This window comes from Streptomyces sp. NPDC087263, from assembly GCF_044744645.1.
Taxonomy (GTDB): domain Bacteria; phylum Actinomycetota; class Actinomycetes; order Streptomycetales; family Streptomycetaceae; genus Streptomyces.
In genome coordinates, this window is record NZ_JBIUYT010000004.1 from 397,872 (window position 1) to 454,882 (window position 57,011).

49 protein-coding genes, 1 tRNA gene and 1 pseudogene (2 of these 51 cut by a window edge) are annotated in these 57,011 nt (G+C 69.5%); 36 read left to right on the top strand and 15 right to left on the bottom strand.

The annotated features are described in order from the left end of the window. On the top strand, positions 1-2,916 hold the 3' portion of the coding sequence (locus tag ACIPC1_RS15140; RefSeq protein ID WP_402516946.1) for an SGNH/GDSL hydrolase family protein. It extends 288 nt beyond the left edge of the window; only the last 2,916 of its 3,204 coding nucleotides appear in the window; its start codon lies off the left edge, out of view; its stop codon occupies positions 2,914-2,916. Between the two features lie 211 nt (positions 2,917-3,127). After that, positions 3,128-3,496, top strand: a pseudogene (locus ACIPC1_RS15145) (hypothetical protein); the annotation flags it as partial. Here the strand turns inward: ACIPC1_RS15145 and ACIPC1_RS15150 are convergent. After that, a tRNA-Gly gene (locus ACIPC1_RS15150) sits at positions 3,448-3,521 on the bottom strand. The pseudogene ACIPC1_RS15145 and the gene ACIPC1_RS15150 sit on opposite strands and share 49 nt — an antisense overlap. Before the next feature lie 502 nt (positions 3,522-4,023). Here ACIPC1_RS15150 and dcd point away from each other — a divergent pair. From dcd to ACIPC1_RS15165, 3 genes are all read left to right on the top strand, one after another. Beyond that, positions 4,024-4,599: a dCTP deaminase gene (dcd, locus tag ACIPC1_RS15155; RefSeq protein ID WP_402516949.1), complete on the top strand. Its 576-nt coding sequence runs from the start codon at positions 4,024-4,026 to the stop codon at positions 4,597-4,599. Continuing rightward, the gene (locus ACIPC1_RS15160; RefSeq protein WP_402516950.1) at positions 4,596-5,120 is read left to right on the top strand and encodes a phosphoribosyltransferase; all 525 of its coding nucleotides are present in this window, start codon (positions 4,596-4,598) and stop codon (positions 5,118-5,120) included. The genes dcd and ACIPC1_RS15160 overlap by 4 nt, the downstream gene beginning before the upstream one ends. Before the next feature lie 107 nt (positions 5,121-5,227). Continuing rightward, entirely contained in the window at positions 5,228-6,013 is a 786-nt protein-coding gene (locus tag ACIPC1_RS15165; protein WP_402516953.1) for a calcium-binding protein, read from the top strand. Positions 6,014-6,207: 194 nt separating this feature from the next. Here ACIPC1_RS15165 and ACIPC1_RS15170 read toward each other — a convergent pair whose 3' ends face one another. The 4 genes from ACIPC1_RS15170 to ACIPC1_RS15185 all read right to left on the bottom strand — a co-directional run bounded on the left by ACIPC1_RS15170 (position 6,208) and on the right by ACIPC1_RS15185 (position 10,565). Beyond that, positions 6,208-6,906, bottom strand: a complete 699-nt coding sequence (locus tag ACIPC1_RS15170; RefSeq protein WP_402516954.1) for a hypothetical protein — start codon at positions 6,904-6,906, stop codon at positions 6,208-6,210. A 325-nt stretch (positions 6,907-7,231) separates the two neighbouring features. Next, entirely contained in the window at positions 7,232-8,251 is a 1,020-nt protein-coding gene (locus tag ACIPC1_RS15175; protein ID WP_402516956.1) for a Yip1 family protein, read from the bottom strand. Between the two features lie 138 nt (positions 8,252-8,389). Further along, positions 8,390-9,718 (bottom strand): FG-GAP repeat domain-containing protein, encoded by a 1,329-nt coding sequence (locus ACIPC1_RS15180; RefSeq protein WP_402516959.1) that lies wholly within the window; start codon positions 9,716-9,718, stop codon positions 8,390-8,392. 127 nt (positions 9,719-9,845) lie between these two features. Beyond that, a complete protein-coding gene (locus tag ACIPC1_RS15185; RefSeq protein ID WP_402516960.1) occupies positions 9,846-10,565 on the bottom strand; it encodes an SDR family NAD(P)-dependent oxidoreductase in 720 nt (239 codons plus the stop codon). Positions 10,566-10,666: 101 nt separating this feature from the next. Here ACIPC1_RS15185 and ACIPC1_RS15190 point away from each other — a divergent pair, with 101 nt between their 5' ends. Then, positions 10,667-11,500, top strand: coding sequence for a helix-turn-helix transcriptional regulator (locus ACIPC1_RS15190; protein ID WP_402516962.1), 834 nt, complete (start codon positions 10,667-10,669; stop codon positions 11,498-11,500). Between the two features lie 274 nt (positions 11,501-11,774). Here the strand turns inward: ACIPC1_RS15190 and ACIPC1_RS15195 are convergent, their stop codons facing one another. Then, the gene (locus ACIPC1_RS15195) at positions 11,775-14,042 is read right to left on the bottom strand and encodes a (Fe-S)-binding protein (protein ID WP_402516964.1); all 2,268 of its coding nucleotides are present in this window, start codon (positions 14,040-14,042) and stop codon (positions 11,775-11,777) included. Between the two features lie 346 nt (positions 14,043-14,388). Between ACIPC1_RS15195 and ACIPC1_RS15200 the strand changes: the two genes are divergently transcribed. From ACIPC1_RS15200 to ACIPC1_RS15235, 8 genes are all read left to right on the top strand, one after another. Beyond that, positions 14,389-15,504, top strand: a complete 1,116-nt coding sequence (locus ACIPC1_RS15200; RefSeq protein WP_402516966.1) for an undecaprenyl/decaprenyl-phosphate alpha-N-acetylglucosaminyl 1-phosphate transferase — start codon at positions 14,389-14,391, stop codon at positions 15,502-15,504. Between the two features lie 106 nt (positions 15,505-15,610). Next, positions 15,611-17,458, top strand: coding sequence for a molecular chaperone DnaK (gene dnaK, locus ACIPC1_RS15205; RefSeq protein ID WP_402516968.1), 1,848 nt, complete (start codon positions 15,611-15,613; stop codon positions 17,456-17,458). Beyond that, positions 17,455-18,123, top strand: coding sequence for a nucleotide exchange factor GrpE (grpE, locus tag ACIPC1_RS15210; protein WP_402516970.1), 669 nt, complete (start codon positions 17,455-17,457; stop codon positions 18,121-18,123). Before dnaK ends, grpE begins: the two co-directional genes overlap by 4 nt. Before the next feature lie 33 nt (positions 18,124-18,156). Continuing rightward, positions 18,157-19,344, top strand: a complete 1,188-nt coding sequence (gene dnaJ / locus ACIPC1_RS15215; protein WP_402516972.1) for a molecular chaperone DnaJ — start codon at positions 18,157-18,159, stop codon at positions 19,342-19,344. Between the two features lie 7 nt (positions 19,345-19,351). Then, complete coding sequence (locus tag ACIPC1_RS15220) at positions 19,352-19,804, top strand: heat shock protein transcriptional repressor HspR (RefSeq protein WP_402516975.1); 453 nt, start codon at positions 19,352-19,354, stop codon at positions 19,802-19,804. Positions 19,805-20,258: 454 nt separating this feature from the next. Then, on the top strand, positions 20,259-21,386 hold the full coding sequence (locus tag ACIPC1_RS15225) for a sugar ABC transporter substrate-binding protein (RefSeq protein ID WP_402516977.1): 1,128 nt from the start codon (positions 20,259-20,261) through the stop codon (positions 21,384-21,386). A 98-nt stretch (positions 21,387-21,484) separates the two neighbouring features. After that, positions 21,485-21,913, top strand: coding sequence for a Uma2 family endonuclease (locus ACIPC1_RS15230; protein ID WP_402516978.1), 429 nt, complete (start codon positions 21,485-21,487; stop codon positions 21,911-21,913). 40 nt (positions 21,914-21,953) lie between these two features. After that, positions 21,954-22,628 (top strand): M15 family metallopeptidase, encoded by a 675-nt coding sequence (locus ACIPC1_RS15235; RefSeq protein ID WP_402516980.1) that lies wholly within the window; start codon positions 21,954-21,956, stop codon positions 22,626-22,628. A 2-nt stretch (positions 22,629-22,630) separates the two neighbouring features. Here ACIPC1_RS15235 and ACIPC1_RS15240 read toward each other — a convergent pair whose 3' ends face one another. The 3 genes from ACIPC1_RS15240 to ACIPC1_RS15250 are packed head-to-tail and all read right to left on the bottom strand — an operon-like array spanning position 22,631 to position 26,011. After that, positions 22,631-23,494: a transglutaminase N-terminal domain-containing protein gene (locus ACIPC1_RS15240; protein ID WP_402516981.1), complete on the bottom strand. Its 864-nt coding sequence runs from the start codon at positions 23,492-23,494 to the stop codon at positions 22,631-22,633. Between the two features lie 2 nt (positions 23,495-23,496). After that, complete coding sequence (locus ACIPC1_RS15245) at positions 23,497-24,429, bottom strand: alpha-E domain-containing protein (protein WP_365429996.1); 933 nt, start codon at positions 24,427-24,429, stop codon at positions 23,497-23,499. A gap of 37 nt (positions 24,430-24,466) precedes the next feature. Further along, the gene (locus ACIPC1_RS15250) at positions 24,467-26,011 is read right to left on the bottom strand and encodes a circularly permuted type 2 ATP-grasp protein (RefSeq protein WP_402516983.1); all 1,545 of its coding nucleotides are present in this window, start codon (positions 26,009-26,011) and stop codon (positions 24,467-24,469) included. Between the two features lie 502 nt (positions 26,012-26,513). Between ACIPC1_RS15250 and ACIPC1_RS15255 the strand changes: the two genes are divergently transcribed. Continuing rightward, positions 26,514-27,599 (top strand): LuxR C-terminal-related transcriptional regulator, encoded by a 1,086-nt coding sequence (locus tag ACIPC1_RS15255; protein WP_402516984.1) that lies wholly within the window; start codon positions 26,514-26,516, stop codon positions 27,597-27,599. On the opposite strand, the gene ACIPC1_RS15260 is transcribed toward ACIPC1_RS15255, so the two are convergent. From ACIPC1_RS15260 to ACIPC1_RS15270, 3 genes are read right to left on the bottom strand one after another with little or no spacing between them, the layout of a single operon-like run. Continuing rightward, on the bottom strand, positions 27,565-28,557 hold the full coding sequence (locus ACIPC1_RS15260; RefSeq protein WP_402516986.1) for a LuxR C-terminal-related transcriptional regulator: 993 nt from the start codon (positions 28,555-28,557) through the stop codon (positions 27,565-27,567). The two genes, ACIPC1_RS15255 and ACIPC1_RS15260, sit on opposite strands and share 35 nt — an antisense overlap. Then, entirely contained in the window at positions 28,554-29,543 is a 990-nt protein-coding gene (locus ACIPC1_RS15265; RefSeq protein WP_402516988.1) for a LuxR C-terminal-related transcriptional regulator, read from the bottom strand. The genes ACIPC1_RS15260 and ACIPC1_RS15265 overlap by 4 nt, the downstream gene beginning before the upstream one ends. Positions 29,544-29,566: 23 nt before the next feature. Continuing rightward, positions 29,567-30,577: a helix-turn-helix transcriptional regulator gene (locus tag ACIPC1_RS15270; RefSeq protein WP_402516990.1), complete on the bottom strand. Its 1,011-nt coding sequence runs from the start codon at positions 30,575-30,577 to the stop codon at positions 29,567-29,569. 320 nt (positions 30,578-30,897) lie between these two features. Here ACIPC1_RS15270 and ACIPC1_RS15275 point away from each other — a divergent pair, with 320 nt between their 5' ends. Then, on the top strand, positions 30,898-31,236 hold the full coding sequence (locus tag ACIPC1_RS15275; RefSeq protein ID WP_384381448.1) for a hypothetical protein: 339 nt from the start codon (positions 30,898-30,900) through the stop codon (positions 31,234-31,236). A 133-nt stretch (positions 31,237-31,369) separates the two neighbouring features. Here the strand turns inward: ACIPC1_RS15275 and ACIPC1_RS15280 are convergent, their stop codons facing one another. Then, a complete protein-coding gene (locus ACIPC1_RS15280; protein WP_384381446.1) occupies positions 31,370-31,786 on the bottom strand; it encodes a pyridoxamine 5'-phosphate oxidase family protein in 417 nt (138 codons plus the stop codon). A 170-nt stretch (positions 31,787-31,956) separates the two neighbouring features. Between ACIPC1_RS15280 and clpB the strand changes: the two genes are divergently transcribed. Both clpB and ACIPC1_RS15290 read left to right on the top strand, forming a co-directional pair. Next, positions 31,957-34,554, top strand: a complete 2,598-nt coding sequence (gene clpB, locus ACIPC1_RS15285; RefSeq protein ID WP_384381444.1) for an ATP-dependent chaperone ClpB — start codon at positions 31,957-31,959, stop codon at positions 34,552-34,554. 209 nt (positions 34,555-34,763) lie between these two features. Then, positions 34,764-35,294 carry a YbjN domain-containing protein gene (locus tag ACIPC1_RS15290; RefSeq protein ID WP_365429980.1) on the top strand — a complete coding sequence of 177 codons (531 nt, stop codon included), beginning with the start codon at positions 34,764-34,766 and terminating at the stop codon, positions 35,292-35,294. Positions 35,295-35,432: 138 nt separating this feature from the next. On the opposite strand, the gene ACIPC1_RS15295 is transcribed toward ACIPC1_RS15290, so the two are convergent. Then, the gene (locus ACIPC1_RS15295; RefSeq protein WP_402516991.1) at positions 35,433-36,623 is read right to left on the bottom strand and encodes a pyridoxal phosphate-dependent aminotransferase; all 1,191 of its coding nucleotides are present in this window, start codon (positions 36,621-36,623) and stop codon (positions 35,433-35,435) included. Between the two features lie 128 nt (positions 36,624-36,751). Here ACIPC1_RS15295 and ACIPC1_RS15300 point away from each other — a divergent pair, with 128 nt between their 5' ends. From ACIPC1_RS15300 to kynU, 11 genes are all read left to right on the top strand, one after another. Further along, positions 36,752-37,063, top strand: coding sequence for a hypothetical protein (locus ACIPC1_RS15300; protein ID WP_402516994.1), 312 nt, complete (start codon positions 36,752-36,754; stop codon positions 37,061-37,063). A 406-nt stretch (positions 37,064-37,469) separates the two neighbouring features. Continuing rightward, entirely contained in the window at positions 37,470-38,003 is a 534-nt protein-coding gene (locus ACIPC1_RS15305) for a DUF2617 family protein (RefSeq protein ID WP_402516996.1), read from the top strand. Between the two features lie 135 nt (positions 38,004-38,138). Then, on the top strand, positions 38,139-39,809 hold the full coding sequence (locus tag ACIPC1_RS15310) for a polyamine aminopropyltransferase (RefSeq protein ID WP_402516997.1): 1,671 nt from the start codon (positions 38,139-38,141) through the stop codon (positions 39,807-39,809). Positions 39,810-39,887: 78 nt separating this feature from the next. Further along, complete coding sequence (locus ACIPC1_RS15315) at positions 39,888-40,754, top strand: SRPBCC family protein (protein ID WP_402516999.1); 867 nt, start codon at positions 39,888-39,890, stop codon at positions 40,752-40,754. A gap of 208 nt (positions 40,755-40,962) precedes the next feature. Then, the gene (locus ACIPC1_RS15320) at positions 40,963-41,751 is read left to right on the top strand and encodes an aldose 1-epimerase (protein ID WP_402517000.1); all 789 of its coding nucleotides are present in this window, start codon (positions 40,963-40,965) and stop codon (positions 41,749-41,751) included. 10 nt (positions 41,752-41,761) lie between these two features. Continuing rightward, positions 41,762-42,310 (top strand): orotate phosphoribosyltransferase, encoded by a 549-nt coding sequence (pyrE, locus tag ACIPC1_RS15325; protein WP_384381428.1) that lies wholly within the window; start codon positions 41,762-41,764, stop codon positions 42,308-42,310. 167 nt (positions 42,311-42,477) lie between these two features. Further along, complete coding sequence (fbaA, locus tag ACIPC1_RS15330) at positions 42,478-43,500, top strand: class II fructose-bisphosphate aldolase (protein ID WP_402517002.1); 1,023 nt, start codon at positions 42,478-42,480, stop codon at positions 43,498-43,500. 257 nt (positions 43,501-43,757) lie between these two features. Then, a complete protein-coding gene (locus tag ACIPC1_RS15335; protein WP_402517004.1) occupies positions 43,758-45,146 on the top strand; it encodes an MFS transporter in 1,389 nt (462 codons plus the stop codon). Between the two features lie 182 nt (positions 45,147-45,328). Continuing rightward, positions 45,329-45,742, top strand: coding sequence for a DUF3151 domain-containing protein (locus tag ACIPC1_RS15340; protein WP_402517007.1), 414 nt, complete (start codon positions 45,329-45,331; stop codon positions 45,740-45,742). A gap of 152 nt (positions 45,743-45,894) precedes the next feature. Further along, positions 45,895-46,803: a tryptophan 2,3-dioxygenase family protein gene (locus ACIPC1_RS15345; RefSeq protein WP_402517009.1), complete on the top strand. Its 909-nt coding sequence runs from the start codon at positions 45,895-45,897 to the stop codon at positions 46,801-46,803. Beyond that, on the top strand, positions 46,796-48,076 hold the full coding sequence (gene kynU / locus ACIPC1_RS15350) for a kynureninase (RefSeq protein ID WP_402517011.1): 1,281 nt from the start codon (positions 46,796-46,798) through the stop codon (positions 48,074-48,076). The genes ACIPC1_RS15345 and kynU overlap by 8 nt, the downstream gene beginning before the upstream one ends. Positions 48,077-48,396: 320 nt before the next feature. Here the strand turns inward: kynU and ACIPC1_RS15355 are convergent, their stop codons facing one another. Next, entirely contained in the window at positions 48,397-49,104 is a 708-nt protein-coding gene (locus ACIPC1_RS15355; RefSeq protein ID WP_402517014.1) for a TetR/AcrR family transcriptional regulator, read from the bottom strand. A gap of 181 nt (positions 49,105-49,285) precedes the next feature. On the opposite strand from ACIPC1_RS15355, the gene ACIPC1_RS15360 reads away from it, so the two are divergent. From ACIPC1_RS15360 to ACIPC1_RS15390, 7 genes are all read left to right on the top strand, one after another. Beyond that, the gene (locus ACIPC1_RS15360; RefSeq protein WP_402517016.1) at positions 49,286-50,311 is read left to right on the top strand and encodes an alpha/beta hydrolase; all 1,026 of its coding nucleotides are present in this window, start codon (positions 49,286-49,288) and stop codon (positions 50,309-50,311) included. Between the two features lie 404 nt (positions 50,312-50,715). Continuing rightward, positions 50,716-51,720, top strand: coding sequence for an alpha/beta hydrolase (locus ACIPC1_RS15365; protein WP_402517017.1), 1,005 nt, complete (start codon positions 50,716-50,718; stop codon positions 51,718-51,720). A 124-nt stretch (positions 51,721-51,844) separates the two neighbouring features. Further along, positions 51,845-53,083 carry an acyltransferase gene (locus ACIPC1_RS15370; RefSeq protein WP_402517019.1) on the top strand — a complete coding sequence of 413 codons (1,239 nt, stop codon included), beginning with the start codon at positions 51,845-51,847 and terminating at the stop codon, positions 53,081-53,083. Between the two features lie 106 nt (positions 53,084-53,189). Next, positions 53,190-54,692 (top strand): sensor histidine kinase, encoded by a 1,503-nt coding sequence (locus ACIPC1_RS15375; RefSeq protein WP_402517638.1) that lies wholly within the window; start codon positions 53,190-53,192, stop codon positions 54,690-54,692. After that, complete coding sequence (locus ACIPC1_RS15380; RefSeq protein WP_384381408.1) at positions 54,689-55,366, top strand: response regulator; 678 nt, start codon at positions 54,689-54,691, stop codon at positions 55,364-55,366. The genes ACIPC1_RS15375 and ACIPC1_RS15380 overlap by 4 nt, the downstream gene beginning before the upstream one ends. 237 nt (positions 55,367-55,603) lie before the next feature. Further along, positions 55,604-56,953 (top strand): sensor histidine kinase, encoded by a 1,350-nt coding sequence (locus ACIPC1_RS15385; protein ID WP_402517022.1) that lies wholly within the window; start codon positions 55,604-55,606, stop codon positions 56,951-56,953. Next, positions 56,950-57,011: the 5' end (the start) of a response regulator gene (locus tag ACIPC1_RS15390; protein WP_402517024.1), read on the top strand. The gene runs 631 nt beyond the window's last position; only the first 62 of its 693 coding nucleotides appear in the window; the start codon lies at positions 56,950-56,952; its stop codon lies beyond the right edge, outside the window. The genes ACIPC1_RS15385 and ACIPC1_RS15390 overlap by 4 nt, the downstream gene beginning before the upstream one ends.

Below are 57,011 nucleotides of genomic sequence, written 5' to 3' on the forward strand. Positions count from 1 at the left end.
CTGAACCGGGGGCACATCCTCATGCCGGCCTGGGGTTCCGGTGATGAGGGCCGGGCGGTCTGGGTCCTGGCCTCGAATATTTTCGCCGACAGAGCCATCGGGTCGGTCCGGGTGGCCAGGGGGCAGACCTTCCGGGATGACAATATCTGGGACACTCAGGAGTCCCTACGCATCCGGGGAAACACAAATGTGAATATCCTCGTGGAGATCCGTGTCCTGGCCGATGGCACCCGACCACGGATGCCCGTCCACACTCGGATGAACGTAGGGATAACCGTGTGGGGGCCCACTCCCACTCTCGGGGTTACGAGCCCCTCCACGACCTGCGTTCGATCCGTCGAGGCCCTGCTGACCTATTTCCCCGTCATCGCCACTGCTGCACCCGTCTCGGGCGACGACCAGAACACCATTTCACCGGACGACCTCCAATACGCGGCAACGGGCAATCTTTATGATCGCATCCGGTGGTACACCGGCAGCGGCCAGCAAGCGGCCGCTGCGAATGCCACCGTGACCCAAGCTGCTCAGATGTTCCGCATCACCGGTGATGCCCGCACTGCTGCCGGCCTCTCCGGCGTCATCGAGCAAGCGGGCCTGGAGGCGATGCTCGATCCGGCCAACTGTCATCCGACGGATGGTTCGGGTGGAGCGTGGAGCACCGGTTCGTTCAGGAAGCGTTCGCTGCGGGTACTGGCGATCGGTGAATCCATCACCGCCGGAGTCGGAAGCGCGGACGGCGCCGGTTACCGAAAGGCATTGCAGGACAGGCTGAGGGCCGAAGACAACACGGTCGATTTCGTCGGCACGCAGCAGAACGGTGACTTTGGCGATCCGGACAACGAAGGCCACGCCGATGCCTCCATCGGAACGATCGACGAACTCGAGGACAGTGTCTCGAACCGGTATCGGCCCAACGTGGTTCTGATCAATGTCGGCGAGAACGACCTCACCACCGTGGACGCCGTACCGGACACGATCGGCCGGCTCAGACACCTCGTCCATGACACGCTCGAACACACCGAGAACACGACCGTCGTGGTCAGCACCCTCCCCGCCGACGGCGACGGCCCGACGGACGAGTTCAACGCATCGGTGCACAAGCTGGTTATCGATGAACAGAACGCCGGTTCAAAGGTGTTGGTTGCCGACGTGGGCCGCATCGCCGAGGACGGGATGTCGGACGCCACGCATCCCAACGATGCTGGGTACGCCGAAATGGCCGACACCTTCTATTGGGCGATGGCGACGGCCGAGGACATGATCACGGATGCCCCTGACCTCCCCGGCGACACTCCCGGCTCGACGGCGCTCAAGGTCATGGTCGTCGGCGATTCGATGACCCAGGGCAGCGAAGGCGACTGGACCTGGCGCTACCGCCTGTGGCAGTGGTTCGACGACCAGGACATCGACGTCGACTTCGTCGGCCCCTACACCGGCACCAAGGCTCCGGCCGAGCCGAAGGCCCCCGAGCCACCGGCTTTGCAGGGAGAACCGGCCCCCACCTCAGCGGGCGTCAACGCCTCGGGCGGGTACGCCGCCGGTCAACAGTCCTTCGACAGCGCTCACTTCGCCGTTTGGGGTCGCCAGGCGGCCCAGGACAAGAACCTGATCCGCGAGCAGGTCGCGGAGTATCAGCCCGACCTGCTCCTCGTCGGGCTCGGGTTCAACGATCTGGGCTGGTTCGTCAGCGGCCCCGAAGGAACCCTCGACAGCATGAAAACGCTCGTCGACGTGGCCCGGGCCGCCAAACCGGACATCGACTTCGCTCTCGCCAATGTTCCCCAACGCACCCGCATCGGCGGTCGCGAAGACCTGCCCCTCAACACCGAGACATACAATCAGTTGCTCGCCGACTCGATCCCGCACTGGAGCACCAGTACCTCCCCCGTCAGACTGGTCGACTGGCGCGGCAGCTACCAATGCGAACTCGACGTCTGCCCCGACACCTACGACGGACTGCACCCCAACGCCCAAGGCGAGTACCACATCGCCCAAGCCTTCGAGCGCACCCTGCACAACGGCTACGGCCTCGGATCGGGTGTACCGGCCACCCCCAGTGTGACCCCCGCCCGCCCCACCCCCATACCCGGCAACGTCACCGCCAAGTCCAGCCCGCAAGGCGTCACCGTGACCTGGAACGCCGTCTACGGCGCACACGGCTACGACGTCCGCTACCGAATCCCGGGAGCAACGGACTGGACCGAAGTCGGGGTCGGGGTGAACCGCTACGACACCACCTGGACCGTTGACGGCATCACCTGGGAATACCAGGTCCGCACCGACAACGGCACCCAGATGACGTCCGACTGGTCCTCGGTGGTCGGTGCGGTCGCGCACCCACAGACCGTGGGGGCGCCGCCCGGAATGGTCACCAAGGCCACCGCGACGGGCGTCGACGTCAGTTGGGGCCGGCCGACCGGTGACTACACCGACACGATCGACCGTTACCAGATCATCACCTGGGACAAGGACACCCCCGGAGCCTGGATCGATACCACCGCTGTCAGGGGCCTGTCGGTGCACATCGACGGGCTGATACCCGGTCACCACTACCTCGTCGCGGTGGCGACCTGGAACGCCGCCGGCGGCGGGCTGCCCGGCGTCGCCCGCTCCGTTACCGTCGGGGCGGGAACACCCCCCGCCCCGACCGGCCTCCGGGTTACCTCCACCGACGCCACCACCGTCCAGCTGACCTGGACGGGTTCGAGCGAGGCCGCCGGATACCGGATCTGGTACCGCAACATCACCGACGGCAGCGACTTCGCCCCGTACGAAGGCACCGCAGACAGCCCTCACGAGATCGCCTTCCTGTTCCCCGGGGTCTGGAACTACGAGTTCTGCGTGACCGCGATCAACGGAGCCGCCGAGTCCGGCAAGTCCAACTGCGTCGTCGCCCCCCGGCCGGCAGGCAGTTGATCAGGACCCCTGGTCCGCCCGAAGAGCATCAGGGCCCCGGAGCCGGTCGTCGGTTCCGGGGCCCTGACGTGAAGTGAGTCCGCTCCGGGCCGGGTGATCGGGCCCGGACCGGGCTCACATCGTCGGTCTGAGGATCAGACGTCGTGTGACCGAAGTCCTTGATGGTCAGCTGCTGAGGGAGGGGGCCGAGCGGTTCCGGCGGCTGATCGAAGGTGACGCGGGGGTCGCTGCCAGACGTCCGGCTGATCGGCGGCTTCCCGTGCAGCGCGGCATACCCAGCGGTTTCCGGTTCTACGATCTTCGTCACACCGGACACACCCTGCCGACGCGCTCCGGCGCCACGCCGAAGGACACTACGGTCCGCGCCGGCCAGTCATCCGAGACGGCCGCGCTGATTTATCAGCACTCCGACGACGACCGACAGCAGGAAGTCGCATGCAGACGATCAACCTTGTGGTACGAATCCGGCACGCGACGAGTGATCACCACGCGCAGCGAAAAGGCCCAAATCGTTGACCTGGACCTCTGTGATGGAGCGGGTGACGAGAATCGAACTCGCACTCTCAGCTTGGGAAGCTGATGTTCTACCACTAAACTACACCCGCGTAAGACGCCGGTTCGGCCGGTGTCGAATGCCCGCTCACTCTACCTCATGCCTGGCCCCCGACGCTGAAACCGTGGGGCCAGGGTGCGTTTCGGGGGAGGGGGATGCGGCTGCGCGGGGCCGGAGTTGGGGCGTACGGTGGGGGCGCGGAAGAGGGTCTGTGTGCGACCGGAGTGCCGCCTGGAGGGTCATCCCTTACGTCCCGTAATGTGGGCTTTCGTCGTCAGTCAGACGCGGCTCTTGGGGAAGGGACTCTGAGGACTTGATGGAGCGCACCGTCGTCCGTTGTGCCGAGGGGCACGTGTTCAGCACCGCTTCGTTCCCGATGCAGCAGGCCGAGCGGCTCGGTCCTGGTCGGCTCATCCGGTGTCCGCGGTGTGCGCGGCTCCGGAACGTCGTACCGGTACCGGTCACGCTCGAGAAGCGGTAGGGAAACGGCAGGCCTTGTGTGAGGCGCGGGGGACTGTGCGCAATTGCAGACAGTCCCCGCGTATCCTCGGGGCGTGCTTCTCTCAGACAAGGACATCCGGGCCGAGCTCGATGCCGGACGGGTACGGATCGATCCGTACGACGAATCCATGGTGCAGCCGTCGAGCGTCGACGTGCGGCTCGACCGCTACTTCCGGGTGTTCGAGAATCACCGCTATCCACACATTGATCCCTCCGTCGAACAGGCGGATCTGACTCGGCTCGTCGAGCCCGAGGGGGATGAGCCGTTCATCCTGCATCCCGGGGAGTTCGTCCTCGCCAGTACGTACGAGGTCATCTCGCTGCCCGATGATCTCGCTTCGCGGCTGGAGGGAAAGAGCTCGCTCGGGCGGCTCGGGCTCGTCACGCACTCCACCGCAGGGTTCATCGACCCTGGGTTCTCCGGGCACGTCACCCTGGAACTGTCGAACCTCGCGACCCTCCCCATCAAGCTCTGGCCGGGGATGAAGATCGGGCAGCTGTGCCTGTTCCAGCTCAGCTCGGCGGCCGAGTTCCCGTACGGCAGTGACCGGTACGGGTCGCGCTACCAGGGGCAGCGTGGGCCGACCGCGTCCCGGTCCTTCCTCAACTTCCATCGGACCCACGTGTGACCGACAACAGCACCGGCGACGTGCGCGAGAACCTCACCTACGAGCGCTTCGGCACCGCCGTCCGCGAGCTCGCCCAGGCCATCGCCAACGACGGGTTCGAGCCGGACATCGTGCTCTCCATCGCCCGCGGGGGCGTCTTCGTCGCGGGCGGGCTCGCCTACGCCCTCGACTGCAAGAACATCCACCTCGTGAACGTCGAGTTCTACACGGGCGTCGGGACCACCCTGGAAATGCCCGTCATGCTCGCCCCCGTCCCCAACACCATCGACTTCTCCGACAAGAAGGTCCTGATCACCGACGACGTCGCCGACACCGGCAGGACGCTCAAGCTGGTCCACGACTTCTGCGTCGACGCCGTCGCCGAGGTCCGCAGCGCCGTCATCTACGAAAAGCCCCACTCACTCGTGAAGTGCGAGTACGTGTGGAAGCGGACCGACGAGTGGATCAACTTTCCGTGGAGTGTGTTGCCTCCGGTGCACAGGTCCGGGGAAGCGGCCAAGTTGAATAGGGAAGCGCTCTGACCTGCACGGACTGGGTGCACTGAAGGCGTCGCAAGAACGACGTGGTGAACCGTTGGCCAAAGCCGTACGCTCCCTCTGGTCAATCAAGGACTCCATGGGGGACGTTCATGCGGACAGCCACGCGCCTTTTCCTGCTCGGCACCAGTGTCGCGCTGGTCGCCACCGCAACCGGTGCCACCGCCGCCCAGGCGGATGACGGCGGTTCGGGCGACATCACGATCGACAAGGTCGTGGTCAACGGCGGCAAACCGGTCGTGGTCGGAACCACCAACGTGGTGTCCGCCAAGGTCTCCGTGACCGCGTCGGACGATTCGGGCATCGCCAGGGCCACGTACATCAGCGCCTCCGGTCCGAATCCGAACTTCGCGCAGATCTGGTACGACGACGGCGAGATCAAGTGCGTCAAGGCGAGCGCCACCACGTCGACCTGCACAGGCACGCTGACGTTCGACCCGCAGGCGTCGACCGGCTTCGTCGACAACGGCGCGGCGGCCACCTGGAACCTCGCCACGCTGGTCTCCGCCAACGACTACAACTACATCCACCGGGACGCGGCCACCACGTTCAAGGTGCAGCGCCACTCGAAGCTGACGGTCAACGCCTCGCCGGAGCCGGTGAAGAAGGGCAAGACCATCACGGTCACCGGCAAGCTCTCCCGGGCCAACTGGGAGGACAACAAGTACCACGGCTACACGAACCAGTCGGTGAAGCTGCAGTTCCGCAAGAAGGGCAGCAACACCTACACCACGGTGAAGACAATCAAGTCCAACTCGACGGGCAGCCTCAGGACGACCGTCACCGCCTCCACCGACGGCTACTTCCGCTACAGCTTCGCGGGCACGACGACGACTCCGGCGGTCAGCGCGACCGGCGACTTCGTAGACGTTCGATAGCCCCGTACGGAGAGTCTCTCGGAGACCTGATGCGGGAGAACGCCGATTCGACCACAGGCGACCGTCACACCACGCCTGGTCGATTCGATCGCACTACGCCGCTCTCGTCGAACCGGTTCGCATCAGTACGGGCCGTTACGCGCAGGCACGCGCCCGTATAGACCGTGACGGTCAGGTTCCGAGAACCTTCCCGTCTACTGGTTCCGTCCCGTAGGAATGGCCGGCACACCTGCGGCTCCGGTCATCGAGAGGGGGGTGATGAGGCCCGCTACTACAGCCTGGACGATGACGTCGTTGGCCGCTCGCTCGCTTCCAGTGCCGGCAACGTACAGCCGGGTGGAAACGATCAGGAGGAAGGCCCACCAAGGTGTCTGCATCCAACTGAGTGCGGCCGTCAGACCCAGGAGGGCGTAGGCGACGTTCTTGCGGAACTCCGCCTCACCCACCGCTCGGTCGTACTCGTTGAACAAGTCGTAGTTGGCGATCAGCAGTTTGGTGCGGAGCTGGCGGGTCTCCCCAAGGATGTCTCGTACCGCCAGGTTCACCACGAGGCGTCGGCCGCCCTCGCGCTCCGTTCTCCCGGCCGCGGGGACCTCCGGTTCCGGTGCGGGTACCCGTTCGTGGTCCTGAAGGAAGCTGACCAGGTCGTCGTAGGCAAGCTGTGAGACGCGAGGCGTGAGGTCCGTCTTGGCGCCCCAGAACCTCGCGGCCTTCGGCGCTTCCCTCGCGTTCACGGTGACCACTCGTACGGCGAGCATGGCGCCGATGAGATAGGCAAGGAAGGCGACGGAAGCGAGGACTCCACCGGGGCCTATCAGACCGCCGAGGCGGTACAGGGAAGCCCAGACACCATGTGCCTGCTGTGGCGTCGGAACACGGTCCTCCAGGATCATCCAGAGTGTCAGGAGCCAGATGCATCCCGTCGAGAGTGGCGCCCGGACATCACGAAAGCCCGGCAGCAGATTCGCCAGCAAGTTCTCCCCCTGGTCCAAGGTGCCGCCCGCGGGGCAGCCTGCCTTTGGAGCTTCCCGTTTCTTCTGCGTGAACCCGATCTTCTGCGTGAACCCGACCGATTATCACGATCGCTTGCCGGCTTCACGAACCTCCCCCTCCCTCAAACGCCCTCCCCCTCATGGCGCCAACGGCCTCGGTGGTCGTACGTGAAGGGCCCCGGTCGAGCGTTCGACCGGGGCCCTTCACGTGTGCCGCTGAGGTTGTCTAGAACGTACCCAGCTTGATGATCGACAGGATCGCGATCAGCTGGATCGCGGAGGCGGCGAGGGCCTTCGGCCACGGGAGGTCGTGGGACTTGCTGACCATGAGGGTCAGGAGGGCGCCCGCGGCGACCCAGGTCGCCCAGCCCAGGAGCTGGACGAAGGAGGCGTCGCCGCCGAAGAACATGGCGACGACCAGGCGCGGGGCGTCCGTGAGGGACATGATCAGCATGGAGAGGCCGACCGTGGGCTGCCAGGCGCCGTCGCCGCCGAGCTGGCGGGCCAGGGTGTGGGTGACCACGCCCAGGATGAACGTGCTGAGCACGATCGCGACGGCCGTCGTCAGGACGATCGGGATCGCGTTCGACAGGGTGGCGTTTATCGCGTCTTCGCGGGCTCCGTCGAAGCCGAAGACGGCGAGCAGGCCGTAGAGGAACGTCACGATGAGGGCCGGGGCCCACATCGTGTAGTCGCGCATCTGGAGGAAGGTCTGGTTGGGGCGGGCGATGATGCCCTTCAGCAGGTCCTTCCAGTGCAGGCGCGGGCCCACCGGCGGGGCCGGGGCCTGGCCGGCACGGTAGGTGTCGCCCTGGACGTACGGGTCCTCGCCGACCGAGAAGGCCTGGGTGTGCCCGGGCTGGTTCGCCGCGTACGGGTCCGGGCCCTGCTGCGGGTGCCCGTCACCGAAGTACTCCGGCTCGCCGAAACCCATGCCACCGCCACCGCCACCGCCATTGGCCTGGGGCCAGCCGCCCTGCTGCTGCCCGCCGTACGGTTGCTGCCCGCCGCCGTACGGCTGCGGCGGCGCGGGTGGGTAGCCGTACGGCGGCCGGCCTCCCTGAGGAGGCTGCGGGGCCTGCTGCCCGTACGACGGTTGCTGCTGTTGCGGTCGCCCTTGCGGGGCGCGGTTGTCACGGCCGCGTCCGATCCTGAATCCAGCCACGTTATCGAACGTACCTGGTCCCGGAGAGTGATGTGCCGGGCCCAGCCTTCCTGGCCCGGCTTTGCGGCTGAGCTGTGACATCCCCTAAGGGACGTCCAAGGGACGCCGAAGGGATCGCCAAGGGGAGTCAGGGGGGTGGGGAAAAGCAACGGCCTCCGCCGCCAAGTGGGGGAAGGGGCGGAAGTCCACCCCGAGGAATGAGGAATGAGGGATGAGGAGTCAGGAGTCCATCTCCAGGAACTCCGACGTGGAGAAAGTCACCGTCGGCTTCTTCGCCACCAGGCCGTCCCTCGCCCCCGGATACACCGCGACCGTGTCCTTTGTCTCTCCCGGGTACGTCCGTACCACCAGGTCCGCCCGTCCGTCCCCGGTGAAGTCGGCGACGGTGAGGACGCGGGTGGTGCCCTGGGCGGGCGGCTGGACGGTGACCATGCCCGCCGGGGACGGTCCGGTCGTACGGCCTCGGAGCAGGCGTAGTTCCGAGCCGCTGGAGACGAGTTCGCTCAGGCCGTCACCGTCGAAGTCGCCGGCGTCGAGCACCGAGCCCGCGGTGGCGAGGCTGGAGCGGGCGGTGCCGGGCAGGTCGTAGCGCAGCGAGGTGCCGCCCATCGTGCCGACCGCCGCGTCCAGGGCCTTGCCCTTGCCGAAGCTGCCGAGGGCGACGTCGATGCCGGTGGGCAGGGTGGCGCCGGTGCGGGTGGGGCCCGCCGGGCCGCCGAGGACGATCGCGGATGCGGCGGTGCCTTCCGCCGTACGGACAAGGAGGTCGTCGTAGCCGTCGTCGTTCACGTCGGCCGCGGGACCCATGGGCACGTTGCCCGGGGAGGCGAGCGGCGCGCCCGCCGCGCGCGGGGCGCCCTTGCGGGTGAACGGGCCGCGCAGATAGCTGAGTTGACCGTTCGAGGCATGCACGACGAGGTCCGTCGCGCCGTCTCCGTCGAAGTCGCCGGGGACCGGCTGGTCCGGCCAGTCGTTGCCGAAGCGTGCCTTCGCGGGGATGGCCAGCTTGACGGCCTTGCCCGTCAGGCCCGAGGGGGAGCCGAAGAGGATCTGGAGGGGTACGGGGGGCATGCCCTGTCCGTTGTACGGCGGGTCCGTGGAGACCACGAGGTCGGTGAAGCCGTCCCCGTCCAGGTCGCCGCTCGCCTCCGCGTCGAAGACGGCGGGGAGTTGGCCGTCGGTGGGGGCGGCCTGGCGGCTGGGGCTGAGGAGTTGACGCGCGCCGGGTGTGAGGCCGCGGGCCGATCCGTACACGACGCCGATGCCCGCGTCGTCGCCGTGGGTGTCGTCGGGGCCCTTGACGAGGTCGTTCAGTACGAGGTCGGGGTGGCCGTCGCCGTTGAAGTCGTCCGCGGTGTCGCTGCCCTCGCCACGTGGGACGGGGAGCTGGGCGGGGGCGTTGGCGACGGCGATGGGGTCGTGGGCGGAGGGTGCCGAGGAGTTCCCGGTGCCTCCTCCCGCGCATCCCGTCAGGAGCAGGGCACATCCGAGCCCGGTGACGGCGGCCGCCGTACGTATCCCGCTCCCGTTTTCTCGCACGCGCACCATCCACCTCGAACACCGTCGGCAACAACCTGCACATGATGGCCTTGTTGCGGCGGGGAGTTAAGGGGAGCGACGTGCGGGGTGGGTCACGTGAGGTTCACCGGCTTGATGGCGGTGTTGCTTCAGGCCATCACCAGGGGATCGGTCCGTCGATGTCGAAGTACCCGCCGGTGGGTCCGTCCGGGCCGGTCAGGGCCGTGCGGACGATGATCTCGGCGCCCTGCTCGACGGTCTGCGTGCCGGTGCGGCCGTTCAGGTCGGTCGCGGTGTAGCCGGGCTCGACGCAGTTGATCCGCATGGCGGGGAACGCCTTCGCGTACTGCACGGTGATCATGTTGACCGCGGTCTTCGACGCCGGGTAGGCGACGCCCGGGTAGGCGTATGCCGGGGTGCCCGGGGTGCTGACCTCTGTCAGCGAGGCCAGGCCGCTGCTGACGTTGACCACGACCGGGGCGGCGGAACGATGCAGCAGCGGGAGGAACGCGTGGGTGACGCGCACGAGGCCGAAGACGTTCGTCTCGAACGTCGACCGCATCAGGTCGGCGGTCACGGCCGCGGCGCCGATCACGGCGTTGTTCTCCCCTCGCTCCTCGATGCCGGCGTTGTTGACCAGGACGTCCAGTCCCCCGTCGGCCTCGACGGCCTTCACCGCGGCCGCCACGGAGGCGTCGTCGGTGACGTCGAGCTGGACCGCCCGCGCACCCAGCTGCTCGGCGGCCCGGCGGCCACGCTCGGCGTCGCGGCTGCCGACGTAGACGGTGTGGCCCGCGGCGACGAGGCGGCGGGCGGTCTCGAAGCCGAGACCCTTGTTCGCTCCGGTGATCAGTGTCGTTGTCGTTGTCGTTGGCATGCCTCCACAGTGCGACGGAGCCGCGCGGTCAGCCAGGAGTCCCGTTTTCCTGGGACTGGCAGTACCAGGACGATCCGAGCGGGGCGGTGCACAGTGGATCCATGGCGACCACGGAGTTCGGGCACACGGTGCGGCGCTGGCGCGAGCGGCTCTCCCCGGAGGCGGCCGGACTGCCCGTCGGCGGCCGACGGCGCGCGGCCGGGCTGCGCCGCGAAGAGCTCGCCCTGCTGGCCGGGATCTCGGTCGACTATGTCACCCGCCTCGAACAGGGCCGGGCGGCCAACCCGTCGGAGCAGGTCGTCGAGGCCCTCGGCCGGGCGCTGCGCCTGTCCGGAGCCGAGCGCGAGCATCTGTTCCACGTCGCCGGGCTCGTACCGCCGGGGCAGGGCACGGTGCCCGCGTACATCACGCCGAGCGTTCAGCGGCTGCTGGACAGGCTGTCCGGGACGCCGGTCGCGGTCTCCGACGCGGCGTGGACGCTGTTGCTGGCCAACCCGCTGTACGTGGCGCTGATGGGCGAGTACCACGGCAACGACCGCAACGCGGTGTGGCGCAACTTCCTCGGCTCGGGCAGCCGCGTCCGCCACACGCCCGAGGCCCGGCGCGCGCTGGAGGCCGTACAGGTCGCCGAGTTGCGTGCGACGGCGAACCGGTATCCGGCGGACCAGCGGCTGCGGCGGCTGATCGCGGAACTGCGCGCGAACAGTGCCCGGTTCGCCGAGTTCTGGGACTCAGCCGCGGTGGGCCGGCCCGAGGCGTCGCGCAAGACCGTCGATCACCCTCAGGTGGGCCCCCTGACGCTGGACTGCGATGTGCTGAGCGTCGCGGGCAGCGATCTGCGGATCATGATCTACACGGCGGAGCCCGGCACGGAGGACGCCGAACGGATGGCGCTGGTGGGGGTGTTGGGGACGCAGGCGCTGACCACGCCCTGACGGGGGCCGCCGTACGTCTTGGGGAACCCGGTAGGGAAACGCAGGAGAGGCCGAGGAATCCCGGCCTCTGCGGCGTCAGCCCATGTGGGGGTTCGCCGTACGTCCTGGGGAGCCCGGTAGGGAAACGCAGGAGGAGCCGAGGAATCCCGGCCCCTGCAACGTCAGTCCATGTGGGGAGTCGCCGTACGCCCTGGGAGCCCGGTAGGGAAACGCAGCAGGGGCCGAGGAACCCCGGCCCCTGCAACGTCGACCCACGTACCTACTACCTACTGCGTCACTTCACCGGCTCCGGCTCCGGCACGCTCTCCGTCTCCGCCGGGCCCGTCGGGTCGGCCGGCGTCCTGACGGAGTCGAGGAGCAGCTGGGCCACGTCGACGACCTGGACGGATTCCTTCGCCTGGCCGTCGTTCTTCTTGCCGTTGACGGAGTCGGTCAGCATGACGAGGCAGAACGGGCAGGCGGTCGACACGATGTCGGGGTTCAGCGACAGGGCCTCGTCCACCCGCTCGTTGTTGATGCGCTTGCCGATGCGCTCCTCCATCCACATGCGCGCACCGCCGGCGCCGCAGCAGAAGCCGCGTTCCTTGTGGCGGTGCATCTCCTGCTGGCGCAGGCCCGGGACGGCGGACATGATCTCGCGCGGCGGGGTGTAGATCTTGTTGTGGCGGCCCAGGTAGCACGGGTCGTGGTAGGTGATCAGGCCTTCCACCGGGGTGACCGGGACCAGCTTGCCCTCGTCGATGAGGTGCTGGAGCAGCTGGGTGTGGTGGATGACCTCGTAGTCGCCGCCGAGCTGCGGGTACTCGTTGCCGAGGGTGTTGAGGCAGTGCGGGCAGGTCGCGACGATCTTCTTCGCGGACTTCGGCTTCTTCGTCGCCGGGTCCTCGTCATCCTCGCCGTACGCCATGTTCAGCGCGGCCACGTTCTCCATGCCGAGCTCCTGGAAGAGGGGCTCGTTGCCGAGTCGGCGGGCCGAGTCGCCGGTGCACTTCTCGTCGCCGCCCATGATGGCGAAGGAGACGCCCGCCATGTGCAGGAGTTCCGCGAAGGCCTTCGTGGTCTTCTTGGCCCGGTCCTCCAGCGCGCCGGCGCAGCCCACCCAGTACAGGTAGTCGACCTCGGACAGGTCCTCGATGTCGCGGCCGACGACCGGGATCTCGAAGTCGACCTCCTTGGTCCACTCCAGGCGCTGCTTCTTGGCCAGCCCCCAGGGATTCCCCTTCTTCTCCAGGTTCTTGAGCATCGTGCCCGCCTCGGACGGGAACGCGGACTCGATCATCACCTGGTAGCGGCGCATGTCGACGATGTGGTCGATGTGCTCGATGTCGACCGGGCACTGCTCGACGCAGGCGCCGCAGGTGGTGCAGGACCACAGGACGTCCGGGTCGATGACGCCGTTCTCTTCGAGGGTGCCGATGAGAGGGCGCTCGGCCTCCGCGAGGGCGGCGGCGGGCACGTCCGCCAGCTGCTCCTTGGTGGCCTTCTCCTCGCCCTCGGCGTCCTTGCCGCCGCCGGCCAGCAGGTAGGGGGCCTTGGCGTGCGCGTGGTCCCGCAGCGACATGATCAGCAGCTTCGGGGAGAGCGGCTTGCCGGTGTTCCAGGCCGGGCACTGCGACTGGCAGCGCCCGCACTCGGTGCAGGTGGAGAAGTCCAGCAGGCCCTTCCAGGAGAACTGCTCGACCTGGGACACACCGAACACGTCGTCCTCACCGGGATCGGTGAAGTCGATGTCCTTGCCGCCCGACGTCATCGGCAGCAGCCCGCCGAGCGCCACCGAGCCCTTGGCGTTGCGCTTGAACCAGATGTTGGGGAAGGCCAGGAAACGGTGCCAGGCCACGCCCATGTCCGTCTTCAGCGCGACCACGATCATCCAGATGAACGAGGTCCCGAGCTTGATCATCGCGGTGAGATAGATCAGGTTCTGGAGCGTGCCGACGTCCGTCCCCCGGAAGGCGGCGACGATCGGGTACGAGGCGAAGTACGCGGCCTCATAGCCGTGCACGTCGGCGAGGGCGCCCTCCAGGCCGCGCAGGGTCATGATCGCGAGCCCGATGATCAGGATGACGGACTCGACGAAGTAGGCCTGGCCGGTGTTGGACCCGGCGAAGCGGGACTTGCGGCCGGGCCTGTCCGACTTGGAGAGCTGACGGATGACGATCAGCGTGAGGATGCCGAGGGTCGTCATCAGGCCGATGAACTCGACGAAGATCTCGTACGGCAGCCAGTGGCCGATGATCGGCAGTGCCCAGTCGGCCTGGAAGAGCTGCCCGAAGGCGTTCACCAGGGTCGCGATCAGCGAGAAGAAGCCGACGGCGACGAACCAGTGCGCGACGCCGACCACGCCCCAGCGGTTCATCCGGGTGTGGCCGAGGAACTCCCTGACCACCGTGACGGTGCGCGCGGCCCAGTCGTCGGTGCGGGTGCCCGCGGGGACGTCCTGGCCGAGCCGTACGAACCGGTAGATCTGCGCGATGGCTCTGCTGAACAGCGCCACGCCGACCACGGCGAGTACCAGCGACACAATGATCGCGGCGAGTTGCATTGGGGGCTCCTCGGGCCTGCGAGGTGTTGCTCCGAGAGCTGCCTCGGAGGAGATTGCGGTGATTACTAAGCGGTAACTTATGCAGTCGGTCTGAGACTACCCATATCTTCTGCCGCACTGTAGCCAGCGGTGCGGTGATCTGTGTCGCTGAGGGTTGCCTGAGCGGTGGCGCCCCACAGCATGGCCGTACGGCCGGGCGCACCATGGCTGTACGGCCGGGCACGCAATGGCCGCACGGCCCCGCACGCAACGGCCGTACGCCGGGCAGGCAACGGCCGTGCGGCGACACGTAAACCCGATCGTGTTATTCGCACAATATTGTGACATTTGCGCCTAAATTGGCGAGGTGTTGTACGGAATCGTCGCCGCCCTCGCCGCCCTGCTCCTCACCGCCGCGCTCGCCGCCCTGCTGCGGATGTTCGCCCTGCGCTTCGGGGTGGTCGAGCGACGGCCGCGGCGCCCGCGCGCGGTTCCCCTGCTGGGCGGGGTGGCGGTGCTCGGCGGGACGGCGCTGGTGGCCGGCGTGGGGGAGTGGACGCAGGTCGCTCCGCTGGGGGCGGAGGCCGGGCGGCTCCTTGTGGCCGGGATCGGGGTCGCACTGCTCGGGTTGGTCGCCGACCTGCGGGCCGTGCCGCTCGTGGTCCAGGTGGCAGGCGTGGGACTCGCCGCCGCGCTGACCATGCCGTACGACGAACTCGGCGTGCTCGGCGGGCTGTTGGGCATCGCCTGGACGGTCCTGGTCACCCTCGCCTTCGTCTCGCTCGATCACGCCGACGGGGTGATGGGGACGGTGGGGGTCGTCACCGCCTTCGCGTTGAGCGGGTGTGCGGCGGCCGAGGTCATGGACGGTACGACGGTGCTGCTGAGCGTGCTGGCCGCGGCGCTCGCCGGGTTCCTGATGCAGGGGCGGCCCCCGGCGCGGATCGTTCCTGGGCGGTGCGGGGCGCTGTTCGCGGGGTTCGTGCTCGCCTCGGCTGCGGTGCTGGTGCACGGGGGGCGGGAGACGGGGTCCGGGGTCGCGGCGCTGTTCTCGCTGACGGCGGTCGGGCTGGCCGATCTCGCGCTCGCGGCCCGGCGGCCGGGCGGGCATCTCGCGCAGCGGCTTCGGCGGGTCGGGCTGACGTCGCGGGGGGTCGTGGTGGTGATCGGTACGGCGGCGTTCGGCGGGGCGCTCGTCGGTTTGCTCATCGACCTGGGGTGGGTGGGTGCGGGGGCCGCGTGGTGGGTTGCCGGGGGTGTCGCGTTGGTGGTGCTCGTGGGGGGTGCAAGGCCCGTGAGGGGTGCGGGGATGGTTTCTCGCCCCCGCCGCCCTTACCCGTTGCCGTCCCCTGGGGGCTCCGCCTCCGGACCTCCGTATCGGCCTGGACGGCCTCGCTCCCAAAGTCCTCAAGGGCCGGACAGGCTGAGGACTCAAGCAGCCGGACGACTGAAAAGCTCCAGGTCAGACGCAAGGTGCGCGTGAGAAACAGATAAGAGTTGAGCCTCCTCGACTCAGCTCTGTTGACGATGTGGCGAGCGTCGTGCACACTTGAGTCCGTTCCACTCAAGTCGTTGTTGGAGGAATTGAAATGGCACGTGCGGTCGGCATCGACCTGGGCACGACTAACTCCGTCGTCAGCGTTCTGGAGGGCGGCGAGCCCACCGTCATCACCAACGCCGAGGGTGCCAGGACCACGCCGTCCGTCGTCGCCTTCGCGAAGAACGGTGAGGTGCTCGTCGGCGAGGTCGCCAAGCGCCAGGCGGTCACGAACGTGGACCGGACCATTCGGTCCGTGAAGCGTCACATGGGTACGGACTGGAAGATCGAGCTCGACGGCAAGAGCTTCAACCCGCAGCAGATGAGCGCCTTCATCCTGCAGAAGCTGAAGCGCGACGCCGAGGCGTACCTGGGCGAGAAGGTGGCCGACGCGGTCATCACCGTCCCGGCGTACTTCAACGACTCCGAGCGTCAGGCGACGAAGGAGGCCGGCGAGATCGCGGGCCTGAACGTCCTGCGTATCGTCAACGAGCCGACGGCCGCCGCCCTGGCGTACGGCCTCGACAAGGACGACCAGACGATCCTCGTCTTCGACCTCGGCGGTGGCACCTTCGACGTCTCGCTGCTCGAGATCGGCGACGGCGTCGTCGAGGTGAAGGCCACGAACGGCGACAACCACCTCGGTGGTGACGACTGGGACCAGCGGGTCGTCGACTACCTGGTGCAGCAGTTCCGCTCCGGCCACGGCGTGGACCTGGGCAAGGACAAGATGGCCCTCCAGCGCCTCCGTGAGGCCGCCGAGAAGGCCAAGATCGAGCTGTCCTCCTCCACCGAGACCTCGATCAACCTGCCCTACATCACGGCCTCCGCCGAGGGCCCGCTGCACCTGGACGAGAAGCTCACGCGCGCCCAGTTCCAGCAGCTCACCGCTGACCTTCTGGAGCGCTGCAAGACGCCGTTCCACAACGTCATCAAGGACGCCGGGATCAACCTCTCCGAGATCGACCACGTCGTTCTCGTCGGTGGCTCCACCCGTATGCCCGCCGTCGCCGAGCTCGTCAAGGAGCTGACCGGTGGCAACGAGGCCAACAAGGGTGTCAACCCGGACGAGGTCGTCGCCATCGGCGCCGCCCTCCAGGCCGGTGTCCTCAAGGGTGAGGTCAAGGACGTCCTGCTCCTCGACGTCACGCCGCTGTCGCTTGGTATCGAAACCAAGGGCGGCATCATGACCAAGCTCATCGAGCGGAACACGACGATCCCGACCAAGCGGTCCGAGATCTTCACCACCGCCGAGGACAACCAGCCCTCCGTGCAGATCCAGGTCTACCAGGGCGAGCGCGAGATCGCGGCGTACAACAAGAAGCTCGGGATGTTCGAACTGACCGGTCTGCCGCCGGCCCCGCGTGGTGTCCCGCAGATCGAGGTCGCCTTCGACATCGACGCCAACGGCATCATGCACGTCACGGCCAAGGACCTCGGCACGGGCAAGGAGCAGAAGATGACCGTCACCGGTGGCTCCTCGCTGCCGAAGGACGAGGTCAACCGGATGCGCGAAGAGGCCGAGAAGTACGCGGAGGAGGACCACGCCCGCCGCGAGGCCGCCGAGTCCCGTAACCAGGGCGAGCAGCTCGTCTACCAGACGGAGAAGTTCCTCAAGGACAACGAGGACAAGGTCCCCGGTGACGTCAAGATCGAGGTCGAGGCGTCCGTCGAGGAGCTGAAGGCCGCGCTCAAGGGCGAGGACGCCACCGAGATCCGCACCGCCACCGAGAAGGTCGCCGCGGTCTCGCAGAAGCTTGGCCAGGCGATGTACGCCGACGCCAACGCCGCCCAGGCCGCGGGTGACGCCCCCGGTGCCGAGGCTCCGAGGGCCGACGACGACGTGGTCGACGCGGAGATCGTCGACGAGGACCGTGACCGCAAGGACGGTGCCGCGTGACGGAGGAGACCCCGGGCTTCGAAGAGAAGCCTGACGTCCCTTCCGGCGCCACCCCTGATGACGCCGAGCCGACAGCCGCCCCCGAGGGGGCGGCTGCGGCCGGGGACGAATCAGCAGCAGCACAGGCACAGGCCCAACTGGCCGGTCTGACAGCTCAGCTGGACCAGGTGCGTACGGCGCTCGGTGAGCGCACGGCGGACCTTCAGCGGCTTCAGGCCGAGTACCAGAACTACCGCCGCCGGGTGGAGCGCGACCGGATCGCGGTCAAGGAGGTCGCCATCGCGAACCTCCTGACCGAACTCCTGCCGGTGCTCGACAACATCAACCGAGCGCGGGATCACGGCGAGCTGGTCGGCGGCTTCAAGTCGGTGGGCGAGTCGCTGGAGTCCGTCGTCGCGAAGCTGGGGCTACAGACCTTCGGCAAGGAGGGCGAGCCCTTCGACCCGACGATCCACGAGGCCCTGATGCACTCGTACGCGCCGGATGTCACCGAGACGACGTGCGTGGCGATTCTGCAGCCGGGGTATCGCTTCGGCGAGCGCACCATCCGCCCCGCGCGGGTGGCCGTCGCCGAGCCCCAGCCCGGCGCGCAGGCCGTCAAGTCCGAGGACGCGACGGCCGAGGCGGCGGACGACAAGGAGAGCGGTGGCCCGGACGAGGGCTGACGTTGAACGCCTGAGAGAGGAGGGACGTCGAGGATGAGCACCAAGGACTTCATCGAGAAGGACTACTACAAGGTCCTCGGCGTCCCCAAGGACGCCACCGAGGCCGAGATCAAGAAGGCGTACCGGAAGCTCGCCCGCGAGTTCCACCCGGACGCCAACAAGGGAAACGCCAAGGCGGAGGACCGCTTCAAGGAGATCTCCGAGGCGAACGACATCCTCGGGGACCCCAAGAAGCGCAAGGAGTACGACGAGGCACGCGCCCTCTTCGGCAACGGCGGCTTCCGTCCGGGCCCCGGCGCGGGTGGCGGCGGCAACTTCAACTTCGACCTGGGCGACCTCTTCGGAGGCGGCCCCCAGGGCGGTGGAGCACAGGGCGGCGGCTTCGGCGGCGGGATCGGTGACGTGTTCGGCGGGCTGTTCAACCGCGGCGGCGCGACCACCGGCACCCGTACGCAGCCCCGGCGCGGCCAGGACATCGACACCGAGGTGACGCTCAGCTTCACCGAGGCGGTGGACGGCGCGACGGTTCCGCTGCGGATGACCTCGCAGGCGCCCTGCAAGGCCTGTTCGGGCACCGGCGACGCGAACGGCACACCCCGCGTGTGCCCGACGTGTGTCGGCACCGGCCAGGTCGCCCGGGGCTCCGGCGGCGGGTTCTCCCTCACCGACCCCTGCCCCGACTGCAAGGGCCGCGGTCTGATCGCGGAGACCCCGTGCGAGGTCTGTAGCGGCAGCGGCCGCGCCAAGTCCTCGCGCACGATGCAGGTCCGTATCCCGGCCGGCGTCAGCGACAACCAGCGCATCCGGCTGCGCGGCAAGGGCGCCCCCGGCGAGCGCGGCGGCCCGGCCGGCGACCTGTATGTCACGGTGCACGTCGACGCCCACCCGGTCTTCGGCCGCAAGGGCGACAACCTCACCGTCACCGTCCCCGTCACCTTCGCGGAGGCGGCCCTCGGCGGCGAGGTCAAGGTGCCCACCCTGAGCGGACCCGCGGTGACCCTGAAGCTGCCGCCGGGCACGCCGGGCGGCCGCACGATGCGCGCCCGCGGCAAGGGCGCGGTCCGCAAGGACGGCACCCGCGGCGACCTGCTGGTCACCGTCGAGGTGGCGGTCCCCACGGAGGTTTCGGGCAAGGCTCGGGACGCTCTGGAGGCGTACCGCGAGGCGACCGCGGGTGAGGACCCGCGGGCGGAGCTGTTCCAGGCCGCGAAGGGAGCATGAGGACGCCATGGACGTACCCGGCCGTCGACGCAACCCGTACGAACTGACCGAGGAGACGCCGGTCTACGTCATCTCGGTGGCGGCCCAGCTCTCCGGCCTGCATCCGCAGACCCTGCGTCAGTACGACCGCCTCGGCCTCGTCTCCCCCGACCGCACCGCCGGCCGGGGCCGGCGCTACTCGGCCCGCGACATCGAACTGCTGCGCACCGTCCAGCAGTTGTCCCAGGACGAGGGCATCAACCTCGCCGGCATCAAACGCATCATCGAGCTGGAGAACCAGGTCGCCGCCCTCCAGCAGCGCGCCGCCGAACTCCAGGCGGCGGTGGACGGCGCGGCCGCCGCGATGCAGCAGCGCGAGGCAGCCGTCCACGCCTCGTACCGCCGCGACCTGGTCCCGTACCAGGAGGTTCAGCAGACGAGTGCGTTGGTGGTGTGGCGGCCGAAGCGGACGTCCGAGTAGCCGTTCCAACACGCGGAAGGGGCCGGGAGGGTGCACACCTCCCGGCCCCTTCCGCGTCGCTCAGGTCACTGCGCGGACGCCGGGGTGGAGGCCATGGTGAGCAGGCTGCCGGCGGCTGTCGCCGGCGTCACGGCGAGTGCCGCTCCGCTGCGTCTGGCTGGTGGCATGCTTCGCCTGTTGCGTGAGGTGTGTGCGTGGGTCGACATCAAGACACCTGGTCGGGTGCATGGGTTGTACGCGCGCACTGGGCACCCTGTGAAATGAGTGAAGCGTGTGAATCAGTGGGGATTCCTGGAAGTGGAGACGCGGCCTCTTCCCATCGTGTTCACTTGGGGAACACAGCATGCTGTTGCCATCTCGTTAAGTGGTTAGTCCTTGACGCTGAGGTCATCGCCGCGTTGGCTTTCAGCCACCTGGGTCGCAATGCTGCAACCTCGCCCGGAAGGCACCTGTTGTGAACACTCGTAACACCCGTCGGCGTCGGGCCGTCATAGCCCTGAGTACGTCCGCGATGGCCGTCTCCCTCGTCGGCTGTGGGGTCGTGGACGGGATCGGTGGCAGTGAGACCAAGGCGAGCCCCACGAAGGGCGACGACCTCACGGTGGGTCTGCTCCTCCCGGAGACGGAGAACACGCGTTACGAGAAGTTCGACTACCCCATCATCCGCGACGAGGTGAAGAAGCTCACCAACAACAAGGGCACGGTGGTCTACGCCAACGCCGCTGCGAGCGCGGCGAAGCAGGCCACCCAGCTCCAGAAGATGGTGGACGACAAGGTCGACGTGCTCCTCGTGGACGCCGTGGACTCCAAGGCCATCGCGCCCGGCGTGCAGAAGGCCAAGGACGCGGGCATCCCCGTCATCGCCTACGACAGGCTGGCCGAGGGGCCGATCGACGCGTATGTCTCCTTCGACAACGAACTCGTCGGCGAGGTGCAGGGCAAGGCCCTCATCAGTGAGCTGGGCAGCAACTCCGCCAGCAAGAAGATCATCATGATGAACGGCTCGGTGACCGACCCGAACGCGGCGCAGTTCAAGGCGGGCGCCATGGTCGAGCTCCAGAACAAGGTCACCATCGCCAAGACGTACGACACCAAGGACTGGGACCCGGTCGAGGCCACGAAGAACATGGAGAAGGCCGTCGCCGCCGTCGGCATCGACAACATCGCCGGCGTGTACGCCGCCAACGACGGCATCGCGGGCGCGGTCATCGACGTCATGAAGACCCTGGGCGTCAGCAAGGTTCCGCCGGTCACCGGGCAGGACGCGGAGCTCGCCGCGGTGCAGCGCATCGTCAAGGGCGACCAGTTCATGAGCGTCTACAAGTCCTACCCCCAGGAGGCCAGCGTCGCCGCCGAGATGGCCGTGGCGAGGGTCCAGGGCCGCACGATCGAGTTCGACGCCCTGGCCAGCGACAAGGTCGACAGTCCCACGGACAAGGACATCCTGGCCGCGCTCGTCCCGGTGGTCGCCCTCACCAAGGACAACATCGACGACACGGTCATCTCCGACGGCATCTACAAGGTCAAGGACATCTGCACCGCCGACTACAAGTCCGCGTGCAACGCGATCGACCTCAAGTAGTCCGCGGCCCCCTCGGTCCCCTGACGTGACCCAGCAGAGCGGCGAGCCCCTCCGGGCCGGTGACGATCACCGTGCGGGGCTCGTCCGGATTCCGGTACATGGACGAATACGGGGCGTATCAGGCAAGGGCCGTAACACTCGGGCGACGTCGCGTGTGGATGCCGGATGTACTGGTGGCCGCTGACTCACGGGAACCGGAGCCGCACGCGGACGCCGACGCGGAGGACATCGGTGTCGTGGCCCCGGCCGTGCGGCTGGTTGCCGAGGTGGTCTCCGGTGGAAGGTGCCACCAAGACCGGGTCTGTAAGCGCCGCGAATACGCCCGAGCCGGTATTCCTGTCTACGTGATCGTTGATGACTACGACAACCAGGGCACCGTCACCGTCCTCACCGAGCCCCAACCGGAGAAGGCCGACTGGGTAGGAGTCCACCGTGTCCCCTACGGCACCGAAGTCACCATCCCCGAAGGACCCGCAAAGGGCTTCGTGATCGGGGAGACGATCACCGGGCCCAAGCGGAAGGCATAAGCCCCCGCGCCCCCAAGGTGTCGTGCGGCATGATCCGTTCATGACCGAGATCGTGTTGATGTCAGACCCGAAGATCGCCGCGATACCCGTTGTGGACTGCGGGGAACTCCTTCTCGACGTGCGGGAGAGAGAGCTGTTTCCTGTCGATGCCCGCCGTCGGGACGACTCGGGAGCCTTCGCGCATCTGCGGGTAGGCGTGCTGGACAGGCTTGTGAGGGCCAGGGCCCTGCTCCCCCGTGGAGTAAGGCTGTTGTTCGTCGAGGGGTATCGGCCGCCGGCCTTGCAGCGGGAGTACTTCGAGCAGTACGCCGACGAGTTGAGGGCGGGCAACCCCGGCTGGGATGCCGAGCGCGTCCGGAACGCGGCCAGCCGGTACGTGTCCCCTCCGGAGATCGCCCCGCACAGCGCGGGCGCCGCCGTCGACCTCACCCTCGTCGACGCCGACGGACATGAGCTCGACATGGGGACGCCGGTGAACGCGAACCCGGAGGAGAGCGACGGCGCCTGCTACACGGGCGCGAGCAACATCGGCCCGCGGGCGCGCGCCAACCGGCGGCTGCTCGGCGACGCGCTGACCGCGGCCGGTCTGGTCAACTACCCCACGGAGTGGTGGCACTGGTCCTACGGCGACCGCTACTGGGCGCTCGCCACCGGAGCCGACCACGCGATCTACGGACCCCGGGAACACGGTGTCGACCTCCCCGTCCACCAGTGAGTTCAGGCCACCCGTGTGAACTCCACCGTCACCTCGGGCGGACCCCCGGCGACTCCTCGGTACACCCCCTTGTGCGGCGTCACGTCGTCGTAGTCGCGTCCCCGTCCCACCACCACGTGGGTCTCGGCGGCGCGGGTGCTGTTGGTGGGGTCGTAGCCGTTCCAGTCGCCCGCCCAGTACTCGATCCAGGCGTGGCTCTGGCCCGCGACGGGGCGGTGGAGTTCGGCGTCGCGCTCGGGGTGGAGGTAGCCGGAGACATAGCGGGTGGGCAGCCCGAGGCCGCGGAGGAGGGCGGCGGTGAGGTGGGTGATGTCCTGGCAGACGCCCGCGCCCTGTTCCCAGGCCTCCATGGCGCTGGTGTTCACGCCGGTGGCGCCGGGGATGTACGAGACCTGCCCGGTGACCAGGGACGAGACGGCGACGGCGGTCTCGTGCGGGTCGAGGCCCGCGGCGATCGCGCGTGCCCGTTCCACCAGCTCGGGCGAGACGATCGTACGGCCGGTCGGTGCCGCGTACTCCAACAGGCGGGAGTTGGCGATGAGTTCGGCGATCTCCGCCCAGGTGGGCGCGGCGGCCTGCGGGTCCGGCGGTGCCGTCTCGACCAGGCTCGACGCCGTGATGGTCAGGTCCGCGTGCGGTTCCATCAGGTCGAAGCCGGTGACCTGGGTGCCCCAGTAGTCCCAGTACGACCAGGTGGCGGTGGTGGGGTTCACCGTCACCCGGGCGTCCAGGGTGGTCTGTCCGGGGAGCGTCAGCGGGGTCATCCGGACCTCGTTGTGCGAGGAGACGGCGGCCTGCGCGTACGAGACGCGGGTGGTGTGCCGGATCCGGAGCCGACGGGTCGCCGTGTGCGTGTTCCCGGTCATGGTCACGCTCCTTCCTGAGCCCACTCGACGGGCCCCTGGTTCGGGAAGAACTTCTCCGCCACCGCTTCGGCGGACGCCATGCACGCCTGCTGCAAGTCCCTCAGGAGGAGAGGGAGTTGCTCTTCCAGTGCGGACAGGTCCAGGTACTCGAGCCGGGTCCGCATCCGGCCTATCGGGCGGCGTGCCGGGTCCTGTCTGGGCCGGCCGAGCGCCGCCAGGCACTCCTCCGCCGTGGTCAGCGCGTGCAGCGCGGAGCGCGGGAAGTCCCGGTCCATGAGGAGGAATTCAGCCACCCGCGGGGTGTCGCCGAAACCGCCGTAGACACGGGCATACGCCTCGTCGGCCCCGCTCGCACTGAGCAGCGTCGGCCAGTCGGGAGCATGGGCGGCGTCCAACACCCGTACGGACAACAGCCGTACGGTCATGTCGACCCGCTCCAGGCTCCGTCCCAGGACCACGAACCGCCAGCTGTCGTCCCGGCTCATCGTCGAGTCGGCGAGCCCGAAGAAGAGGGCGGCCCGGCGGCGTACGAGTTCCAGATAGGCGTACGGGCCGGTGCGCCGCGAGGCGAGGCGCTGGTCGGCGAGCGCGTGCCAGGTGGAGTTGAGGCACTCCCACATCTCGGAGGAGACCGCCTCGCGGGCACTGCGCGCGTTCAGCCGGGCGGCGCCGATCGCGCCCTCGATGGCGCAGGTGGAACGGGCGTCGAAGGCCAGCTGGTCCAACACCTGCTGCATGTCGACGCGTTCGTCGCCCGCGTCGACGCCGAGGATGGCGTACAGCGACCGGCAGGCCACGTCCTCGTCGCGCCAGGGGTCTTCCAGGAGCCGGTGCAGATAGGCGTCGAGGATGCGGCCGGTGGCGTCCGCCCGCTCCACATACCGTCCGGTCCAGATCAGGGCTTCGGCTATCCGGGAGAGGATCACGTCGTTCACGGTCGTACCTCCTGGGCCTTGGGAACCAGCGAAGCAATCACTGTTGCTGTGCCCCTTCCTGTACGGCGGTGCGGTCGCCGTCGGGGCCGAGCTGGCGGGGGACGACATCCGGCACGGAGCTGTTGATCTCGGGAGCGGGCTGATCGAGGGGCCCCTCTGCCAGTACCCAGGTGTCCTTGGAGCCGCCTCCCTGGCTGGAGTTGACGATGAGGTTGCCCTCCTGGAGCGCGACCCGGGTGAGCCCGCCGGGCAGTACCCACACATCGCTGCCGTCGTTGACGGCGAACGGCCGCAGGTCGATGTGGCGCGGCGCCATCCGGTCACCCGCGAGGGTGGGAGAGGTGGACAGCGCGACCGGCCGCTGCGCGATCCAGCCGCGCGGATCGGCGGCGACGGCCTCGCGCGTACGCTCCAGGGTCTCCCGGTCGGCCTTCGGCCCGATGACGATGCCCATGCCGCCGGCGCCGTCCACCGGCTTGATGACCAGCTGGTCGATCTGGTCGAGGACGGCTTCCAACTGGCCGGGCTCGTCGGGCCGGAAGGACTCGACGTTGGGGAGAATCGGTTCTTCGGAGAGGTAGTAGCGGATCAGGTCGGGGACGTACGTGTAGAGCAGCTTGTCGTCGGCGATGCCGTTGCCGACGGCGTTCGCGAGGGTCACGGTGCCCGCCTGCGCGGCGTTCATGATCCCCGGGCAGCCGATCACCGAGTCGGGCCGGAACTGCAGCGGATCGAGGAAATCGTCGTCGAGCCGCCGGTATACGACATGGACGGGCACCTCGCCGCGAGTGGTCCGCATCCACACGCGGTTGTTGCGGCAGACCAGGTCGTGGCCCTCGACCAGCTGCACGCCCATCAGCCGTGCCAGCAGGGCGTGTTCGAAGTAGGCGGCGTTGCTGGGACCGGGGGTGAGGACGACGACCCGGGGGTCGGTCACCCCGTCGGGAGCAGCCACCCGCAGCGCGGCCAGCAGCTTCTGCGCGTACCCGTCCACCGGCACCACGTGCTGCTCGGCGAAGAGGGACGGGAAGATCCTGGTCATCGCACGCCGGTTCTCGATGACGTACGAGACGCCGGACGGTACGCGAACGTTGTCTTCGAGTACCCGGAACTCCCCCGCCTCGTCCCGTACGAGATCGATCCCGGCGACGTGGATCCGTACCCCGCCCGGTGGCTCGATCCCGTGCGCGGCTCTGTGGAAATGAGGTGAATTGAGCAGTAGTCGCCAGGGCGCGACCCCGTCCTCGAAGGCGCGGCAGGGCCCGTAGGCGTCGCTGAGATAGGCCTCGAGGGCCTTGACCCGCTGGGTGACTCCGCGCTGGATGAGGTCCCATTCGAGTGCGTCGAGGATGCGCGGTACGAGATCCAGCGGCCAGGGCCGCTCCTCGCCCGCGAAGGCGTAGGTGACACCCCGGTCGGTGAACGCCCGCGCCATCTGGTCCGCTCTGAACCGCAGTTCAACCGGCTCGATCGGCTGCAACGCGGCCAGCACCGGCTCATAGGCGGTCCTGACCACACCAGGCCGCTCAAACATCTCGTCCCACGCATCGGCCAACGCGTACGCGTCAAATATGTCCGCCATGGACTGACGTTAAGTGCGGTAGGTAACACGCTGATCACTCGGTTATTTCCGGCAGTTCACGTGCTGTGCCGCCCGCTTCCGGGTGAGTGCCGGGGCCCTGGCCGAATGGGGGATATCCGGCCAAGGCTGTCAGGGGCGCCGGGGCGCCCTCGGGAAGCGGTTCCACGATGCACCGGGGGGATGGGGGCCGGCAGCGTCAGCTTGTTGCAATGGTCAGCACTGAGGCGGGGATTTTTACGGACTTACAGGGTCAATTGGGGGCAGCGGGGCGGCGCCGCCGTGTTGCGATGGCGGACGGGGCCGCGCATAGTTGCGCTGCGGAAGCGCGGAGTACGGAAGCGTGGAATCGCGGAAGCGCCGAGTACGGAATCGCGGAAGCGGAAGCGCGGAAGCCGAATACGGAAGTGCGGAAGACGAAAGCGCGGAAGTCGAGTACGGAAGCGCTGACGATGGACGAACGCTGGAGCCGACGGCGGGGAGATGGCCGGGCGGGAGTGGGGAGATGGCCGGGCAAGGCGCGGACACGCATCCGCACGGCGCTGACCAGCTGTGCGCGGCAGGGGACCGGGTGTACTCCCGGGCCGTACGGCGCGGACGTGTGCCCCGCGAGGACGCGGACGCGGTGCCCTGCCTGGTCGAGCTCGCGCTGTTGCACCCCGACCCCGACGACATGGGCTGGCTGGTACCGACCTCCCCTCAGGAGGTCATGACGCGGCTCCTGCGGGAGGTGTACGCGGAAGTCAGCGCGAGCCAGGCGCGGGTGGGCGACGCGGTGTCCGCGTTCGAGTGGTACGCCGGGCTCGGCGGGCGCGTCCAGGCGCCGGCCGAAGGCGCGGCGATCCGCGTCCTCGACGGACTGCCCCGCATCCGGGCCGCCATGGACGCGGCGACGGAGGCGTGCACGTCCGAGGTCCTCACCGTCCAGCCGGGCGGCATCCGCCGCGAGGACGAACTCTCCGAGGGCCTGCACCGCGCCCTGGGCCTGCGCCGCCGCGGCGTCCGCATGCGCGACCTGTACACCCACGTGGCCAGGCACGGCCAGGGCCTGCTGAACTACATGGAGCTGATGGGCGAGGCGGCCGAGGCCCGCACCCTCGACGAGGTCGTGGAACGCCTCATCCTCTTCGACCGCACGGTCGCCTTCATCCCCGCGAACTCGGACCGCACGATAGCGCTGGAGCTGCGCCACCCGGCCCTGGTCGACTACCTGGTGACGGTCTTCGAGCGCCTGTGGCGCCTGGCGATCCCGATCGCCTCCACGCTCCCCTCGACAGGCATCGAGGGCATCACCCACCGCGAACGGTCCATCGCCGCGCTCCTCGCGGAGGGCCACCAGGACGCGGTGGTCGCCGAGCGCCTGGGAATCAGCGTCCGTACCTGCCGGGCGCACATCGCCCGCCTGTCGGAGACCCTCGGCGCGGCGAGCCGCACCCAGCTCGGCGTCCGCATCGCCCAGGCCGGCCTGGACGACCCTCCACGCTCCCCGGAGCTCGAGCCGGTCACGGTCCCCGGCGTGCCTACGGTTTCCGGCGTGCCTACGGTTCCGGGCGTGCCTACGGTTCCCGGCCCTGCTGTTCCTCCTGCTTGAGGATTCCTGACTGCCCGATGAGGTAGCCGAGCTGGGCCCGGCTTTCGCTGCCGAGGGTGGCGGCGAGTTTGGCTATGTGGACGCGGGCGGTGCGGATGTTGAGGCCGAGGCGTTCGGCGATCGTCGCGTCGGTGTGGCCTTCGATGAGCAGGGCGGCGATGGCTTGTTGGCGGGGGGTGATGCCGTTCAGAGAGGGCTGCTGGGCTGCCTGGGGGTACATGGGGGTGGCCAGGCGCCACAGGCGGTCGAAGGTGGTGGCGAGGTAGGCGACCATGGCGGGGTTGCGGACCTCGACGGCCATCGTGCGGTCGGTGTTCGCGGGGATGAAGGCGACGGAGCGGTCGACGATGAGCAGTCGCTCGGTGACTTCGTTGAGGGAGCGGGCTTCCAGGTCGCCCTTCAGCAGTTCATGGCGTGCGGCCACCGCGGGCGAGTGGCGGAGCGTGTGCTGATAGAGCGTGCGGATCCGTCCGCCCCGGTCCAGTAGTGCCTGGTCGCGTTCCATGGACTCGGCCAGGGCCTTCGTGGGGCGACCGTTGTAGGGCTGGATGGCGAGGAGTTCCGTGCCGGCCTGGGCCATGGCCTTTGTGATGGCCAGGTTGATCTGCTGGAGACTACTGAGGACCTCGATGGTGGGGGTGTCCGCCCCAGTCGTGCGCCGGCCGTCGATCCGCATGAGCGGTTCGAACACGGCGGCAAGCCGCTCCTCACGCCGCCGCTCGTCCGCGATGCGGTCGGCGGCGCTTCGCAGGAAGCGGTGCAGGGCCACGGCGGGAGCCACAGGTTCCAGCCAGTGCGCGTCCTCCACGTGCGGCTGGAGCAGTCCGAGGTCGACGAGGCAGGGCGCGCTGTTGGCGGCCCCTTGGGGTACGCGGCCTTCGCGCAGGGCGCTGGTGTACAGCTCCGTCCCCGCCGCGCAGAGGTCCTCCAGCCCGTGTTCCTGGTGTGCCGTGGTCATTCCGCTGCGCCCTCATCCTGTTTGAGGATTCCTGACTCGGCGATGAGGTAGCCGAGTTGGGCTCGGCTTTCGCTGCCGAGGGTGGCGGCGAGTTTGGCTATGTGGACGCGGGCGGTGCGGATGTTGAGGCCGAGGCGTTCGGCGATCGTCGCGTCGGTGTGGCCTTCGATGAGCAGGGCGGCGATGGCTTGTTGGCGGGGGGTGATGCCGTTCAGAGAGGGCTGCTGGGCTGCCTGGGGGTACATGGGGGTGGCCAGGCGCCAGAGGCGGTCGAAGGTGGTGGCGAGGTAGGCGACCATGGCGGGGTTGCGGACCTCGACGGCCATCGTGCGGTCGGTGTTCGCGGGGATGAAGGCGACGGAGCGGTCGACGACGATGAGGCGCTCGGTGACCTCGTCGAGGGTGCGGACCTCGACATCGCCGTTCAGGTTCTCGTAGTGCGAGAGAGCCACCGGGTCGTGGCGAGAGGTGTGCTGGTAGAGGGTGCGCATCCGGCAGCCCCGCGAGAGCATCTCCTGCTCCAGCAGGAACGCAGCTGCCAATATTTCAGCAGGACGTTTGCCGCCGGGCTGGATCGTGAGTACCTCGCGTGATGAGGCGGCCATGGCTCTGGCGATCGCGGCGTTGATCCGCTCGATGTCGACCAGCACGGTGTTCGCGGGTGCGTCCGAGGGTGATGCCTGCCCGGCGTCCAGGGCCATGAGCGGCTCGAATGCCTCCGCCAGGCGCGCTTCTCGCCGACGCTGCTGGGCGATGTCCTCGGCGGTGGCGTGCAGCAGCCGGGGAAGGGCTATGGCGGGGGCTACGGGACGCAGTCGGCGGATGTCTGCCAGGTCCGGCTGGAGCAGGCCGGAGTCGATGAGGCAGGGGGCGGCGGCGTCCGCGTCCTCCTGGAGAACATGCCCTTCGCGCAGCGCACGGGTGTACAGGTCCAGGCCCGTCTCACAGAGCTCGTCGGCTCTGTGCCCGTGTACACCGGTGGTCACCTGTGGCTCCCTTCCCGCGACATTCAGTGCTCCTGGTCCAGGATTCCCGACTGGGCTATGAGAAAGCCGAGCTGCGCCCGGCTGCCGCTGCCGAGAGCTGTGGCCAGCTTGGCTATGTGGGCACGGCAGGTGCGGACGTTCATGCCGAGTCGGCGAGCTATGGCCTCGTCGACGTGGCCCTCTATCAGGAGCTTCGCGATGGAGTGCTGGATGTCGGTGATGCCGTCGGGGGCGGTTTCGTAGGGGGCTCCGGCGCTCAGTGGCACCGCGCGGTCCCACATGAACTCGTAGACCTTGATCAGGTAGCGGACGAGGCCGGGGTGACGAAGTTCCAGGGCGACCTGCCGGTCGTCGCGGACAGGGATGAAGGCCACGGTCTCGTCGCAGATGATGAGGCGCTCGACGAGTTCGTCGATGGTCCGGTACTCCGCTTTTCCGGCGGTGAACTGGTCCACATAGGCGAGCCTTTCAGGGCTGTACCGAGCGGTGTGCTGGTAGAGGGTCCGGATCCGTACCCCTCGTTCGATCAGTGGCTTGTCGCGTTCCAGTCCCTCAATGAGTCTGGCCTCCGGGTGGCGGGCGCTCGGCTGGACCGTGAGCACCTCGACCTGGCACTGGGCCGTCGCCAGATCGAGTGCCGCGTTGATCCGGTCGAGCCCCTCCAGAACAGTGATGGAATGCGCGGATCCCATCACCTGGGCGCTGAGGGCCATGAACGGCTCGAATGCATCAGCCAGGCCGGTTGACAAGCGCCTGCGCTCCGTGATCTCGCGCTCGATGGGATTGAGGCGCTGGGCCAGAGCGACCGACGGAGGAACGGGCCGTAGCCAGTTCGCGTCGTCGGGATCAGGGTGAAGGAGAGCGAACTCCATCAAGCACGGAGCGACCTCCACATCTGCGCGTGCGATACGCCCCGTGCGCAGGGCGTTCGCGTAAAGGCGGCCCCCGTCCTCGCACAGTTGCGTCAAGGCATGGGGATGTGTCTCTTTAGTCCTGTTTGTAGCCAAATTTCCACCCCCCAGGGTCCTGAACATGCAGGAACATGATGCACCGATTGTGTGGCCATGATGTGCCCGAATGAGCCATCGTCTTTCTCGACGGGGGAAGAGGGACCTTCAAGTGAGGACGAAGCCAACTATGCGTAAGAGAATGCTTCGCTCGGTGCTTGTCGCCGCCTTCTCCGCCGTCGTGGCCTTCGGAACGCTGAGTGGCCTCTCCGGAGCGGAGAGTAGCGCTCAAGCAGACACGGTCTGGTCGCTGCCGGCGGACACGGTCTGGTCGTCGCCGCCGGTCGAAGTCCTGGCTGGTGATGATGACACTCCCGCCGTCCCAGATGACACTGTGTGGAGCTGACGTGACCACCCCTCCTGACGACCGCTCCTTCCGTAGAGAAATGGCCACCGCATACCGCTCCGGCTGGCACTTCATCGATCTGGTCACCGCCATCCCCCACAGTGGTGACTCGTTGATGGTGACGGTATTCGGAGAGCCTGTCGTCGTCACCCGGGACGATGACGAGGATCTGCGGGCGTACCGGTGTCTGCGGCGGCCTCGGGGGGCGCCGCAGCCAGTACGGTGCGCCATTCGGTACGGAATGATCTTTGTGAACCTGGACCAGCGTGACCACCAGCTGGTCGAGCCGGAGGATGCTCCGGACGTGCAGACCATCTCAGCCACCCCCCGCAGTGCCTGACGCGATTCCCCCGTCGTAACAAATCGCGCAGGTACTTCCCCCCGCAGCGGCGTCACCGTGACCTGAACACGGTGACGCCGCTGCAGTTTTACGTGAAACCTCCAGGTGTGGGCGCATTCCAGAGCGGCTGAAATCAGCCCCGCCCCAGTGCCGAGGTCAGCTCGATCTCGATCACCACCCGGGACGGGTTGGGAGAGGGTGCCCGCCCGTACCGCTCCGTGTAGCGCCGTTCCGCCTCCGTGATGTGCCCGGGGTCGGCGGACACCGTCGCAAGTCCCTCCAGGGTCGCCCAGCGCCGCCTGTCGACCTGGCAGGCGGCCACCCGCACCCCGTCGGGGCCCGCTGCCAGCACGTACCCCACCTTCGCGCTGGACTTGTTCGCGATCACCCGAGCCAGACCGGCCTCGGGATCGTATGTAACCCCGACCGGCACCACATGGGGGCTGCCGTCGGGTCGAAGGGTCGTCAGCGTGCACAGGTGCCTCTCCCGCCAGAAGCTGAGGTAGGCGGCGTCCGGCCGTCGCGGGTCCACTGGGTACGAGGAAGCCATGAGACACGAATCTACTTCCCGGTCCGGACCTTTGCCCCGGATTTCTGCTCGGTCCGGGTCCGCTTCCCGAGCAGCCTTGAGTGGAATAGACTCAACTTTGTGCTCGTTGGCACACTCAGCATGGAGATAAAGGCTGACCAGCCCAGCAACCCCAGGAGGAGAGCGCGACCGTGGACGCAGAGCTGACCAACAGGAGCCGGGACGCGATCAACGCGGCCAGCACCCGGGCCGTCTCCGGGGGCCATCCGGACCTCACCCCCGCCCACCTGCTGCTCGCGCTGCTGGAGGGCGAGGACAACGAGAACATCCTCGACCTGCTGGCCGCCGTCGAGGCCGACCAGGCCTCCGTGCGGGCCGGCGCCGAGCGCGTGCTCGCCGGTCTGCCCAGCGTGACCGGATCCACCGTTGCGCCCCCGCAGCCCAACCGTGAGCTGCTCGCCGTCATCGCCGACGCCGCCGAGCGGGCGAAGGAGCTCGGGGACGAGTTCATCTCCACCGAGCACCTGCTCATCGGAATCGCCGCGAAGGGCGGCCGGAGCGGCGACGTACTCTCCCAGCAGGGGGCGAACGCCAAGAAGCTCCTCGACGCGTTCCAGAAGAGCAGGGGAGGGCGCCGGGTGACCACCCCGGATCCCGAGGGCCAGTACAAGGCGCTCGAAAAGTTCGGCACCGACTTCACCGCCGCCGCCCGTGAGGGCAAGCTCGACCCCGTCATCGGCAGGGACCAGGAAATTCGGCGGGTGGTGCAGGTACTGTCCCGGCGCACCAAGAACAACCCCGTCCTCATCGGCGAGCCAGGCGTCGGCAAGACCGCCGTGGTCGAGGGGCTTGCCCAGCGGATCATCAAGGGTGACGTCCCGGAGTCGCTCAAGAACAAGCGGCTCGTCTCGCTCGACCTCGGTGCCATGGTCGCGGGCGCCAAGTACCGCGGCGAGTTCGAGGAGCGGCTCAAGACCGTCCTCGCCGAGATCAAGAACTCCGACGGGCAGATCATCACCTTCATCGACGAGCTGCACACGGTGGTGGGTGCCGGCGCCGGTGGGGATTCCTCGATGGACGCGGGCAACATGCTGAAGCCCATGCTGGCGCGCGGCGAGCTGCGCATGGTGGGTGCGACGACGCTCGACGAGTACCGCGAGCGGATCGAGAAGGACCCCGCCCTGGAGCGCCGCTTCCAGCAGGTGCTCGTCGCCGAGCCGTCCGTCGAGGACACCATCGCGATCCTGCGCGGGCTCAAGGGGCGGTACGAGGCCCACCACAAGGTCGTGATCGCGGACAGCGCGCTGGTCGCCGCCGCCACGCTCTCCGACCGGTACATCACTTCCCGCTTCCTCCCCGACAAGGCCATCGACCTCGTGGACGAGGCCGCGTCCCGGCTGCGCATGGAGATCGACTCCTCGCCCCTGGAGATCGACGAACTCCAGCGCCAGGTGGACCGGCTGCGGATGGAGGAGCTGGCGCTGGAGAAGGAGACCGACCCCGCGTCCAAGGAGCGCCTCGAACGGCTGCGCCGCGACCTCGCCGACCGGGAGGAGGAGCTGCGCGGCCTGACCGCCCGCTGGGAGAAGGAGAAGCAGTCCCTCAACCGCGTCGGTGAGCTGAAGGAGAAGCTCGACGAACTCCGCGGCCAGGCCGAACGTGCCCAGCGCGACGGCGACTTCGACACCGCCTCCAAGCTGCTGTACGGCGAGATCCCCACTCTGGAAAGGGACTTGGAGGAGGCCTCCGAGGCCGAGGTGGAGGTCTCCAAGGACACCATGGTGAAGGAGGAGGTCGGGCCCGACGAGATCGCGGACGTGGTCGGCGCCTGGACCGGGATTCCGGCCGGACGGCTCCTCGAAGGCGAGACGCAGAAACTCCTGCGCATGGAGGAGGAGTTGGGGCGCCGGCTCATCGGACAGTCGGAGGCCGTGCAGGCGGTGTCCGACGCCGTACGACGCACCCGCGCCGGAATCGCCGACCCCGACCGGCCCACCGGATCCTTCCTCTTCCTGGGCCCCACCGGCGTCGGCAAGACCGAACTCGCCAAGGCGCTCGCGGACTTCCTCTTCGACGACGAGCGGGCCATGGTCCGCATCGACATGAGCGAGTACGGCGAGAAGCACAGCGTCGCCCGCCTGGTCGGCGCGCCGCCCGGCTACGTCGGGTACGAGGAGGGCGGCCAGCTCACCGAGGCGGTGCGCAGGCGGCCGTACAGCGTCGTGCTCCTCGACGAGGTCGAGAAGGCGCACCCCGAGGTCTTCGACATCCTTCTCCAGGTCCTGGACGACGGGCGCCTGACGGACGGTCAGGGCCGGACGGTCGACTTCCGCAACACCATCCTGATCCTCACCTCGAACCTGGGCAGCCAGTTCCTGGTCGATCCGCTGACGTCCGGCGAGGAGAAGAAGCAGCAGGTCCTTGAGGTCGTACGGGCCTCTTTCAAGCCGGAGTTCCTGAACCGTCTTGATGACCTGGTGGTCTTCTCGGCCCTGAACAAGGAAGAGCTGGAGCGCATCGCCAGGCTCCAGATCGACCGGCTCGCGGGGCGCCTCGCCCAGCGGCGGCTCACCCTGGAGGTCAGCGACGAGGCCCTGGCCTGGCTCGCCGAGGAGGGCAACGACCCCGCCTACGGTGCCCGCCCGCTGCGCCGCCTCATCCAGACCGCCATCGGCGACCGCCTCGCCAAGGAGATCCTCGCGGGCGAGGTCAAGGACGGCGACACGGTCCGGGTGGACGCCTTCGGGACCGGGCTGATCGTGGGGCCGGCGACGGGCAAGACGCTGTAGCCCCTGGCCCTGCCATGGAGCTGCGGGCTCCAGGGGTTCCGATGGGTTTCGACCCGGAGCGCCGCAGCTCACAGCGCTGAATCCAGCCCCTCGGCGGCAGCCGGGGGGCGAGGCTGTTGCAGGTTGGGTGCGAGGCGAGAGAGGGTGGGGTGCGAACGTCTGGTCTCAGCGATGGCCGGACGAGCCAGACGACTGCAGGAGTGTCACAGATGTCCATCGACCCGTCTTCGATTCCGAACTTCGGGGGCCAGCCCGAGCCGCAGCCCGGCGGACCGGCGGGCCCCGTCGTCCCGGATCAGGACCTTGTGAAGCAGCTCCTGGAACAGATGGAGCTGAAGTACGTCCTGGACGACGAGGGTGACCTCGCGGCGCCGTGGGAGCAGTTCCGTACCTACTTCATGTTCCGTGGCGAGGGCGACCAGCAGGTCTTCTCGGTACGGACGTTCTACGACCGGCCGCACCAGATCGACGAGAAGCCCGCGCTCCTTGAGTCCATCGACGACTGGAACCGCCGCACCCTGTGGCCGAAGGTCTACAGCCACACGCACGACGACGGCACCGTCCGCCTGATCGGCGAGGCCCAGATGCTGATCGGCACCGGCGTCAGCCTGGAGCACTTCGTGTCGTCGACGGTCAGCTGGGTGCGGGCCGCCATCGAGTTCGACAAGTGGCTCGTCGAGCAGCTCGGCCTGGAGCAGGAAGTCAACGAGGCGGAGAAGCCCGGCGACGACGAGGAGTAGCCTCCCCGATACGTGACGTGACGTGTGCGCGGCCGTGCCCAGGCGCGCGCCCTACGCGAACGAGAGCCCGGCCAGGGCGCCGACCACCACGGTCGTGCGCCCGGGGCCGGGCTCTCGCGTCCCGCCTCCGTACCGCTGCTACCAGGCCGCCTTGAGCCGCTTGACGGCCTCTTCCAGGACCTCGGTCCGCTTGCAGAAGGCGAACCGTACGAAGGGGGCGCCGGCCTCCCGGTGGTCGTAGAAGACGGCGTTCGGGATGGCGACGACACCGGCGCGTTCCGGCAGGGCGCGGCAGAAGGCGAAGCCGTCGGACTCGCCGAGCGGCCGGATGTCGGTGGTGATGAAGTACGTGCCCGCCGGGCGGAAAACCTCGAATCCCACCTCCGTGAGACCCGCCGCCAGCAGGTCGCGCTTGGCGAGCATGTCCGCCCGGAAGTCCTCGAAGTAGGAGTCCGGCAGCGCGAGCGCCTCGGCGACGGCGTACTGGAAGGGCCCGGACGACACATACGTCAGGAACTGCTTCGCCGACCGTACGGCGGTGACGAGATCCGGGGTCGAGGTGACCCAGCCGACCTTCCAGCCCGTGAAGGAGAAGGTCTTCCCGGCCGAGCCGATCGTGACCGTCCGCTCGCGCATCCCCGGGAACGAGGCCAGCGGCAGGTGCTCGGCGGCGTCGAAGACGAGGTGCTCGTACACCTCGTCGGTCACCACGAGGAGGTCCCGCTCCACGGCGAGCCGCGCGATCTCGGTGAGCTCCTCGCGGGTCAGCACGGTGCCGGTGGGGTTGTGCGGGGTGTTGATCAGCAGCAGCCGGGTGTTGTCGGTCACGGCGTCGCGCAGCTCGTCCAGATCCAGGCGGAAGCTGCCGTCCTGCGGGCGCAGGGTGACCGGGACCCGGGTCCCGCCGGCCATCGCGATAGAGGCCGCGTACGAGTCGTAGTAGGGCTCGAAGGCGATCACCTCGTCGCCCGGTTCGAGCAGCGCGAGCAGGGCCGCGGCGATGGCCTCCGTGGCGCCCGCCGTGACGAGGACCTCGCGGTCGGGGTCGTACGACAGCCCGTACCGGTGCTTCTGGTGCGCGGCGATCGCCGTACGCAACTCCGGTACGCCAGGACCCGGCGGGTACTGGTTGCCGCGCCCGTCGCGCAGCGCGCGCACCGCCGCCTCGCGGATCTCCTCGGGCCCGTCGGTGTCGGGGAAGCCCTGGCCGAGGTTGATCGAGCCGGTACTGAGGGCCAGGGCCGACATCTCCGCGAAGATCGTCGTGCCGAACTCGGCGAGCCGGCGGTTGAGCAGGGGGCGGCGGGCGTGGATGGTCATGCCCGTCATCCTGCGCCCAAGCTCTGGAGTTCCTCAACTCTGCTTTGGCGCGTGCGGCGCGGGGGCATCCCCCTCTCACGCAAGAAGCGAGGCGCCCACGGGGGGTCGCTTCGGGGGAATGAAAGGAGGGTGGCGCCATGATCTTCGGCATCATCCTGGCGGTCTTCGGCAGCACGCTCGTCGCGGTCTTCGGCTTCCGCGGCCGGAAGAACAAGGCGGACAAGAAGGTCGCGCTGACGAAGGCGTCCAAGGCGATCAAGGAGATCAGGGCGTCGCAGCCGGCCAGGCGGAGGCGCTCCCGCTCAGGCGGCGACTCCTCGGGCGGCTGGTGGGCCGGCGCGGGAGGCAGCGCGTCGACCTGCGGGGGTTCGTCGTCCGACGGAGGTGGATCGTCCTGCGGGGGCGGGTCCTCCTGTGGCGGCGGGGGCGGATGCGGCGGAGGCAGCTGACACGGGGCAGCTGAGCTCCTCCGGGGGAAACGCGTCCGGAGTACGAAGAAGTGCCCGTCGGCGACGGCTGCCGACGGGCACTTCCGTGCGCCGGGGCGTACGCCGTTGTTGAACAGTTGAGCTGTGGAGCCCTCGGGGGGATGGAAACCCCACGAAGTTGGGTAAAAACGCTGTGGTGGCGCCACAGTTCATGATTCCCTCTAAATCACCAAAGCAGCCCCAAGGTCCTGTCGTCTCCATGACGTCTGCCGGGCGACGCCTGGCACCGCCCTTCCGGCGGACGACGCCAAGGTGAGGTCAGGGCCTCGGATCGTCCTTCCCGACCGGGCTGACCAGGCCGATCCCCCGGTACCCACCGGGTGCGCCGGACCCCCCACCTCCCTTTGCGTGCTAGCGGAGCCGACCCATGCTCACGAACCTCAACACCTCGTACACCGACACGCGCGCGGCCGACCTCGCCTGGACCCTGGGGCGCGAGCCGCTGCCCGCGCTCGCCACCCTCGACCTCGAACTCAGCGGGGCGAAACTGCAGTTGAGACTGCTCGGCGCGTCCCACCAGGTACTCCTGGAGGAGGCACGGGGCAGCTGTTCGGAGACCGTCGCGTGCATCCCCGGCAGCAGTACGCCCCTTCCGCTCGGCGTGGCCAAGCGGGTCGGCGACTGGGAGTACGAGTTCGCGGCGCGCGTCGAGACCCTCTCCCATGGTTCCTTCGCGGGCCGTGCCCAGGAGTTGCTGGCCCTGGTCGCCGACCACCCCAACGGCCTCGCCGGCGTCTTCCCGGGGAGCCCCCACGCCTTCACCGCGATGCTGGCCCAGCGATACGAGGGGCAGGTGCACTGGCGTACGTGGCACGCGTACCCACAGGACGGGCAGTTGGTGGCGACGCGGACGAGGGTGGGGGTGCGGGTACCGGCCACGGCGGATCTGCTCAGCGCGTAGCCGCGCCGCCGCTGGGATGGTCCTCGATACCTGCGCGCTGCGGTGGTCCACATCAACTCCGGTCACACCTGAGCGCACCAGTTCCACACGTGTGGGTGACGAGGCGTAGTACCGGTGTGACGTACCGTTCGCAACGTGATCGATCCGCACGCGCCCGCACCCCCAGGCGCGCCCCCTCCCTGGGGTGGCGTCCAGGGCCAGGCGCGGCTGCCCGTCCGCCAGGGCACCGGGCGGTTCCTCGTCCTCGCCGGCGTGTTCGTCTGTGCGGCGTGCGGACTCGTGTACGAACTCGAACTCGTCGCCCTCGCCTCGTACTTGATCGGCGACTCGGTCACCCAGGCCTCCGTGGTCCTCTCCGTCATGGTCTTCGCCATGGGTATCGGCTCCCTGGCCGCGAAGCGGCTGCGCCCCCGCGCCGCGGCCGGCTTCGGCGCGGTCGAGGCGGCGCTCGCCCTGGTCGGCGGCTACAGCGCGATAGCGCTGTACGCGGTGTTCGCGTGGACCGGCGACTGGGGCGGTGCATGGGCGGACGGCTCCCGCTACCTCCTCGTCGCCTTCTCCCTCACCATCGGCCTGCTGATCGGCGCCGAAGTCCCCCTCCTCATGGAGCTGATACAGCGCGTTCGCCGCCAGGACCCCGGCGGCGCGGTGGCGGACCTCTTCGCGGCGGACTACGTGGGCGCACTGGTCGGCGGCCTGGCCTTCCCCTTCCTCCTGCTGCCCTGGCTCGGCCAGTTGACCGGCGCGCTGCTCACCGGCGGGGTGAACGCGGTGGTCGGCGGCGCACTCGTACTCGGCCTGTTCCGCAGGGACCTGACCCGGCGCGCACGCTGGACCCTGGTCGTCGCCAACCTCCTGGTCCTCGGCCTCCTCGCCTCGGCGGCGGTGCTGGTCGACGACTTCGAACGGGCGGCGCGGCACGCGGTGTTCGGGGCGGAGGTGCGGGTCGCGCTGCAGACCGGGGTCCAGGAGGTCGTCCTCACCGGCGGCACCCACGGCCACCCGCTCGACCTCTTCCTCGACGGCCGCCTCCGCGTCAGCGGCCGCGACGAGCGCCGCTACCACGAAGCCCTCGTCCACCCCGCGATGAACGGTCCCCACGCGCGCGTGCTCATCCTCGGCGGCGGCGACGGCCTCGCCGCCCGCGAGGTGCTGCGCTACCCCGGCGTACGCCATGTGGACGAGGTCGAACTCGACGCCGGAGTGGTCCGGCTGGCCCGCCAGGACCCGGCGCTCTCCCGCCTCAACGGGCACGCGTACGACGACCCGCGCGTCCACGTGACGACCGCGGACGCCTTCCACTGGCTGCGCGGCGCCCCCTCGACGTACGACGTGGTGATCTCCGACCTGCCCGACCCCGGTATCACGGCGAGCACGAAGCTGTACTCCCAGGAGTTCTACGGCCTGGTACGCCGTGTTCTGGCCCCCGGCGGCCGTCTCGCCGTCCACGCGGGCCCCGTGACGACCCGCCGCCGGGTCTTCTGGACGATCGACACGACGATCAGGACCGCCGGACTGCGCACCGCGCCCTACCGCGTGGGCGGTCGCGACTCCGGCTTCGCGGCCGGCCCCGACCGCACGGCGGGCGCGTCCCTCGCTCCGCACGACTGGGGGTTCGTCCTGGCCTCCCGTGCGGAGACCTCCGGTACGTCGGTTACGGGTCCGTCCCTGGGCCTGGAGCCGGGCGGGCCGCGCCCGCGCACCCTCACCCCCGCCGCGCTGGCCGCGGACGCGCGTGCGGCCTCCCGCACCCGGATTCCCGGGCTCCCGCCCTCCACGCTGGTGCATCCGCGGTACACCGACTGAGCCGGAGGCGGGGGAATCCCACCTGAATCCCGTCATACGCGGGTGCGGTCCGGGTCGTGCTGGGTAGGCTCGGCCGACATGGAGCATGAGGTGTACGTTCCGGTTCCGGCCGAGCGGCTGCGGGAGGCGCTGGGCGATTCCGCGCTGGTCGCCCGGGCGGTTCCCGGCCTCCAGCAGGACGCGGGGACGCCGCCCGTCTCCGGGCGCCTGAAAGTCCGCTTCGGCGGCCACACGATCACCTATCGCGGCACGCTGTCCGTCGTCGCCCAGGAGGACGGTTCCTACGCCGTCGGGGGCGACGCGACCGAGGCCCGCGGCAGCGGTTCGGTGAAACTCGCGCTCGCCGTGCGGCTGGCTCCCGCCGAAGGCGGTACGACGGTCACCGTCGGCGGTACGGCGTCCGCCGACGGGCGGGTGGCGGAGCTGGCGCCGGAGGCCGTGTCCGCGGCCGTGGTGCGGCTTGTGGAGCGGTTCGTGGAGAACCTGGGGGCTGCTGCGGCGGCTTCTGCGTCGGTGCCCGAGGAGGAGCCGGGTGCGCCGGGTACGGAGGCCGCGCCCGCTCCCTCCGACCTCGACGTCGACATTCCGTCGCCGTCGGTCGAGGACGACCTCGTGGCCGAGGGGTTCGTCGGGGAGCTCGTGGACGAGGAGGAGGACGAGCCGGGTGCGGGGGATCCACTCGACTCCCTTGACTTGATCGACTCTCTCGATTCCCTCGACTCGATTGAGGAGGACTCCATCGCCGAGGCGGCGCACGCGCGTCGGACGATGATCGGCCGCAGCGCGGAGGAGGTCGACCACGCGCCACCTCGCGGGCGGTACGCCCCCGTCCCCGCGCCGGAGACCACCGCCGCCCGCGCCACCCTGCGGTGGGCGGCACCGGCCGCGGCTCTCGCCCTCGCGTCGGCGATCGTCGTGACGCGGGCGTTGCGCAAGCGGCGCTGAGGGCTGGGGTGGTTTTTCGCCCCCTCCGCCCCTGCCCGTCCCCTCCTTCCTGGACTACGCCCCGTTTCCGCCTGTCCGGCGTTTGAGGACGAGCGCGTTCAGCGCGATGCGGGGGTCTGGGGGCGGCAGCCCCCAGGGGCAAGGGACGGGCAGGGGCGGAGGGGGCGAAAAAAACACTTCAGGCCCCCGCCCCAGTAGGGTCAACTCCGTGAGTAACGAAGACATCACGCTGACCGCGGGTGACGCGGAGGTGACCGTGCTGCCGGGGAACGGCGGACGGGTCGGGAGTCTGCGGGTCGGCGGCGTCGAACTGCTACGGCAGGGCGAGCGATTCGGGTGCTTCCCGATGGTCCCGTGGTGCGGAAGGATCCGCGACGGCCGCTTCCTGGACGGCGCCACCGTCCGGCAGATGCCGCTCAGCTCCCCACCGCACGCCATCCACGGCACCGCCCGCGACGGCGCCTGGCGCACCGCCCACACCACCAAGAACGAGGCCGTGATCACGTACGACCTCGTCGCCCCCTGGCCCCACCCGGGCCGCGTCACCCAGGCGTTCGCCCTGACCGAGGACGCCCTCACGCTCAGCATGTCCGTGGAGGCGTACGACTCCTCCTTCCCCGCCCAGATCGGCTGGCACCCCTGGTTCAACCGGAACCTCGGAGACGCGGACGCGCGGGTCGACTTCACTCCTGCCTGGCAGGAGGAGCGGGGCGAGGACCATCTCCCCACCGGACGGCGCATCGAGCCGCTCCCCAGCCCCTGGGACGACTGCTTCGGCATGCCCGACGGAGTCGACGTCACGCTCACCTGGCCCGGGCAGCTGGAGCTGAACATCGCCAGCCGCGAGTCATGGGTCGTCGTGTACGACGAGCAGGAGGCGGCCGTGTGCGTCGAACCGCAGACCGGGCCGCCCAACGGGCTCAACACCCTCCCCCGCCTGGTCACTCCCATCGAGCCGCTGGAGGCGGCCACGACCTGGACCTGGCGGCGCCTCTAAGCTGGCTGCCATGAGTGACGTACGCGACGCGCTGTTGCAGCAGATCAAGGACAAGGCCGTGGTGCACGGCAAGGTGACCCTCTCCTCGGGTCTCGAGGCGGACTACTACGTGGACCTGCGCCGCGTCACGCTGGACGGCGAGGCCGCGCCGCTGGTCGGACAGGTGCTGCTCGACCTCACCGACGGACTCGACTTCGACGCGGTCGGCGGGCTCACCATGGGCGCCGACCCGGTGGCCACGGCCCTGCTGCACGCCGCCGCCGCGCGCGGAAAGCGCCTGGACGCCTTCGTCGTACGCAAGGCCGCCAAGGCGCACGGGATGCAGCGGCGCGTGGAGGGTCCGGAGATCGCGGGCCGGCGTGTACTCGTCGTCGAGGACACCTCCACCACCGGCGGCTCTCCGCTGGAGGCCGTGGCGGCGGTGCGCGAGGCCGGCGCCGAGGTCGTCGGCGTCGCGACCATCGTCGACCGGGCGACGGGCGCCGCCGAGAAGATCGAGGCGGAGGCCGGGGTGCCGTATCTCTTCGCGTACTCGAAGGACGAACTGGGCCTCGACTGAGCACCCCGCCCCCATGCGCACGGCCCGGACCGCGGGTTATCCACAGGATGGACACGATGTCCGGAGCATCTGGGCAAGTCTGGAAAGATGGGGACGACGATGACGTCACCCCCTAGGTCAGGGCCGTAAGCAGCAGAACGCCACCCGCATATACAAGGAGCGGACAGATGCCCATCGCAACCCCCGAGGTCTACGCCGAGATGCTCGACCGGGCGAAGGCAGGCAAGTTCGCCTACCCGGCCATCAACGTGACCTCGTCGCAGACCCTGCACGCTGCGCTGCGCGGCTTCGCGGAGGCGGAGAGCGACGGCATCATCCAGATGTCCACCGGTGGCGCCGAGTTCCTGGGCGGCCAGTACAACAAGGACATGGTGACCGGCGCCGTCGCGCTCGCCGAGTTCGCGCACATCGTCGCCGCCAAGTACGACATCACGGTCGCGCTGCACACGGACCACTGTCCCAAGGACAAGCTGGACACCTACGTCCGTCCGCTGCTCGACATCTCCGCCGAGCGTGTCGCCAAGGGCGAGAACCCGCTGTTCCAGTCACACATGTGGGACGGCTCGGCCGAGACCCTCGCCGACAACCTGGCCATCGGTCAGGAGCTGCTCGCGAAGGCCGCCGCCGCGAAGATCATCCTTGAGGTCGAGATCACCCCGACCGGTGGCGAGGAGGACGGCGTCTCGCACGAGATCAACGACAACCTCTACACCACGGTCGACGACGCGATCCGCACCGCCGAGGCCCTCGGCCTGGGCGAGAAGGGCCGCTACCTGCTCGCCGCGTCCTTCGGCAACGTGCACGGTGTCTACAAGCCGGGCAACGTCGTCCTGCGCCCCGAGCTCCTGAAGGAGCTGAACGAGGGCGTGGCCGCCAAGTTCGGCAAGCCGTCCCCGTTCGACTTCGTCTTCCACGGCGGCTCCGGCTCCTCGGCCGAGGAGATCGCCACCGCGCTGGAGAACGGCGTGGTGAAGATGAACCTCGACACCGACACCCAGTACGCCTTCACGCGCCCCGTCGTGGACCACATGTTCCGCAACTACGACGCGGTCCTGAAGGTCGACGGCGAGGTCGGCACCAAGTCGAAGTACGACCCGCGCACCTGGGGCAAGGCCGCCGAGGCGGGCATGGCCGAGCGCGTGACCGAGGCGTGTGCGGCGCTGCGCTCCACGGGCACCAAGCTGAAGTAACTGCGGATCGAATGCGAATTCGGGCTCGGCACCTGCTCGGTGCCGGGCCTTTCCGTATGCTCCGAAGTATGGCTGCCACCCCGAAGGATCCGCAGTCTCCGCAAGATCCGAGGTCTCCACAAGATCCGAGTTCGCCGAAGCCTTCGCAGTCGCCGCAGTCGTCTCAGTCTCCGCTGGCGAAACCGGCGGAACCGGGCGTCAGGATCTCCAGTCCCACGGGGAAGTGGATCCTGCTGACCACCGTCCTCGGTTCCAGCATGGCCATGCTGGACTCGACGGTCGTCAACGTCGCGCTGCCGCGCATCGGCCGTGACCTGGACGCGGACCTCGCGGCCCTCCAGTGGACCGTGAACGCGTACACGCTGACTCTGGCCGGGCTCATCCTGCTGGGCGGCTCGCTCGGGGACCGCTTCGGACGGCGGAGGGTCTTCGTCATCGGGGTGGTGTGGTTCGCCGTCGCCTCGCTGCTGTGTGGACTGGCCCCCAGTGGGGGAGTCCTGATCGCGGCCCGTGCGCTCCAGGGTATCGGCGGGGCGCTCCTCACCCCCGGTTCGCTCTCGCTGATCCAGGCCTCCTTCCACCCCGACGACCGGGCCAGGGCCGTCGGCCTGTGGTCGGGGTTCGGCGGTGTCGGTGCGGCGGTCGGGCCGTTCCTGGGCGGCTGGCTGGTGGACGGTCCCGGCTGGCGCTGGGTGTTCCTGCTGAACATCCCGGTGGCGCTGGTGTGCGTGCCGATCGCCCTGCGCCATGTCCCCGAGTCCGCGGACGGACGTACCCACCGCGGCTTCGACGTACTGGGCGCGGCCCTCGGCGCGCTGTCGCTGGCACTGGTCACGTACGCCCTGATCGAGGCCCGCAGCGGTTCCGCGCTCGTGTGGGTGACCGCGGTCGCGGGCGTGGCCGCGGGGGTGGCCTTCGTGTACGTCGAGCGGGGCCGCCGCGATCCGATGATGCCGCTGGACATCTTCGCGTCGCGCCAGTTCACGGCGGTCAACGCCGTCACGCTGTGCGTGTACGCGGCCTTCAGCGGCTTCTTCTTCCTGGCCGCACTCCAGCTCCAGGTCGTGGCGGGTTACTCGGCCCTCGGCGCCGGTACGGCGCTGCTGCCCACGACCGTCCTCATGCTGCTGTTCTCCGCCCGCTCGGGCGAGCTCGCCCAGCGCATCGGGCCACGGATTCCGCTCACGGTGGGACCGCTGCTGTGTGCGGCGGGGATGCTGCTGATGCTGCGGGTGGGCGAGGGCGCCTCGTACGTCGCCGATGTGCTTCCCGCGCTGGTGGTGATGGGCCTGGGCATGGTGACGCTGGTCGCGCCGCTGACCGCCACGGTTCTTGCCTCCGTGGACACCGGTCGGGCGGGGCTCGCCAGCGGTATCAACAACGCGGCGGCCCGCGCGGCGGGGCTCATCGCCGTGGCCGCGCTGCCGTTGCTCGCCGGCATGGGATCGGAGGCGTACCGGTCGGCGGACGCCTTCGACTCCGCGTTCCGGCGTGCGATGCCGATGTGTGCCGGGGTGCTTGTCCTCGGTGCGGTGGTCGCTTTCGCGACGGTGCGCCGGCCGGCCCCGGACTGCCGTCGCCCGGAGTGCCGGACGCATGGGTGGGTTACGGCTCCGCCGCTGGAGGCGGGGAAGCGCGCTGTCTAGCCCGTCCGGCGTTCGAGGACGAGCGCCTTCGGCGCGATACGGGGGTCTGGGGGCGGGAGCCTCCAGGAACGAGGGACGGGTAGCGGCGGAGGGGGCGAAAAACTCCGACCCCAGCCCGGCACCGAGTGCCCTCCCTCCCCAGGGGCACAACCCGCGCCCGGGAATGCCGCAGACTGGAGCCCATGACGATTCACGAGAACCTCCTCGGGGGACCGCCCCCGACCCACCTCCCTGATGACCCGGAGCCCCGCGAGCTCCTCGCGAACGGCACGGCCCCCGCAGACGTCGCCGCCAAGTACCCCACCTCCTCCCTCGCCTGGGCGCAGCTCGCCGACGAGGCGTTCGAGCGCGGCAGCGTCGTCGAGTCGTACGCCTACGCCCGTACCGGCTACCACCGAGGCCTGGACTCCCTGCGCCGCAGCGGCTGGAAGGGCCACGGCCCGGTCCCCTGGGAGCACGAGCCGAACCGTGGCTTCCTGCGCGCCCTGCACGGCCTCGCCCGCGCCGCACAGGCGATCGGCGAGCAGGAGGAGTACGAGCGCTGCAGCCAGTTCCTGAAGGACTCCTCCCCGACGGCGGCGCACACGCTGGGCTAGCGCGACCGCGTTTGTGCAGGTCCGCCTGGTGTGACCAGGCGGGCCTTGCGTTTTCGGGGGACGATTGCGGAGGATGCCGGTGGGGACCGGGGCCCCCGTGTCGGAATCGGCAGGGGCGGACCGCTACCCGGAGTACGCATCAGGAGACAGCGATGTCGTCCCAGCAGGCTCAGCCCGCAGAGGCCCACCTCGCCGAGGTCCATCCCACCGAGGTTCATCCCACCGAAGCCCCTCTCGCAGAGGCTCAGGAGCCCGAGACCCCGCATCTCGACTTCCAGGGGACCACCCCGTACGAGGACTACGTACAGGCGGATGTCCTCACCCACCTCCAGCAGACCCGCTCCGACGACCCCGGAGAGATGGTCTTCCTGGTGACCACCCAGGTCATGGAGCTGTGGTTCACGGTCATCGTCCACGAGTGGGAGACGGCGGCGAAGGCGCTCCGCGAGGACCGGGTGCCGGTCGCGGTGGCCGCGCTGAAGCGGTCCGTACGGGAGCTGGAGGCGCTGAACGCGTCCTGGCGGCCCCTCGCGCAGCTCACGCCGGCCCAGTTCAACTCCTACCGCGCCGCCCTCGGCGAGGGCTCCGGCTTCCAGTCCGCGATGTACCGCCGGATGGAGTTCCTGCTCGGCGAGAAGTCCGCGTCCATGCTGGTCCCGCACCGGGGCGCACCGCGCGTCCACGCGGAGCTGGAGAAGGCGCTGCACGAACCGAGCCTGTACGACGAGGTGTTGGGGCTGCTGGCGCGGCGCGGGCATGCGATCCCGGCGGCGGTGCTCACCCGCGATGTGTCCTTGCGCTACGAGTCCTCGCCGGAGGTGGAGGAGGTGTGGACGTCGCTGTACGCGGGCGACGAGGACGCCGAACTCGCCCGTCTCGGCGAGGCGTTGACGGATGTCGCCGAGCTCGTGTGGCGCTGGCGCAACGACCACCTTGTCGCCACGCGCCGTGCGATGGGCGCGAAGACCGGCACGGGCGGCTCCGCCGGGGTCGCCTGGCTGGAGAAGCGGGCGCAGAAGAACGTGTTCCCGGAGCTGTGGACGGCGAGGTCCCATGTCTGAGCCGCGGAGCAGGGCCGAAGAGCTCGACTCCGCCGACGTACCGGCCGGGCTGCGCAGTGTCGCTGAAGGGCTGGGCTCCGCAGAGGAACTGAACAAGTTGCGGAGCAGGGCCGAAGAGCTCGACTCCGCCGACGAACTGGCCGGGCTGCGTGAGCGGTTCGTCCTCGACGACGTGGTGTACCTGGACGGGAACTCGCTCGGCGCGCTGCCCGCGAACGTACCGGGCCACCTCGACGACGTCGTACGCCGTCAGTGGGGCGAGTTGCGGATCCGGTCCTGGGACGAGAGCGGCTGGTGGACGGCGCCGGAGCGGATCGGTGACCGGATCGGGCGGCTGGTCGGGGCGGCGCCCGGCCAGATCGTGGTGGGCGACTCCACAAGTGTCAACGTCTTCAAGGCGGTTGTGGGCGCCGTGCGGCTGGCCGGGGACGACCGGGACGAGATCCTGGTCGACGCGACGACGTTCCCGACGGACGGCTACATCGCCCAGTCGGCCGCGCGTCTGACGGGCCGCACGCTGCGTCCCCTCGCGCCGGGCGAGGTGGTGGACGCGCTGGGCCCTCGTACGGCGGCGGTCCTGCTGAACCACGTCGACTACCGCACCGGTCGGCTGCACGACCTCCCGTCGCTGACCTCCGCGATCCACGCCGCGGGCGCCCTCGCCGTCTGGGACCTGTGCCACAGCGCGGGCGCCCTGCCGGTGGGCCTCGACGCCCACGGGGTCGACCTGGCGGTCGGCTGCACCTACAAGTACCTGAACGGCGGCCCGGGTTCACCGGCGTACCTCTATGTGCGCGAAGAACTCCAGGACCGCTTCGACTCCCCTCTCCCGGGCTGGAACTCGCACGCCGACCCCTTCGGCATGGACCCGTCGTACGCCCCGGCCCCGGGCGCGTTGCGGGGCCGTGTCGGCACCCCGGACATCCTGTCCATGCTGGCCCTGGAGGCGGCCCTGGAGGTGTGGGAGGGCCTCTCCATCGACGCCGTACGCGCCAAGTCCCTCGCCCTGACGGACTTCTTCCTGGAGTGCGTCGCGGCGTACGTTCCCGAGGGCCGATTGGAGCCCCTGACCCCGTCCGCGCACGCGGAGCGCGGGAGCCAGGTGGCCCTGCGGTGCGCGGACGCGGGCGAGGTCATGAAGGGTCTGATCGAGCGGGGGGTCGTCGGCGACTTCCGGCACCCGGACGTCCTTCGGTTCGGTTTCACTCCCTTGTACGTCGGCTTCGCGGATGTGGAGCGGGCGGCGAGGGTGCTCGCGGGGGTCCTGGGATGACCTGCCGGTCACGGGAACGGCGACCGGTTCACCGGAACAGTGACGGTGTCACAGGAACCGCGAGGCGAACTGGGTGAGTCCGGTGACGGCGGCGAGTACGGAGGCGAGTTCGGCGGCGAGTACGGAGGCGAGTACGGCGGTCACGCTGCCGGCTCCCGCCGTCAGGGAGTCCAGCAGGCTCTGTACGACGGTCCGGTTGGGCTGCGGATCCTGAAGCTGGTTGCCCAGCTCCCGCGTTACCTCGCTCAGCCGCTCAGCCGCTCAGCCGCTCAGCCGCTCAGCCGCTCGGCGTCGGGGAGGGCGGCGGCGTGCTGGGTGGGTCACTCGGCGGTGACGTACACCCCGGCCACGGCCGCGGCGACGGCGGCTTCTGCCGCGCGGTCGGCGGCGGCCGGGTCGGGGGCGATCCCCGTGGTGAGCAGGGTGTAGTAGAGCGGCGCCGACACCGCGCGCACGACCAGTGCGGAGTCGGTACCCGGCGGCAACTCCCCCCGGGCCACGCCCTGTTCGACGCAGGGCGCCCACTCCGAGACCCGGACGTCGTAGAACCGCCGCAATGCCTCCGCCGTACGCCCGTCGCCCGTCGCCGCGGCGATGACCGCCCGGAACAGCGCCCCCTGCCGGGGATCGGCGAGCGTCCGCCGTACCAGTGCGGCGTTGGCGCGCAGGTCGCCCAGCACCGACCCGGTCTCCGAACGGGGCAGCGACTGCTCCGCCATGTCGCTCAGCAGATCGGCGACCAGCCCGGTCACGGACCCCCACCGCCGGTACACCGTGGTCTTGCCCACCTCGGCCCGCCGTGCCACATCGGCGAGGTCGAGATGCGCGAAACCCTGCTCGGCGAGTACGTCACCCGCTGCGCGCAGTACGGCCGCACGGACGCGGGCGGTGCGACCTCCGGGGCGTACGGTGCCGGGTTCGGCGGGTTCGGTGAGTTCGGTGGGTTCGTCGGATTCGGTGGGTTCGTCGGATTCGATGGGTTCGGCCGGTTCGTTGGGCTCCGCGGGCACGGCGGGTTCGGCGGACATGGCGGACTCCCTCATGGACATGGTCGCTGCCCGCCAGCGTAACGAAACAGCAGAACCGTTTGGCCTTTACCGACAGTGACATCCCCGTGTCGACGCACGTCACGGGCCTGATAGCGTCCCCGCCAACGGCCGAATTCCCCCCTGGTCCGCCAAATCCGTTTCACCGCTGAGAGGTTGGAGCATGCAGGACGACGCCGCAGCCCGGGACGACGCCGGGCACGCGGGAGCAGGCGACGCCGCCGTGAGCCGCGAGGTGGCCGCGAGCCGCGACGCCGCGGAAGAGGCGTCCGCCTTCTCGCACCCGCCCGTCGACCCCGACGTCACCGTTGCGTACGGCGACCACCCCGACCAGGTGATCGGCCTCTACGCCCCGCGCGAGCCCGATCCCGCCGTCCTCGCCCCCCTCGTGGTCGTCCTGCACGGCGGCGCCTGGCGTGCCCCGTACGACCGCCAACACATCACCCCGTTCGCGGACTTCCTGGCCCGCCGCGGTTTCGCCGTGGCCAACGTCGAGTACCGCCGGGGTGGTGCGGTACCCGGGCAGGGTGGCGCGGTTCCGGTGCAGGGCGGTGCGGTCCCGGCGCGCGGGAGTGAAGTACCCGCGCAGGGTGGTGCGGTCCCCGCTCAGGGTGACGACGCTCCGGTCGCCGGCCGCTGGCCGGACACGTTCGACGACGTGGCGGCCGCGCTCGACGCCCTGCCCGAGCTCGTACGGGAGAAACTGCCGCAGGCCGACCCGCGCCGCATCGTGGTCACGGGCCACTCGGCGGGCGGCCATCTCGCCCTCTGGGTCTCGGCCCGGCACCTCCTGCCGGCCGACGCCCCCTGGTACACGGACCGCCCGGCCCCCCTGCGCGGAGTCGTCGCCCTCGCCCCGATCGCCGACTTCCAGGTCGCCGAGAAACTCGACGTGTGCGGTGGGGCGGTGCGCCAACTCCTCGGCGAGGAGGGCAGGTTCGCGGAACGCCTGCCGTACGCCGATCCCGCGCGCCTTCTTCCCACCGGCATCGCCACGACCCTCGTACAGGGCCGTACCGACATCGTCGTCCCGCAGGCGGTCGCCGAGTCGTACGCCGACGCGGCCGCGAAGGCGGGCGAGGTCGTCGGCCTGACGCTCCTTGAGGACGTCGGGCACTTCCCGCTGATCGATCCGGCGGCGGACGCGTGCGCGGTGGTGGCCGAGGAGATCGCCCAACTGGCTTGGTGACGGCTGGCATGAACCATCCACGTGCCAAGATCGAACCTCAGCAGTCGCAGCAAGCCCCAGCAAGCCCCAGCAAGTCGCCGTAAGTCGTTGTAAGTCGCAGCGAGTCGAAGCAAGCCCCCGGGATAACTGCGCGGCACGCGTTTGGCTGCCCGGTCATACCCCTAATACCTGAGAGCTACCTCCCAAGTGAGCTCCCTGGCGGGACGCCGACGACACGTGATGATCCGTAACTTCCCATCCAGTGGCGCCTGATGAGCGGGCGTACGGGAGGGAAGATCTGCATGAGGTTCGAGGCAAAGGAGAGTATGGCGGGCAGAGGGGTATCGCCTGCGGAGTCGGGGGCGGAGATAGGGCTGGAGTCGGAGTTAGGGCCGGGGCCGGAGTCGGGGTCGATGCCGATGTCGATGTCCGTGCCTGTCGTGGTGCCGGTGGTGGCGGGGCCGACGCCCGGTGGGCGTGCCGGACGAGTGGTCCGGCGGCTGCGCCGCACCCTGCTCGCCGCGCTGGTCATGGGTGCCGTCGTCCTCCCCGTGGCCGCCGCGGCTGCCCGGCCGCGGATCCCCGCCCCGGCGCCCGCGGCGCTCGCCCCCGTGACGGCATCGACGCTGGATGGGGCGTACGCGGCCAACGCTGCGAACGCCGCGGAGGCGGCCCGAATGGCCGCGGACCGTGGCGACAGCACCCGAGCCGCCGCGGACCGGGCCATGGCCGACTCCTCCCGCCACTTCCTCTCCTTCGACGGCCGGGGCCCGGGCCAGGCCGTTGAGGTGTTCGGCGACCTCGCCGAGGCGGACCGCGTCGCGATCCTGGTCCCGGGCTCCGACACCACACTGGAGACGTACGGCCGGTTCCGCGCCGGAGCCCTCGCCCTGCACGAGCGCCTCGGCCCGCGTACGGCCGTCGTCGCCTGGCTCGGCTATGAGGCACCCCGCACGGTGAGCACCACGGTGCTGACCACAGACCGGGCCGACGCCGCGGCCCCGCGCCTGAAAGCGTTCATACGCGAACTGCGCGGCGTCGTCAGCGAGAAGACGGCCGTCTCTCTGCTCTGCCACTCCTACGGCACGGTGGTCTGCGGACGTGCGGCGCAGGGCCTGGACGTGGACGACATCGTGCTCGTCGGCAGCCCGGGCACCGGCGTGGACTCGGTCGCGGCACTGCATACGTCCGCCCGCGTCTGGGCTGCCCGCGGCGCCGACGACTGGATAGCGGGCGTCCCGCACACGCGCGCCGACGTCTTCGGCACGATCATCGGTTTCGGCACCGACCCGGTCTCTCCGGACTACGGCGCCCATGTCTTCGCGGCGGGCAGCGTCGGCCACAGCGACTACTTCACACCGGGCTCGGTGTCCCTGGACAACCTCGCCCGAATCGTCCTCGGCGACACCTTGGAGGTAACCCGTGCGTGAGTCACACCCGGCGGACCTGTTGAATCCCGCGCACTTGTTGCATCCATTGAACCCATCGCATCCATCGCATCTATCGAACCCGTCGAACCCGTCGAACACGGCGCATTCGTCGCACCCGCACGTCATGCGAACTGCCGGGCCCGGCACCGATATACGGGCGGCGGCGGCAGCGCACGGCACCAGCACCGGCGCCCGTCGCCGTCGCATCGACGAGGCGACCCCCGTTGAGCGGGACCGCGCTGTCGACGCCCTGCGCGTCCTCGCGATCGTCGGTGTCGTACTCGGCCACTGGCTGGTGACGGCCCTGGTCGCGGACGGCGGCGCGCTGCGCGCGGCGAGCCCGTTGCAGCACATGCCCTGGCTGGCCCCCCTCTCTTGGGCTTTCCAGACGCTCGCCGTGTTCTTCCTGGTGGGCGGCCATGTGGCCACCAAGGGCTACGCGTCGGCGCGGGCCCGTGGCACGACGTACGGACAGTGGCTGCGCGCCCGCCTGACCCGCCTCTTCAAACCGGCGGCGCTGGTGCTGGCCCTCTGGACGGTGGCCGCGGCCTGTCTGCTTGCATCGGGCACGGACTTCGAGACGGTCCATACGCTGGTGAAGCTGGCGCTGTCCCCGCTCTGGTTCCTCCTGGTCTTCGCGGGACTGACCGCGGCGACGCCCCTGTTGACGCGGCTCAACCCGCTGTGGCCGCTGGCCGTCGTTCTCCATGTGGATCTCATTCGCTTCGGATTCGGCGGTCCGGCCTGGCTCGGCTGGGTGAACGTCGCGGCGGGCTGGCTGGTGCCGTTCACGCTGGGCGCGGCCTGGACGCGCGGTGAGGTGGACAGTCGGCGCGCGGGCTGGGTGCTGTTCGGCTGCGGGACGGCGGCGACCGCGGGGCTGGTGATGGGGGCGGGATACCCGGCGTCGATGGTCGGTGTCCCGGGCGCCGCGGTCTCCAACCTGAACCCGCCGACGCTGGCCGTCGTCACCTTCGGGCTGGCCCAGTGCGGTCTCGCCCTGCTGCTGAGGGGGCCGCTGCGCCGGTGGATGAGGCGCCCCGCTGTCTGGGCGGCGGTGGCACTCGCCAATCTCTCCGCGATGACGATATTTCTGTGGCACCAGACCTCCCTGATGGCGGTCACCGCCCTGGGCCTCCTCGCGGGCCGGCTCCCCGGCCTGCACACCGTCCCCGACAACCTCGGCTGGGTGGCGGCCCGTCTCGCCTGGCTCCCCGTCTTCGCCCTCGCCCTCGCCGTCTGCTGCTCCGCCTTTCGTATCTACGAACAGGGCCCCCGCCGTCGCACCGGCGGACCCTCCCGAGTCGTCCGCGTCCACCGCCGCCCTTGCTCCGCCGGAGTGAAGTCGGTTCCCCGTGCCTAGGGTTGACCCCGTGAACGGGGCGATCGACAACGGCATCACGCGCGCCGAAGACTCCGCCCCGCCACCTCCCTCGATCGAGCAGGTGGTCGCGCAACGACTCCGAGCAATGCTGCGGATCTTGTTGGAGGACGGGGGAAACGTCGCCCGGCTGCCGTTGCCGCCGCTGTCGCGGCCCCGGCGGCTGCGGTGGTTCCCGCATGTCGTGGTCATCGTGGCCGCGGTCGTCGCGAGCGTCGCCAACACGGACCAGATGACCACCGGCTACGGCGTGAGCCCGGAGCTTGGTGTGCTGACCGCGCTGGCCCAGGGCATCGGCGTGGGGCTCGTGCTGTGGCGGCCCGTTCCGGCCTGGTGGCTCTCGCTGGTCGCCACGTTCGTGGCCGCCGAGGCCGCACGCCCCGGCCTGACCTTGAACCCGGCGGGCAACCATCACGAGAGCGACGTCTCCTGGCCATGGGGTGGGCCCGGCATCATCGCCCACGCGATCGTGCTGTTCCTGCTCGCCCTACGGGTGCCCACCCGGGTGGCCTTGGAGGCACTGGCCTTCACCGCGTTGCTGACGTACGTCTTCCAGGGACTCCTCGGCGCCGTGTCGTACTCCTCGACGGGCGTGCCGGCGGTCCTCGTCTTCGCCGCCGTCGTCCTCCTCGGCACCGCCCTCCATGGCCGCCGCGAGGCCCGCAACCAGCTCGTCGAGCAGGCCTCGCTGACCGCCGAAGAGCGGGCCCGCCGCACGCTGTTGGAGGAACGCAGCCGTATCGCGCGAGAGCTGCACGACGTGGTCGCCCACCACATGTCGGTGATCTCCATCCAGGCCCAGGTCGCCCCGCACCTCGTCGAGAACCCGCCACAGGAGCTCAGGGAGAACCTGGAGGGAATCAGGCAGAACGCCCTGGAGGCACTCACCGAGCTGCGCCGCGTCCTTGGCGTGCTGCGCTCGGAGAACCCGGAGGACCCGTACGGCCTCGGGGCCGGCACCGGCGCCACCCCGAACTCCCCGCAGCCCACGCTCGACCGCCTTGACGCCCTCGTCGAGAACACCCGTGCCGCCGGCCTGGCAGTGACCACCGAGATCACCGGCGAGCAACTGCCCCTCCCGCCAGGTGTGGAACTGTCCGCGTACCGGATCATCCAGGAGGCCCTCAGCAACGCCCTGCGGCACGCTCCCGGTTCGGTGGTCCGCGTCGAGCTCTGCCACTTCCCCCGTGGACTCCAGGTACGGGTCATCAACTCCAGACCCGAGCGCCCGGCGCCGCCGTCACCGGGCGCGGGCCACGGTCTGCTCGGCATGCGCGAGCGCGCCGCGATGCTCGGCGGCACCCTCATGACCTCGGAGACCTCGCACGGCGGCTTCGTGGTGGCAGCCTTCTTGCCTCGCGGCGACGGCGCGAATCCCGACGCCGCGAACCCTGACGCCTCCGCCGTTGCGAACTCCACAGCCACCACGGCCATAGCGAAGTCCACGGGCACCACGGGCACCACAGCCATCACAGCCACCACGCCCATCGCGGCCGTCAAGAACTCCACAGGCACTCCAAGCACCGCAGATTCCACAGGCACCGCAAGCACCACAGGTTCCACAGACTTCGCAGGAGAAGAGAACCCATGACGAGCAGCGGCACCATTCGCGTACTGATCGCCGACGACCAGCAGATGGTCCGGCAGGGCTTCACCGTGCTGCTCAACACCCAGCCCGACATCGAGGTGGTCGGCCAGGCGGTCGACGGCCTGGACGCGATTGCCCAGGTCGCCGAACTCACCCCGGACGTCGTCCTGATGGACATCCGCATGCCCGAGCTCGGCGGCATCGACGCCACCAGACGCATCACCGACGAGACACCCCGGATCAAGGTGCTGGTGCTCACCACCTTCGACCTCGACGAGTACGTGTACGACGCCCTGCGCGCCGGTGCCTCCGGGTTCCTGCTCAAGGACGCGTCCGCGGACCAGCTCGCCGAGGCGGTACGGGTGGTCGCGGCCGGCGACGCCCTGCTCGCGCCCGGGATCACCCGCCGCCTCATCGCCGAGTTCTCCCGGCTCGACTCCACACCCCGCTCCCCGCTCAAACAGCGCGTGGGCGAACTGACCGAGCGCGAGACGGAGGTCCTCGCCCACATCGCCCAAGGCCTGTCGAACGCGGAGATCGCCGAGCGCCTCGTCGTCGCCGAACAGACCGTGAAAACCCACGTGGGCCGCATCCTGGTAAAGCTCGGCCTGCGCGACCGCACCCAGGCGGCGGTCTTCGCCTACGAGTCAGGACTGGTACGCCCGTCCGGCTATTGAGCCGCGACTGTCCAGCCCGCTATCCCTTCAGCTCCCCTCTGCCTCCGAGGCTTCCCTCCGCTTCCCTCCGCCTCCTCCGCTTCCCTCCGCCTCCTCCGCGTCCCTCCGTCCCCTCCGCCTCCTCCGCTCTCCTCCGTCGTACGCACCGCAGCGATACCCGTAGTACCTGAGACGGACCCCGAAGGACCCTCCTCCCTGGTGACGACCGCGACCCCGCAGTCGGCCTACCTTTTCAATGTGACCGAGACGACCCAGACGCAGATGACGCCGCCGGGCAGGGCAAAGCCGCGCAGCCCGGAGTTCCGGCTGGCCGCGGACGCCCTGCGCGGGCTGCGGCAGGACCTGTTCCATGACGCCTTCGCCTACCGTCCGCTGCCGCGCATGCGGGTGGACGGCCCACTCACCCGACGGCTACCGACGGGCATACGGAAGTACGCGGCCTGGACCCCGCACGCCGTGGTGGCGGTGGCCGGACTGTTCGCGATGTCCATCGCGGACGCGGACAGCAGCGGAGGCGGCAGCATCGCGACGCTGGTGTGCACCCTCCTCGCCCTGTTCCCGGTCCTGCTGACGCTGGTCCGGCCGGTCGGTGCCTTCTGGTTCTCGTTCGCGGCGACGCCGGTAGCCGGCCTCTTCGGCGACAGGTGGAGCGACTGGCCGTGGTTGCCGGGCAGCTTCGCCACCCACCTGGTGGTGCTGACGGTCGTGGCGCTGCGGACGAGGCCGCGCACCGCAGGATGGATGTGGACGCTGACGGCGGCGTACGGGATCGTCGCCGAGACCTTCTTCCACGGGGGCTACTACATCGGCACCAACACCGTGCCGCTCCTCTTCGTCTCCGCCGTGGCTCTCCTGGTCGTCACTGTCCTTCATGTACGTCGGGATGCCCAGCAGGAGGTGACCGCCCATCAGTCGGAGACGGCGCACGAGCGTTCCCGGCGCACCCTTCTCGAAGAGCGCACGACGATCGCCCGCGAGCTGCACGACGTGGTAGCCCACCACATGTCGGTGGTAGCGATCCAGGCCGAGGCCGCCCCCTACCGGGTGGAGAACCCGCCGCCCGAGTTGGAGCAGGCCTTCGTCACGATCCGGGAGAACGCGGTGGCGGCCCTGACCGAGCTGCGCCGCGTGCTCGGTGTCGTCCGGGCGGAGGACTACGAGGCGCCGGACGCCCCCCAGCCCACCCTCGCCGACCTCGACGCGCTCCTCGCCAATGTGCGGGACGCGGGCCTGACCGTCGACAAGGTGGTCACCGGCGCGGTGCGCGGGCTCCCGCAGGGCGTCGAGCTGTCGGCGTACCGCATAGTCCAGGAGGCCCTCAGCAACGCCCTGCGGCACGCGCCGGGCGCGGCGGCCCGCGTCGAGATCGGCTACGTCCTCGGCGGGCTCGGCCTGCGCATAGTCAACGGCCCCGCACCGACGACGAGCCTGGCGAAGTCGTCGCACGGCGCGGGGCACGGCATCACCGGCATGCGCGAGCGCGTCACGATGCTGGACGGCGAGATGACGGCGGGCGAGACGGACGACGGGGGATATGAGGTGGCGGTGTTCCTGCCGGTGCCCGCGACGGCGGAGGAGACAGGATGACGAGCGGCACAGGCGACACCAGGGGCTCGATTCGGGTGCTGATCGCCGATGACCAGGT

Coding starts and splice junctions, on each gene's coding strand:
- pyrE (WP_384381428.1), top strand. CDS start 41,762: ATGAGTGACGTACGCGACGCGCTGTTGCAGCAGATCAAGGACAAGGCC.
- ACIPC1_RS15260 (WP_402516986.1), bottom strand. CDS start 28,557: ATGACCACGGCACACCAGGAACACGGGCTGGAGGACCTCTGCGCGGCG.
- ACIPC1_RS15290 (WP_365429980.1), top strand. CDS start 34,764: ATGTCCATCGACCCGTCTTCGATTCCGAACTTCGGGGGCCAGCCCGAG.
- ACIPC1_RS15305 (WP_402516996.1), top strand. CDS start 37,470: ATGCTCACGAACCTCAACACCTCGTACACCGACACGCGCGCGGCCGAC.
- ACIPC1_RS15230 (WP_402516978.1), top strand. CDS start 21,485: ATGGACGAATACGGGGCGTATCAGGCAAGGGCCGTAACACTCGGGCGA.
- ACIPC1_RS15180 (WP_402516959.1), bottom strand. CDS start 9,718: ATGGTGCGCGTGCGAGAAAACGGGAGCGGGATACGTACGGCGGCCGCC.
- ACIPC1_RS15235 (WP_402516980.1), top strand. CDS start 21,954: ATGACCGAGATCGTGTTGATGTCAGACCCGAAGATCGCCGCGATACCC.
- ACIPC1_RS15340 (WP_402517007.1), top strand. CDS start 45,329: ATGACGATTCACGAGAACCTCCTCGGGGGACCGCCCCCGACCCACCTC.
- ACIPC1_RS15220 (WP_402516975.1), top strand. CDS start 19,352: ATGGACGTACCCGGCCGTCGACGCAACCCGTACGAACTGACCGAGGAG.
- ACIPC1_RS15190 (WP_402516962.1), top strand. CDS start 10,667: ATGGCGACCACGGAGTTCGGGCACACGGTGCGGCGCTGGCGCGAGCGG.
- ACIPC1_RS15345 (WP_402517009.1), top strand. CDS start 45,895: ATGTCGTCCCAGCAGGCTCAGCCCGCAGAGGCCCACCTCGCCGAGGTC.
- ACIPC1_RS15335 (WP_402517004.1), top strand. CDS start 43,758: ATGGCCATGCTGGACTCGACGGTCGTCAACGTCGCGCTGCCGCGCATC.
- ACIPC1_RS15300 (WP_402516994.1), top strand. CDS start 36,752: ATGATCTTCGGCATCATCCTGGCGGTCTTCGGCAGCACGCTCGTCGCG.
- ACIPC1_RS15195 (WP_402516964.1), bottom strand. CDS start 14,042: ATGCAACTCGCCGCGATCATTGTGTCGCTGGTACTCGCCGTGGTCGGC.
- ACIPC1_RS15355 (WP_402517014.1), bottom strand. CDS start 49,104: ATGTCCGCCGAACCCGCCGTGCCCGCGGAGCCCAACGAACCGGCCGAA.
- dnaJ (WP_402516972.1), top strand. CDS start 18,157: ATGAGCACCAAGGACTTCATCGAGAAGGACTACTACAAGGTCCTCGGC.
- fbaA (WP_402517002.1), top strand. CDS start 42,478: ATGCCCATCGCAACCCCCGAGGTCTACGCCGAGATGCTCGACCGGGCG.
- ACIPC1_RS15165 (WP_402516953.1), top strand. CDS start 5,228: ATGCGGACAGCCACGCGCCTTTTCCTGCTCGGCACCAGTGTCGCGCTG.
- ACIPC1_RS15365 (WP_402517017.1), top strand. CDS start 50,716: ATGTCCGTGCCTGTCGTGGTGCCGGTGGTGGCGGGGCCGACGCCCGGT.
- kynU (WP_402517011.1), top strand. CDS start 46,796: ATGTCTGAGCCGCGGAGCAGGGCCGAAGAGCTCGACTCCGCCGACGTA.
- dnaK (WP_402516968.1), top strand. CDS start 15,611: ATGGCACGTGCGGTCGGCATCGACCTGGGCACGACTAACTCCGTCGTC.
- ACIPC1_RS15295 (WP_402516991.1), bottom strand. CDS start 36,623: ATGACGGGCATGACCATCCACGCCCGCCGCCCCCTGCTCAACCGCCGG.
- ACIPC1_RS15315 (WP_402516999.1), top strand. CDS start 39,888: ATGGAGCATGAGGTGTACGTTCCGGTTCCGGCCGAGCGGCTGCGGGAG.
- ACIPC1_RS15175 (WP_402516956.1), bottom strand. CDS start 8,251: ATGTCACAGCTCAGCCGCAAAGCCGGGCCAGGAAGGCTGGGCCCGGCA.
- ACIPC1_RS15270 (WP_402516990.1), bottom strand. CDS start 30,577: ATGTTCAGGACCCTGGGGGGTGGAAATTTGGCTACAAACAGGACTAAA.
- ACIPC1_RS15370 (WP_402517019.1), top strand. CDS start 51,845: ATGCGAACTGCCGGGCCCGGCACCGATATACGGGCGGCGGCGGCAGCG.
- ACIPC1_RS15240 (WP_402516981.1), bottom strand. CDS start 23,494: ATGACCGGGAACACGCACACGGCGACCCGTCGGCTCCGGATCCGGCAC.
- ACIPC1_RS15360 (WP_402517016.1), top strand. CDS start 49,286: ATGCAGGACGACGCCGCAGCCCGGGACGACGCCGGGCACGCGGGAGCA.
- ACIPC1_RS15375 (WP_402517638.1), top strand. CDS start 53,190: ATGCTGCGGATCTTGTTGGAGGACGGGGGAAACGTCGCCCGGCTGCCG.
- ACIPC1_RS15255 (WP_402516984.1), top strand. CDS start 26,514: ATGGCCGGGCAAGGCGCGGACACGCATCCGCACGGCGCTGACCAGCTG.
- ACIPC1_RS15250 (WP_402516983.1), bottom strand. CDS start 26,011: ATGGCGGACATATTTGACGCGTACGCGTTGGCCGATGCGTGGGACGAG.
- ACIPC1_RS15380 (WP_384381408.1), top strand. CDS start 54,689: ATGACGAGCAGCGGCACCATTCGCGTACTGATCGCCGACGACCAGCAG.
- ACIPC1_RS15280 (WP_384381446.1), bottom strand. CDS start 31,786: ATGGCTTCCTCGTACCCAGTGGACCCGCGACGGCCGGACGCCGCCTAC.
- ACIPC1_RS15170 (WP_402516954.1), bottom strand. CDS start 6,906: ATGATCCTGGAGGACCGTGTTCCGACGCCACAGCAGGCACATGGTGTC.
- ACIPC1_RS15185 (WP_402516960.1), bottom strand. CDS start 10,565: ATGCCAACGACAACGACAACGACACTGATCACCGGAGCGAACAAGGGT.